Source organism: Collinsella sp. AM18-10, assembly GCF_003471585.1.
GTDB lineage: Bacteria > Actinomycetota > Coriobacteriia > Coriobacteriales > Coriobacteriaceae > Collinsella.
Map to the genome: position 1 here is coordinate 1 of NZ_QRJO01000009.1, position 57,671 is coordinate 57,671.

46 protein-coding genes and 1 pseudogene (1 of these 47 running past the window's edge) are annotated in these 57,671 nt (G+C 58.9%); 4 read left to right on the plus strand and 43 right to left on the minus strand.

Annotated elements, in window-relative coordinates:
- Positions 1-96: 96 nt before the first annotated feature.
- From DW211_RS06595 to DW211_RS06660, 13 genes are all read right to left on the minus strand, one after another.
- On the minus strand, positions 97-681 hold the full coding sequence (locus DW211_RS06595) for a DUF4230 domain-containing protein (RefSeq protein WP_118259948.1): 585 nt from the start codon (positions 679-681) through the stop codon (positions 97-99).
- Positions 674-1,216: a DUF4230 domain-containing protein gene (locus tag DW211_RS06600; protein ID WP_233540965.1), complete on the minus strand. Its 543-nt coding sequence runs from the start codon at positions 1,214-1,216 to the stop codon at positions 674-676. The genes DW211_RS06595 and DW211_RS06600 overlap by 8 nt, the downstream gene beginning before the upstream one ends.
- Positions 1,217-2,082: 866 nt before the next feature.
- Positions 2,083-2,823: a radical SAM protein gene (locus DW211_RS06605; RefSeq protein WP_199576713.1), complete on the minus strand. Its 741-nt coding sequence runs from the start codon at positions 2,821-2,823 to the stop codon at positions 2,083-2,085.
- 94 nt (positions 2,824-2,917) lie between these two features.
- The gene (gene tcmP / locus DW211_RS06610; RefSeq protein WP_118259951.1) at positions 2,918-4,144 is read right to left on the minus strand and encodes a three-Cys-motif partner protein TcmP; all 1,227 of its coding nucleotides are present in this window, start codon (positions 4,142-4,144) and stop codon (positions 2,918-2,920) included.
- Positions 4,145-4,176: 32 nt separating this feature from the next.
- Positions 4,177-7,269 (minus strand): type I restriction endonuclease subunit R, encoded by a 3,093-nt coding sequence (locus DW211_RS06615; RefSeq protein ID WP_118259953.1) that lies wholly within the window; start codon positions 7,267-7,269, stop codon positions 4,177-4,179.
- A gap of 1 nt (position 7,270) precedes the next feature.
- The gene (locus tag DW211_RS06620) at positions 7,271-7,834 is read right to left on the minus strand and encodes a hypothetical protein (RefSeq protein ID WP_118259954.1); all 564 of its coding nucleotides are present in this window, start codon (positions 7,832-7,834) and stop codon (positions 7,271-7,273) included.
- A 3-nt stretch (positions 7,835-7,837) separates the two neighbouring features.
- Positions 7,838-9,040 carry a restriction endonuclease subunit S gene (locus DW211_RS06625; RefSeq protein WP_118259956.1) on the minus strand — a complete coding sequence of 401 codons (1,203 nt, stop codon included), beginning with the start codon at positions 9,038-9,040 and terminating at the stop codon, positions 7,838-7,840.
- Between the two features lie 2 nt (positions 9,041-9,042).
- Complete coding sequence (locus DW211_RS06630; RefSeq protein WP_118259957.1) at positions 9,043-10,839, minus strand: class I SAM-dependent DNA methyltransferase; 1,797 nt, start codon at positions 10,837-10,839, stop codon at positions 9,043-9,045.
- A gap of 2 nt (positions 10,840-10,841) precedes the next feature.
- Complete coding sequence (locus DW211_RS06635; protein ID WP_118259959.1) at positions 10,842-11,048, minus strand: hypothetical protein; 207 nt, start codon at positions 11,046-11,048, stop codon at positions 10,842-10,844.
- Positions 11,049-12,157: 1,109 nt separating this feature from the next.
- On the minus strand, positions 12,158-12,220 hold the full coding sequence (locus DW211_RS10435; protein ID WP_118259993.1) for a hypothetical protein: 63 nt from the start codon (positions 12,218-12,220) through the stop codon (positions 12,158-12,160).
- Positions 12,221-14,089: 1,869 nt separating this feature from the next.
- Entirely contained in the window at positions 14,090-14,824 is a 735-nt protein-coding gene (locus DW211_RS06650) for a 3'-5' exonuclease (RefSeq protein ID WP_158568505.1), read from the minus strand.
- A 457-nt stretch (positions 14,825-15,281) separates the two neighbouring features.
- Positions 15,282-15,893, minus strand: coding sequence for a DUF4143 domain-containing protein (locus DW211_RS06655; RefSeq protein ID WP_233540967.1), 612 nt, complete (start codon positions 15,891-15,893; stop codon positions 15,282-15,284).
- A 606-nt stretch (positions 15,894-16,499) separates the two neighbouring features.
- Positions 16,500-17,891: an ATP-binding protein gene (locus DW211_RS06660; RefSeq protein ID WP_118259964.1), complete on the minus strand. Its 1,392-nt coding sequence runs from the start codon at positions 17,889-17,891 to the stop codon at positions 16,500-16,502.
- 530 nt (positions 17,892-18,421) lie between these two features.
- Here DW211_RS06660 and DW211_RS06665 point away from each other — a divergent pair.
- On the plus strand, positions 18,422-19,420 hold the full coding sequence (locus tag DW211_RS06665) for a hypothetical protein (protein ID WP_118259965.1): 999 nt from the start codon (positions 18,422-18,424) through the stop codon (positions 19,418-19,420).
- 536 nt (positions 19,421-19,956) lie between these two features.
- On the opposite strand, the gene xdh is transcribed toward DW211_RS06665, so the two are convergent.
- The 5 genes from xdh to DW211_RS06690 form a co-directional block, all read right to left on the minus strand.
- Positions 19,957-22,734, minus strand: coding sequence for a selenium-dependent xanthine dehydrogenase (xdh, locus tag DW211_RS06670; protein WP_118259967.1), 2,778 nt, complete (start codon positions 22,732-22,734; stop codon positions 19,957-19,959).
- Positions 22,735-22,746: 12 nt separating this feature from the next.
- Complete coding sequence (locus DW211_RS06675; RefSeq protein ID WP_006235055.1) at positions 22,747-23,226, minus strand: 4Fe-4S binding protein; 480 nt, start codon at positions 23,224-23,226, stop codon at positions 22,747-22,749.
- Between the two features lie 11 nt (positions 23,227-23,237).
- A complete protein-coding gene (gene ygfK / locus DW211_RS06680; protein WP_118259968.1) occupies positions 23,238-26,237 on the minus strand; it encodes a putative selenate reductase subunit YgfK in 3,000 nt (999 codons plus the stop codon).
- A 150-nt stretch (positions 26,238-26,387) separates the two neighbouring features.
- Entirely contained in the window at positions 26,388-27,743 is a 1,356-nt protein-coding gene (gene ssnA, locus DW211_RS06685) for a putative aminohydrolase SsnA (protein WP_118259970.1), read from the minus strand.
- A 195-nt stretch (positions 27,744-27,938) separates the two neighbouring features.
- Positions 27,939-29,333 (minus strand): uracil-xanthine permease family protein, encoded by a 1,395-nt coding sequence (locus DW211_RS06690; RefSeq protein WP_055285183.1) that lies wholly within the window; start codon positions 29,331-29,333, stop codon positions 27,939-27,941.
- 351 nt (positions 29,334-29,684) lie between these two features.
- Here DW211_RS06690 and DW211_RS06695 point away from each other — a divergent pair, with 351 nt between their 5' ends.
- The gene (locus DW211_RS06695) at positions 29,685-30,341 is read left to right on the plus strand and encodes a transcriptional regulator (protein WP_233502309.1); all 657 of its coding nucleotides are present in this window, start codon (positions 29,685-29,687) and stop codon (positions 30,339-30,341) included.
- A 122-nt stretch (positions 30,342-30,463) separates the two neighbouring features.
- Here the strand turns inward: DW211_RS06695 and DW211_RS06700 are convergent, their stop codons facing one another.
- Entirely contained in the window at positions 30,464-30,841 is a 378-nt protein-coding gene (locus tag DW211_RS06700) for a RidA family protein (RefSeq protein ID WP_118259972.1), read from the minus strand.
- A gap of 298 nt (positions 30,842-31,139) precedes the next feature.
- Here DW211_RS06700 and DW211_RS06705 point away from each other — a divergent pair, with 298 nt between their 5' ends.
- Together DW211_RS06705 and DW211_RS06710 are read left to right on the plus strand one after the other, a co-directional pair.
- Positions 31,140-33,635, plus strand: coding sequence for a U32 family peptidase (locus DW211_RS06705; protein ID WP_118259973.1), 2,496 nt, complete (start codon positions 31,140-31,142; stop codon positions 33,633-33,635).
- 15 nt (positions 33,636-33,650) lie between these two features.
- On the plus strand, positions 33,651-34,310 hold the full coding sequence (locus tag DW211_RS06710; RefSeq protein WP_233540968.1) for an RluA family pseudouridine synthase: 660 nt from the start codon (positions 33,651-33,653) through the stop codon (positions 34,308-34,310).
- Between the two features lie 429 nt (positions 34,311-34,739).
- Here DW211_RS06710 and DW211_RS06715 read toward each other — a convergent pair whose 3' ends face one another.
- The 24 genes and pseudogenes from DW211_RS06715 to DW211_RS06830 all read right to left on the minus strand — a co-directional run.
- Positions 34,740-35,486: a DeoR/GlpR family DNA-binding transcription regulator gene (locus DW211_RS06715; protein WP_117639605.1), complete on the minus strand. Its 747-nt coding sequence runs from the start codon at positions 35,484-35,486 to the stop codon at positions 34,740-34,742.
- Positions 35,487-35,489: 3 nt separating this feature from the next.
- Positions 35,490-36,569 carry a Gfo/Idh/MocA family protein gene (locus tag DW211_RS06720; RefSeq protein ID WP_118259975.1) on the minus strand — a complete coding sequence of 360 codons (1,080 nt, stop codon included), beginning with the start codon at positions 36,567-36,569 and terminating at the stop codon, positions 35,490-35,492.
- Positions 36,570-36,905: 336 nt separating this feature from the next.
- Positions 36,906-37,211: a 50S ribosomal protein L24 gene (gene rplX / locus DW211_RS06725; protein ID WP_006235043.1), complete on the minus strand. Its 306-nt coding sequence runs from the start codon at positions 37,209-37,211 to the stop codon at positions 36,906-36,908.
- Between the two features lie 13 nt (positions 37,212-37,224).
- The gene (gene rplN / locus DW211_RS06730; RefSeq protein ID WP_006235041.1) at positions 37,225-37,593 is read right to left on the minus strand and encodes a 50S ribosomal protein L14; all 369 of its coding nucleotides are present in this window, start codon (positions 37,591-37,593) and stop codon (positions 37,225-37,227) included.
- 118 nt (positions 37,594-37,711) lie between these two features.
- On the minus strand, positions 37,712-37,972 hold the full coding sequence (rpsQ, locus tag DW211_RS06735; protein WP_006235040.1) for a 30S ribosomal protein S17: 261 nt from the start codon (positions 37,970-37,972) through the stop codon (positions 37,712-37,714).
- 16 nt (positions 37,973-37,988) lie between these two features.
- The gene (rpmC, locus tag DW211_RS06740; protein WP_006235039.1) at positions 37,989-38,204 is read right to left on the minus strand and encodes a 50S ribosomal protein L29; all 216 of its coding nucleotides are present in this window, start codon (positions 38,202-38,204) and stop codon (positions 37,989-37,991) included.
- A 107-nt stretch (positions 38,205-38,311) separates the two neighbouring features.
- A pseudogene (gene rplP, locus DW211_RS06745) lies at positions 38,312-38,707 on the minus strand (50S ribosomal protein L16); the annotation flags it as partial.
- Entirely contained in the window at positions 38,707-39,417 is a 711-nt protein-coding gene (gene rpsC / locus DW211_RS06750) for a 30S ribosomal protein S3 (RefSeq protein ID WP_006235037.1), read from the minus strand. The gene rpsC and the pseudogene rplP, both read right to left, overlap by 1 nt.
- Before the next feature lie 6 nt (positions 39,418-39,423).
- Positions 39,424-39,795, minus strand: a complete 372-nt coding sequence (gene rplV / locus DW211_RS06755) for a 50S ribosomal protein L22 (protein ID WP_006235036.1) — start codon at positions 39,793-39,795, stop codon at positions 39,424-39,426.
- A gap of 14 nt (positions 39,796-39,809) precedes the next feature.
- Positions 39,810-40,070 carry a 30S ribosomal protein S19 gene (gene rpsS, locus DW211_RS06760; RefSeq protein ID WP_006235035.1) on the minus strand — a complete coding sequence of 87 codons (261 nt, stop codon included), beginning with the start codon at positions 40,068-40,070 and terminating at the stop codon, positions 39,810-39,812.
- 32 nt (positions 40,071-40,102) lie between these two features.
- Positions 40,103-40,933, minus strand: a complete 831-nt coding sequence (rplB, locus tag DW211_RS06765; RefSeq protein ID WP_055250219.1) for a 50S ribosomal protein L2 — start codon at positions 40,931-40,933, stop codon at positions 40,103-40,105.
- A 179-nt stretch (positions 40,934-41,112) separates the two neighbouring features.
- Complete coding sequence (gene rplW, locus DW211_RS06770) at positions 41,113-41,400, minus strand: 50S ribosomal protein L23 (RefSeq protein ID WP_006235033.1); 288 nt, start codon at positions 41,398-41,400, stop codon at positions 41,113-41,115.
- Complete coding sequence (gene rplD, locus DW211_RS06775) at positions 41,401-42,027, minus strand: 50S ribosomal protein L4 (protein WP_006235032.1); 627 nt, start codon at positions 42,025-42,027, stop codon at positions 41,401-41,403.
- A 46-nt stretch (positions 42,028-42,073) separates the two neighbouring features.
- A complete protein-coding gene (rplC, locus tag DW211_RS06780; protein ID WP_089572481.1) occupies positions 42,074-42,694 on the minus strand; it encodes a 50S ribosomal protein L3 in 621 nt (206 codons plus the stop codon).
- Positions 42,695-43,144: 450 nt separating this feature from the next.
- Positions 43,145-43,771, minus strand: a complete 627-nt coding sequence (locus tag DW211_RS06785) for a histidine phosphatase family protein (RefSeq protein WP_118259977.1) — start codon at positions 43,769-43,771, stop codon at positions 43,145-43,147.
- Positions 43,772-43,810: 39 nt separating this feature from the next.
- Positions 43,811-44,965, minus strand: coding sequence for a cation diffusion facilitator family transporter (locus DW211_RS06790; protein ID WP_118259978.1), 1,155 nt, complete (start codon positions 44,963-44,965; stop codon positions 43,811-43,813).
- A 139-nt stretch (positions 44,966-45,104) separates the two neighbouring features.
- Positions 45,105-45,413 carry a 30S ribosomal protein S10 gene (gene rpsJ / locus DW211_RS06795; protein ID WP_022094184.1) on the minus strand — a complete coding sequence of 103 codons (309 nt, stop codon included), beginning with the start codon at positions 45,411-45,413 and terminating at the stop codon, positions 45,105-45,107.
- A 60-nt stretch (positions 45,414-45,473) separates the two neighbouring features.
- Positions 45,474-47,573 (minus strand): elongation factor G, encoded by a 2,100-nt coding sequence (fusA, locus tag DW211_RS06800; RefSeq protein WP_022094183.1) that lies wholly within the window; start codon positions 47,571-47,573, stop codon positions 45,474-45,476.
- A 19-nt stretch (positions 47,574-47,592) separates the two neighbouring features.
- Positions 47,593-48,066, minus strand: a complete 474-nt coding sequence (gene rpsG / locus DW211_RS06805; protein WP_006235013.1) for a 30S ribosomal protein S7 — start codon at positions 48,064-48,066, stop codon at positions 47,593-47,595.
- Between the two features lie 73 nt (positions 48,067-48,139).
- Positions 48,140-48,517: a 30S ribosomal protein S12 gene (gene rpsL, locus DW211_RS06810; RefSeq protein ID WP_006235012.1), complete on the minus strand. Its 378-nt coding sequence runs from the start codon at positions 48,515-48,517 to the stop codon at positions 48,140-48,142.
- Between the two features lie 682 nt (positions 48,518-49,199).
- Positions 49,200-50,276 (minus strand): DUF4179 domain-containing protein, encoded by a 1,077-nt coding sequence (locus DW211_RS06815; RefSeq protein WP_118259980.1) that lies wholly within the window; start codon positions 50,274-50,276, stop codon positions 49,200-49,202.
- Entirely contained in the window at positions 50,227-50,745 is a 519-nt protein-coding gene (locus DW211_RS06820; protein ID WP_187364957.1) for an RNA polymerase sigma factor, read from the minus strand. The genes DW211_RS06815 and DW211_RS06820 overlap by 50 nt, the downstream gene beginning before the upstream one ends.
- A gap of 385 nt (positions 50,746-51,130) precedes the next feature.
- A complete protein-coding gene (locus DW211_RS06825; protein ID WP_195644174.1) occupies positions 51,131-55,609 on the minus strand; it encodes a DNA-directed RNA polymerase subunit beta' in 4,479 nt (1,492 codons plus the stop codon).
- A 6-nt stretch (positions 55,610-55,615) separates the two neighbouring features.
- Positions 55,616-57,671: the 3' portion of a DNA-directed RNA polymerase subunit beta gene (locus DW211_RS06830; protein WP_233506176.1), read on the minus strand. The gene runs 1,373 nt beyond the window's last position; only the last 2,056 of its 3,429 coding nucleotides appear in the window; its start codon lies off the right edge, out of view; its stop codon occupies positions 55,616-55,618.

Here is a 57,671-nt window from a genome sequence, read left to right on the forward strand (position 1 = left end):
ATGCGGCGCGCTGCGCGCCCCGCACAGGCTAAAGCCTTTAACAGAAGGGGGCTGCACATCTGCAGCCCCCTTTAATCCGACCGATTGCCAACCAGTCTATTCGGCATTCTTAAACTGAACTTCGTACTTCTTGCCCATCCGCTCACCAATCTTTATGACGTACTGGCTCAAGAGAGTTTTAGCTCTTTCACGAGCGTTGCTCATCAATGTCGAATTGCCCTCGACACTTTTTATCATTTCGTTTTGGGCTTCTTCAAGCGCAGCGGACTGATCAACTGTCGTAATAGGAGTTAGCAGTCCGGTATCACTATAGATATCGGAAAAGGTGCTCTCGTCGGCTTGGGGCTGACCGAGGACCTGCGCATTAGGGACTGTGATAGTTACGACATTATTCTCATCCGGTTTACCGACATTTACCTTGGCAACATCAACACCCAACTGCACGGTTCCGTCGTACTCGAACCACGCTTTCTTGTAACCCACGTTTATCCCAAACAGCATATCGGTGCCATCGTTATAGATTTCTGCGACGTTATGGAATCTACACTCAACGGTAGCAAGCTCGGCAATCTTCGTATAACCAGAGAAATCGGGCTCTTCGTCCTTTTTGGCACAGCCCGAAAGTACAGCAAATGAAAGCGCCGCCACGAGGGCGAAGCAAACTAACCATGGTTTACGCATTGGAGTCAGCCTCCCCCTTGTACTCGGCCAACGGTTTGAAATCAAGCTCGTACTTATCCTCGATAAGCGGCAGCGTCAGCGCCTTTACGGTATCCCGCAAGCTCGCGTCCGCCTGTTTTTTAATCTCCTTTTTATCGACTTCATCTGCGGCATCTTTGCGACAAAGTGACAGAACATCTTTCATATCTGCAGTAGCGTTTTCGGGAAGATAGCCAAACTTACTATTGTCGAGCTGTGGCTCACCCACCTGCGCTTTGGGGAGATAGGCGGTAACGATCTCGTTCTCTTCGTCAATATCAAACTGGATGTCGCTCATCGTATACGATGCACGAATATGAGCCTCGTATTTAACGCGATAGTCCACGCGATCCATCCAGAGAAACTTGCCGTGCTTCTCGACGATGCCGTGGTAGGTGTAATCAACCGTAGAAAGACTGTCGATATCTACAGCAGACTTAAGATCCGATGTCGTGAGGTACTGAGTTTCGTGGTTATCGGTTATCCAAGGGAGGGCGCCGCCAAAAAAAACCGGCAAGGGCCACCAATATGACCGCGACCAAAACAATCTTTACTTTGACCGATAGCTTTCCAAAATGCTTGGCAACCTTCTTACCCCACTTGTCATTCGCCTCGACCGCTTCTTTTCGAGGCGCTTCCACACGCTCATCATGCCCGGAGGTACATTCGGACTGAATGTACCTCTCGTGTTTGCTATGTTCCAAAACAAACCTCACTCATACCGTTGAGTAGTAATCTGCTGGTAGAATTCTATCAGCAGTTATTGCACCCATTTCTTCCAGTTCGGTAGGAGGCAAAAATGAAGCGGTTGTATGCAGTTTTGGCAGTTGTAATTGCGTTGATAGCCCTCGTTCTTCTCGCCAGCACCATTGGCATTATCAGCATCAGGCTTTAGCCCGCCATCAAATACCTCGCACCCATCCCTCAGCAGATTCAGCCTCGGCCTTCAAACTAGGCGACCACACCGACATGCACAACGTCTGCGGGCTCATCGAGATCGGTGAGCCCACTTTCCGCAATCTGGTTGCCAAAAGCTCCACATTAATGATTGCCCGTATCGACATTGCGATCGATGTACGGTCAGGGAGTGTTGATAAAAAGTGACTTAATGCTTGACGTGTGAAGACGTAAAAGCCTGTATTCCAAATAAGGTGGGATCAAGCGTGTGCGTCGGCTTCTTGGCAAGCAGAGCAATGGGCGTACAGGATGTTATGCAAGAAATAGCGATGACAGAGGCACGCAAATAAGGTCGTGGATAGCAGCTCTCAATGGCCCCAAATTGCAACTAGCTTAAGGGCGCATCGAAAAACATAGCTGTACGAATGCAGTCAGGACCATAGTGAAACCCGATACCATGGCTACCAAACCGCAGCAGGCTCAGCACTAGTTGACAGTCCCCTTTTTAATGTGACACTCGATGCCGTGATCAAAACAAAAATCACGGACTTCCCTTGCACTATCACGATAGAAGCGGGCGCAGTCGTCGTAGGAGCTTGTTAGTCTGTCATAGTGCGTCCTGCCAAAAACAATTTTATCGACAAAAGAGATCTTGCGCAGCAGCGCATCCAAATCTTGCTCGCAGATATTTGGAGTCGGATATGGCTCCATGCTAACCCAAGTCTTACAGCCAGCCTTATGGAGAGACTCGAGAGCGGCAAGCCTGACTGAGTATGCCGCCGCACCGGGTTCCATCCTTTTCCGATTGTCCTCATCAAGCGACACCAAGGTAATTCCATAGGTGTTCAACGTCGCATTAGGTAACGCCGCAAGTTCAACGGGAAGCTCTCCTTTCGTTAGAATGCTGCACGGCTTACCGTACTCGTTAATGAGCCCAATTGCACCCAAGCTCATACTGCCAACTTCTGGATATCCGAGCATAAAAGGATCGGTTGTAAAGCACAGTTGAACCTGTTTTATCTCATCACAATAACGCGGCAACTCCTTGCGCAGCAGATCCAAAGTGTTGTCGACAAGGCTCGGCCGCCGCCATTCCTCGTATGTTTTGACACGCCCAAAACGTTTTGCCATTAAATATGCATAGCATGGGAAATTGCATCCATGCGAACAGCCTTGCACATGATTCATCGCCCAATCGCCATATTCAACTTTTGTACGGTAGAGCATACTTTTTCGATATATGTGCCCAAGTTGTTCCATTGTTCTTTAATTCTCTTCTCGCTGAACTTCCTCACACCAAAGATACGACCGACCTAAGCACTCATCTTGCTCGATAAACCTCGTCTTTGAGCGCAAAGCTCTTTTTTGGCTTTCCTTTCAAAGTGAACTTGACCGCACGCTCAAGAATACCTTCCTCAATCATTGGGCCCACATAGGTCTTCAAAATAGTATTGCTTCTGTCAAAGACTCCGCACTCGGAAATCAACGTGGCAGCAATATCACCCATTTTCATGTTTTGGTGAACGGGCATATGCTGGACAAAATCACGGGCCTTGGCCGCAATTACGGCAGTCTCAACATTGCGACCATCAACATCCACCGCAAACAATCCCAACTGCTTGCATTGCCAGTCGAAGTTGCGCTTAATCATGTTATCGTTCATCAGAACGCAACCGTCTGGGCTATTGGTCATATGGATCATTCTATATTTGACGAGCCCACCGACATTAACGCGTTTACTCATATCTTTGATAGGCATATTCGTTACATACTTATAGTAAGAACGCGCGTTGTTGCAAAAGAGTTCCGAGAGCGCATGTTCAGCCTGCCAAGCGTCGATCTTTCCAGCCTTATAACGAACGACCACTTCTTTCCAGTCGCCACTTCCGATGCAGGCATTCAGACGTTCAACCCAAACGCTGGCTTTCGTGAGCTCATTAAAGTCGTCTTCCGGCAGTTCAACTTCATTTGGAAGTGACAGTGGCACTTTCATGGCAGCGCAGGCAACGCGGAATAAGCCAAAACTATTGAAGTTGACCAGGGCCTCCGTGTGAGCCATATTCGGCGAATTAGTTAGAAGATCGAGTCGTAGGTCTTTAACCCCGAATGGATCGATGTAATAGAAGACTGTTGAGGGCTTACCGCCCCCACAAATGCTAGTTTGTTGTGCCTGTCTTATAGCATCCTCGCAACTGGAAACGATAATTGGCGGCTTGATATAGCCGCTAGCTCCCTTTGCTTCGTTAAATGTCGATTCGAGATGCTTTCTAGATTCCGCGTTGGATTCACTAAGAATGAACTGGATGGGCGTCTTTGAACGATTTTTCTTTGCAATTGCAAAATACTTAGAAAGGGCAATCAAGGGAGATCCTTTACTGCCATCGGCAAATAAACCCGCACCAGCAAAAGCATCGATATAAAGAATGCCGTTCCGTGAAGGTCGATACACTTTAGTGAAAAAAGGCGTTAGATAGCATGCCAGAAGATCATCCTTAGTCTCAGACCACGGATGTTTTGCCTGAAAGTAATCTGACTGGTTTTTTGCCATGCTAAGCCCACCTTGCTCTTAGTCCTCATCGTCTACTTGAATTTCTCAACCAGCAGCTGCCCGATGGCGCTCATCATGGCGCGATACTTCTCACTGTCCTCAAAGAGGCTAGTAAAGGAGTCCGTGTTCTCCACATAGGCGCGGCGAGCCTCCTCATCGAACACCTTGGGCAGCAGGCTTGATTCGAAGACCTGCCTGCCATCGCGACGGATGGTGTCGGCGACCTGCGGGTTTTCGGCGATACGCTTCCACAGCGTGTCGATAACCACACGATCTCCCTCGGTGAAGTTGCCAGCCCACTGCTCGTTGAACTTATCCACGAGCGCCTGCAGCGGGTCGCGCTTCTTGTCGGGCGTCAGGGTCTTGGCCGCGCCACCGGGATCGAGCACGCCACCGCCAGGCTCAAGCGAAATGCTGCCCTCGAACTCCTGCTTGAGCTTGTAGAAGCGCATCTCGACCTTGTCGTCCACAGCCTCGACGGGGATCTTCTCGACCTTGAGGAGGTGGCGCAGATAGCTTAAATACACGTACTCCTTATGTAGGTCTCGGTCAAACATGCGAACAATCTGGGTGATGTAGGTGTACCACTTGCAGAAGCTTCGCACCTTACGGCGCACCTGATAGCGCGAGTCGTCATCCAGCTCGTTGTAGCGCGAGACCGCAGGCTTCAAAACGGCAGCAAGCTTGCCCTGCACGTTGCCCTGCGACTTACCCTTGTCATCCGTGAAGACTATCTCGGCAGCGGCCTCGATGTCAGACTCGTCATAGAGCCCGTAGCCGCGAATATCGGTCTGCACCTGATAGAGGAGGTCGGTGTTAATCTGCTCGGAGAGTGACGTCTCGGTATAGAAGCGCTCGAACGCCTTCTGGATGTCCTCGGGCTTGTTCACGAAGTCGAGGATGTAGGTGTCCTCCTTGTCCGGGTGGATACGGTTGACGCGGCAGAGCGTCTGGACCGCCTTCACGTCCCTGAGCTTCTTGTCCACCACCAGCGTGTGCAGCAAAGGCTCATCGAAGCCCGTCTGGTACTTCTCGGCGACGACGAGCACGTCACCATAGTTATGAAACTCGGCCTTCGTTTGGCTCTCGGCGACTCGTTGTCCATCGTGGCCGACGTTGATAGACGGCTCGGTGTACTCGGGACCGCCGGGGCCATCCGTAGGGTCGCTGATGGCACCCGAGAACGCCACCAGCACCTCGATGTCGTCGTAGCCCTTCTTCTGCATGTAGCGCTTGATCTCGTGGTAGTAGCGGACCGTCGCGAGGCGCGACGCCGTGACCACCATCATCTTGCCCTTGCCGCGGATTTTGGTGCGTGTCACGTTGCGGAACGTCTCCACGATGATCTCGGCCTTCTGGCCGAGGGCATAGGGGTGCAGCTCCTTATACTTGCGGAGCAGTTTGAGCGTGGGACTGCTCGGCACATCGGGGTTGTCGGGGACCGTGCGCGCAAGCTCGACGGCCTCCGAATAGCTCACGTAGTTGGCGAGGGGGTCCATGATGAAGCCCTCCTCGATCGCTTGGCGCATCGAGTAGATATGGAACGGATGGAAGGTCCCGTCGGGCCACTCGTCGCCGAACATCTCGAGCGTCTGCTCCTTCGGCGTGGCGGTGAAAGCCACGAAGGTCAGGTTCTTGTGACGGCCGTGGCTCGCGAGCTCGTCGGCGAGCTGGTCCTCCCAATCGGCCGCAGCCCCCTCGGCTTCCGCTTCGATCTCAGCGTACTCCTCGAGCGCGTCGCGCTTGTCGGCAAGAGCGCTCTTGAGCTTGAGCGCACTCGTTCCCGTCTGGGATGAGTGAGCCTCGTCGACGATGATGGCGAAGCGCTTGCCCTTGCTTTCGACCTGCTCGTAGATCACGGGGAACTTCTGCAGGGTCGAGACGATGAGACGAGCGCCGCCGTTGATGGCGTCCCGCAGATCGGCCGAAGTCTTGTCCTTGCCGATGGTCACGACCGAGCCTATGGCGTGGTCGAAGCCCGAGATGGTCTCCTGCAGCTGGCTGTCGAGCACTCGGCGGTCGGTGACGACGACCACGGAGTCGAGCAGCGGGGTGTCATCCACGAAGAGGGATGCCAGGCGATAGGCCGTCCAGGCGATGCTATTCGACTTGCCCGACCCCGCCGAATGTTGCACAAGGTAGTTCTTGCCCGTCCCGTTCGCGCGTACGTCGGCGATGACCTTACGCACGGAGTCGAGCTGGTGGTAACGGGGGAAGATAATGCGCTCCTTCTTGCGCTTCACCTCGTTGCCGTGCGCATCGAGCTCCGTCTCTTCCTTGACCTCCAGGTGGAGGAACTTGTTGACGATGTCGAGCAGGCTGTCCTTCTGTAGAGCGACCTCCCACAGGTGACTCGTAGCATAGCCGTCGGGATTTGCGGGGTTGCCGGCGCCGCCGTCGTTTCCCGCCCCGGCTGAGCCCTGATTGAACGGCAGGAAGAAGGTCTTCGCGCCCTCTAGCTTGGTGGTCATGTAGACATTTTCGAGATCGACGGCGAAAAAGGCCACCATGCGCGTGTTGAACTTGAGGCAGCGGCACCGCGAGTCGCGGTCCTCGCGCCACTGGCGCATCGCGTTCTCGACGTCCTGACCGGTGAACTGGTCCTTTAGCTCTATACCCACCAGGGGGATGCCGTTCACATCCAGGACCATGTCGATGGTCTGGTTGCCCGTCTCGGCGAAGTGGAACTGGCGAATGCAGCGGCAGACGTTCTTGACATAGCGATTGGCGGCGCTTTCGTTAAGCCCGCTCTCCGGCTTGAAGAATACAACCTTGAAAGGAATTCCTCGATGCTTGAAGCCGTGTTTGAGCACCGCGACTATACCCAGGCGGTCGACGGCGTCGTTGAAGACCTTGGCGAACTTCGCCGTGGGATCGGAGTTGCACATGCGCTCGAAGCGCTCCCAAGCCTTGGGCTGCGTCGTCTGGATAAAGTTGACCAGGGTGGCGGCGTCGAGCGCGCGGTCACGGTGTTCCATGTAGCCGCCGCCGACCATCTGATAGGTGCCGTCCTCGACGTAGAGGAGCGAATGTTTATCGTCGCACTTAAGGAAACCGCCCGCAGGCGAGCAGAGGAACGACTCTATGTCCTGCTCGAGGTTCTTTTCCTTTGTCTGCGCAGACATGCTACAGCCTCATCTCTCTCAGCTCACGACCGAAAAGAACGAGCCACGGAAATATGCTCTTGTTTAGCACCATGTACATCTTCGCGCGCTGCTTTTCTGTCGGTGCCGTCCTCTTGTTGAACATATCCACCATGAACTCGTAATCGTTTCGGCCGTCGTAACCGTTGTACCTGTTGGGCGGAAAAGCACCTTTCTCGTAAAGGAAGGCGTAGAGACATCGAGAGAACAGGTCCCTGTTCATGCCGTCGAGTCGTACGTCCGGCTTTCTTGCCTCGAGGGCCTCCAGCAACTTGATTGCCGCTTTCCAACCTTCAACCTCGTTCTTGAGCTCATCGTTTTCGAACTTCAGGATGCAGGTTGAGCCTATTGGTGAGAGCTCGTTCCCGTTGACAGAGTTTTTGATAGTGAACTCATACCTAATGCCCTCGTGTCCGCAAAGACAATCGCCAGAAGCGTCCCCATTGTCACGGCATCCCGTCACGTGCCATTCGGAGATAGCGGCATCCCACGTTTTTGACGATGACGCTTCCAACACGATGCGAGGGAGACGATAGGAATCACCCATTGGCTACACCTCCCGCTTTCCGGTGACGGCCTCGTAAATGAGCGACTGCTTGTATGCTTTGAGGTCGGCGATGATAGCCTGCTTGGCCCCTATCGACTCGGCAATGGAAGCATACAGGTCATCCAGTTCCGCCACGATACGCTGCTGCACCTCGATAGAAGGCACTGGTACCGCTATGTCAAACAGATCGCTTGTATACAAGCGCCTGAAACCATCCGCAACACCAGAGATGCGAATTATAAATTCATCAATCACTGCTGCTGTATGGAATACGTACTCAAGATATTTCAGTGAGGTTCTCCCCATATCGATGGCCTGATAAACGGCATATTCCGGGCTAATCAAGCCGTTGTAAGGCGACACGTACATCACGCCGTAATACGCCTTTAGCTTATTGAAGACCAGGTCGCCAGCATGGACAATTTTGGCACCAACAAGGCTTGATGTCGGATTCGGTATGGCCAGTTCAATAGAACGAAGCACTCCACGAGCGATCGTAATTGACAGCGGCTCTCCGATTCCGTCAGGAGATTTATCCTTAGACTCCTTCAGCACGTATTTGAGTTTCTCCCGCGGCGCTTCGTGCGAAACTCTGGTAATCATCTCTTCCAAACGTGCAGAGCGATACAGGTTCAGCTCCTCGATAGACCGCTCGGCGGCGAAGACGGCGCGGTCGATCTCGCCGCACCTCTCGTCCAGGAAGTCCGCGATACGGCGCTGCTCGTCGAGGGGCGGCAGAGGCACCATTTCCGACTTTAGCTCAACAAGTGAAATATTTCTTTGGATTGTGCCGACCCCTCGGCTGCACAGCTCAAGCACCTGCACAAAAGGACCTCTAAATAGATAATTAGCGAAACGATCATCTATATTGCTTGTGCTTTTCTCGAGAACATAGTAAGCGGGGCTGACTATTCCGCGGTAAATAGATATCCCAACGGATCCACGCCATGCTTGTTGGTTGTTTAGAACAAAATTGCCCGGACGAACCAGCTGATACTTCAACAAAGATTTGCTTGGCTTATGCACCTGCACCCCATCAGAGTCCACATAGCGGATAACTCCACGATTCAAGTAGACCGAAAGGAGCTCTTCGCTCTCGCAATTTGTGATGGAGACCTGTGAGTACAGTCGTTTGAACGGTGCAAAAGTCCATCCCGCGGGCACCTCGCCGAGCCACTCGACACCATTAACCTTCATCTCCCGCATCGCTAGCGCACCTCGCCGAAGAGCGCCTCGAGGCTCTTCTCAAGCGTCTTCTCGTGCTCGAGGATGCGCTTGGCGATCTCGTCAGCAGGTTCGAGCTCGGCGTACTTGTAGAACACGCGCGTGAATGGAATGGTATAGCCCACCTTGGTCTTCTTCTTGTCCACCCAAGCGTATTTGTTGTACGGGCGCACCTCGCGCTCGATATAGGCGTCGATGTCCTGGTTAAGGGGAATGTCCTCAGTGTCGGCCTTTGCCTTGTCGGCTTGCATCTTCCCGTGCTTGTTGAGGACGGGCTCCCCGCTCTCGTCGACGACGGGACTCTCCACGGTCACGCGGTTAAAGCCGAACTCGACCGTCTCCATCAGACGCGCCTCGACAGAGCCCTCCTGTCCGTTGGACCCTTCGCCAGTCCAGGTACCGTCGCGGTACTCGGAATACGCCCGGACGATAAGATCGCGGCAGGATTTGGTGATGTCATTCTTCTTGTCGCCGATGCCCTTGCGGCGCTTCTCGAAGCACTGGGAGGCGTCGATGAGCAGCACGTGGTCACGATGCTCGGGCGCCTTCGCCTTGCTGAAGAGCCACACGTATGTAGCAATGCCGGTGTTGTAGAACGAGTCGCAGGGCAGCTGCACGATGGCGTCGAGCCAGTCGTTCTCCAGCACATAGCGGCGGATGCCGTCCTCGCCGCTGCCGGGTTTGCCTTTGTAGAGCGGGCTGGCGTCTTGGATGATTGCCATCACACCATCGTCCTTGAGCTTCGACAGCCCGTTGAGCACGAAGAGCATCTGGCCGTCGCCCTTGGCTGGGAGTTTCTCAACCGGGAAGCGCCCGCCGCCGGCGGTCTTGAACTCCTTCTCCACCGCAGCGGCCTGTGGGTTCCACGGGTCTCCGAACGGAGGGTTGGAGATGCAGTAGTCGAACTTGAAGCCCTCGAACTTGTCGGCGGACAGGGTATCACCAAAGCGCATGTTAGCGTCGTCCTCACCGCGAATGAGCGCGCTCGCCTTCGCGATGCCGAAGGTGAACGGGTTGAACTCCTGGCCGTAGCAGGTCACATGAGCATCGGCGTCGAGCTGGCGTAGGCGTTCCTCGGTGCAACCGAGCATCTGCGAGGTGCCCATGGTCTGATCGTAGACCGTCTTGGTGATGCGATCGCCTTCAAAGACGTGCGAGTCCGCCTGGATGAGCAGGTCGGTCATAAGGTACACGATGTCGCGGCTCGTAAAGTGGGCGCCAGCATCCTCGTCGTAAGACTCAGAGAAGCGCTGGATGAGATTTTCGAAGATATAGCCCATATCCACCGCACGGATTTTATCGGGAGACATATCGGCCTGCGGCTTGCAGAAGTCGCAGATAATCTGGTAGAGCAGTGGGGCATCCGGGTCGGAGAGGCGTTCGATCTGGTCGGCGAACTTCATGCGCGCCAGGATGTCCTGCACGTTGTCCGAGAACCCGTTGATGTAGTCCTTGAAGTTATCCTCGATGTTCTCTGGGTCGGCCTTAAGTGTCTCGAAGGTAAACTTAGAGGTGTTGTAAAAGGGGTATCCAGAGGCTTCGCGCAGAAAGCCGTCCTTCACGGCAAGCGTCTTGTATTTCTCAGCAGCGGCGAGAACAGCATCGTGTGTGGGAGCGAGACAATCATGAAAGCGCTTGATGACGGTCATAGGAAGGATAACCAGGCCGTACTCATGCGGCTTGTAGGGACCGCGCAGGGTGTCGGCAGCGCTCCAGATAAGGGATGCCTTCTCCTGAATATTAGCGCCAACGGCCTTGATGAGATCGTCGCTGTCTGCCATCGTTACTTCTCCTTCTTGGACAGATACTCGATGAGGCTCGTCTTTACGAGAGACGTGAAGCTAACGCCATTGAGAGCAGCCGCCTCCCTGGCGGCGTCGCGCATGTTCTTGGGAATGCGGACGGTTACTGCCACGTTCTCGCCATCCACGAGGAAGCTTCTGAGCTCGCTCGGGGTTGCTTCTCCGTCGATAAGGTCGGCGTACTTCATGGGAACCTCCGCGATTGCATGATGCAATACAAATGTGCCTATGATTCTAGCAAAGGACTGAAAACTAATTACCGTCTAGCACAGATGGATAGACAAGTAATTAACGCCAATAAGAAGGGGAATAATATTCTGGACCGTCGTCTCTCCCGCCTGAAGGAGCTCGATGAGAACTAGTCGGCAACTCAAAAAGACACCGAGCAAGCCGCTAACACACTTATCACGTTCCACAAAGAGATGGGTAAGCATGACGCCAGCTTGAGCGAGGGCGCTAATGGCATAGAATTGCAGCCAGACTGCCCGAACCTATTCATCACTTGTTGCCGGCAAGCTGTTAAGCGGCTCGCCCTCGCCGGCGGCACCAAGGTGCTTCTGCATCTTCTCGATTCGCTTAAGGGTTGAAGTCAAATACCCAAGACCCTTCTTCAACTGCTTAAGCAACCTGCTATCCCTGCGGTCCCCCTTTCCATTCTCCTTCTCGACATCTTCCTCAACACCAGCGATGCTGCGCTGCACGGCCTCGGCCGCCTTCCGCACCAAAATGGCCCCCTCATGCGGGCAGCGGTCAGTTGCCACATCAAGAAAAGCAAGGAGCCTCGAACATTCGACGAGCACGAACTGCGCGTAGTTCTCCCCCATCGACGCCGCCAAGGCAACGCCGCCGGAACCCAATAGACCAAGCGCGGCGCCGCCGCCCGTAATCAAAGCAGTGCCACCGGCCATGCCCATGCCGCCGGCGGCCAAGGCCCCACCGCCAGCTGCAGCAAGACTCGCATTGACAAGCGCGGCCCCGTGAAGGCCGACAAACGAGCCTCCAAAGATACCGACAGCAATATCCGGAGCCAATGCCGCGGCCACTCCTCCTGTGCCTACGAACGCCGCAGCAGCAATGGCACCGCCCACCAAGAGCTTTGGCAATGTATCTGAAAGCTCACGAGCGCGCGCCCCGCGATGCTTCTCGAGGGAACGTATGGCATCCGAATCAACCGCGTCTTGTCTCCTGGGAAATTCATCTTTAACCCAAGATCCACTCTCCTTCAAACCTTTGTATTCCTTCTTCTCTTCATCTCCTATCTGGAAATAGGGGCGAAACTCAACCAGCTCCTGAGCAATCAGCAAAGCGCGCACCTTGCCGCCTCGCTGCCGCGAAATAGCCTCAAGGGCTCCGTACGCATCTTCCTCGCTCAAAAAGTAGCCGTCTGCATCAATGCCTAGGCCATCCGCGACCGAATCCTGCCACGCGCGGGCCCAGCTCCTCTTTTGCCCTTTGCGCACTTCGTTCTTCTCATTCCCGCAGTCGTACTTGATGGCGGCAAGCTTCAGAGAGAAGGCAATCCTTGTCGTTTCTCTATCTAGGCTATAAAAGTGGAATCCATCGAAAATATCCTGGCGGCGCCTGGCGCGCTCAGCCCAAGCCTCGGACATTTCCTCCGCCATATAGTCCCAGTCGGCATTGAGTGCAAACGCAAGGCGTCCAACTCCGACGTAGTTTATACGCAAGAAGAACTTCTGGGCGAAAACGACCTTGTTCCCCTTGCATTCGACACCTGCCCTGACCGCCGCTGTCGCCAGATTCGCCAGAACAAACGAGGTGCTCGAAACCGTGACCATGCGAGTGAGGGCCCTACTGTTATAGGGCATAAAATGCGAAGCCTTGAGTTTGTTCAAGCCGGAGACCTTGCTCACTTCACAACGCTCTAGCTCGGCCTTGAGCCTTGAAAGCATGTAGAGACAACGAACGATAACCTCGTTGGCCACGACTGCTGGCACCTGGCTTAAGGCCTGATCGAGAAGACCGACTTCCGTCCGAAGGTCGAAGCGAATGGGCTTGCCGTCCTCGGTTTTGAACGCCGTTCCGTTAAACAGCTTTGAGATCCATTGCTGAATGCGAATACCCTCGCCCTTATAGGCAATCTGCACGTCTTGAAAAACAGGCAGGGAGGAGAGCTCCTTTAGCAGGGATAACACGACGCCGGGAATACCCGTCCCCTTACCGGGGTTTGAACTAGACCCCGCCATGTCGCTCATGAGATGCATCGCCCAGAACAGAGTGCCGAACGCGATCTTCTCTGGAACGTTTCTGCCTATAAGAGGGCAGTCGGGATCGAAGGCGACGGCAGGCAGGTCAAAGGCGACAAACCGGCCGGCCGTATCGGTACCATAGCCTTTGCCCGTGAATTGCGAGAGGATCGAACACGCAAGGCCAACCAAACTCGGGTGGTGCGAAAAATCCCGCAGATGATGCTGGAGCCCGCCGCCAAACTCGGCAGTCAGCTTGTCCGCTGCAAAAGGAAACTCTTTCTCCAAAAAGCGAATAGCATCTTCCAGAGTTGCATCCGCCTTTGTCATCCCCGCAGACTTGGCAACCGTAAGAACGAAATTGCCAGCCTTCTCATCGCCCCAGGCTTTGGCACCCTCTAGGTTGAAGTCTTTCTGCCACAGGATATTCAACGCGCCCGTGAGGAGCCCGCTTACGGCTGCAAGTTCATAGTCGAGCTTCGTAGCCCTTTCAGCCCGAGGGTCAAAATCGAAGAGGACCTCCTCCCCATCGGGAGCGTCCTTAAAACCAACCAGCACAGCGCTACCGTTCAGCGGTACAGATGTAACTTTGGGCAGTTGGGACATAGTGTAAACTATCTCGCCGCCACTAAAAACAAGCTCGTCTGCCATACCGGTTTCCTCCTGCAAACGCGTAAAATCAGATTGCTCTACGCCGCCAAATCCATCTCGTAGAAGTACTCGATAATCTCGATGATACAGTTGCTCATAACCTCGTCGGGATAGCTCGCATCTGGCAGCCCGTATGCCTCATTGTGCACGATAACGCGCGCAGCGCCACGGGTCCATGCCTGTCCATCCAGCGAATCATGTTTGGAAGCCGTTCTTCGATAATAGATGCCTTCTCGATGTCCATACTCATGACCTGCTTGGTCTCGGCGGGTGTCAGCGTGTCCTTGAATAGCGTCTCAAGCACAGCCCTCTGATGCTGATTCCGGAATCCCTCGCGCAACCATTCCTTCTGCTTGTCGCCAAATGAGCCCCGCCTACCTCCCCTCCGCCTTCAGCTTCAGCAGCAGGTCGCCCAGCTCGGGGCACTTGCTGGAAAGGCGCGTCTGAGCTCGCTCGCCCATCCCCCACCGTTGGCGGATCTCCTGAGCGCGCGGACTCGCGTGATAGTCCCCGTCCATCATCTGCTTGAGCAGCTTGGCGGTCACACGCGCATCGGCTAAGGCGCTGTGGGCTTGGCCCGTCGACTCGTCGAACTCGATGCCAAACCACGTTGCCGCGTCACTCAAAGAGACGCACCCGTGACTGCCCACGTCCATGATCGAGGTGTAAAACGCCTGCAGGTCGGCCCAGTCCGTAGGAAATGCGGAAAGATCGATATGCTTTGCCTGGCACTCGGTCAAAAGCTGTCGACGGTCCGCCCCGCTCCAGCAAACCACCTGGGCGGAGTAGCGACCGATGCAATCGCTGAACCTTTTGATCACCACATAGAGCGGATCGGCCATCGCGGTGTCCACAGCCGATATCCCCGTAAGCTCGCGGACGGGAAACGCAACGCCTTCGGTAAATTCCGTCTGCACAAACTGTGAGAACTCGCCCATAACGTTGCCGTGGTAATCGAGCTTGACGGCGCCGACCTCGATAATCTCGTTGCGCAGTCCACGGCGCTGGCGCTGTTTTGGCACCGGCGCAAACTCAAAGTCCAGCACGATCTGGCGCGCAAAGTTCGTCGTATCGATAGCCGAGATACACGGCGTCTTTTCAGCTGACACGGTTAGGGCCTTTCTCCGTTGCCTGCCGCTTGCTACATAGGCGGCTACATTGCCGTAAGGATAGGCGCCCGTGCGGACATGAAAGCGGGGCGCAATACCATACGCCAGGCACACGCCATGCAGACGGCCCCGAGAGCGCCGCCCACTCTATTCAAATGGATGAAAAAGTTGAGGCCCGGTGACTTGAATCAGAGGTCATCCCGGGCCCATCAGAGCTCGTAGAGCTCTTGGTTGCTTTGGTCTTGCTCTTCACGGCGCTTATCGAACTTTCCGAGGCACTCAAGCAGCATTCGAAGCATAACAAGTCGCTGCCATTAAGGCACTGACCTCTTGACCAAGCAACGGCGCTGCCCAGCTCTTCACTACTTGGGCTGCCGTCGACTTTATTCTATCCGCGAGCATCTGGTTTACCAAATGGATTTTCGGTAAAGGAAGCACGGCACGCCCCGCAAAACCACTACGCCCCAAGTGCCGCCACGGGGATCACCGCCACGCCGTCGTCGCGTGTGTAGGCAATGCTCCCCTTTCCAACCACGACCGCCAAAAACGCCGGCGCGGCATTCTGGGCGGCAGGATTGGAGAGCACTTTCCTCTCCAGCGCCTTGAGATTTCTCGCTCCATCGTCTGCTTTCGCATCACTCAGCTTGACCTCGATGGCTCCCCAGCGCCCGTCGTGCTCAACGATGAGATCGACCTCAAGGCCCTTCTCATCTCGGAAATAATGGACACTGTTGTCAACACCGCCGTAGGTGGAAAGGAACACGCGCACGTCGCGCAGAACGAGGTTATCAAAGAGCATCCCCAGCGTTTGCATATCGCCAAGCAGCCGCTCGGGGGTAGCCCCCAGCAACGCCGCCGCAAGTGACGGGTCACAGAAGTAGCGCTTGGGGCGCACGCGAACGCGGGCCTTCGAGCGCATGGGCGGCTCCCATCCGCACAGGTCCTCGGTCAGCTTGAGCCTGTTGAAGAGGTCCAAGTACGCAGCGATGGTCCTCTCGTCGGGGCCCGCCTCACCGTACGAGGCGTCCTTTACGAGCGTCTTGTACGTGACAGCCTGGCTCTCGTTCATGGCAAGAGCTCGCAAAAGGCCGTGTGCAAGCTCGGGCGATCATGCGATATGCGAAATTACGCCATTCTCAATGCTGTTTTTACGCTACTTTCAATGTAGTTTTTACGCCGTTATCGATGTAGTTTTTACGCTATTTTCATTGAAGGTTTTACGCTTGGCATCCTTAGCGCGACGCTCGCTCAACCCCTGACCACCGGATTGCCCGAATTCCGGGACACAGCTTCCACTCCAAACAAAAGGCCCCAGCTCGCGATGAGCTGCCTCCCATTTCTTGAACATTAGAAATGGGAGGCTTTCCACCCCATGCCTCTATCGGAAACGGCATCCCGTCCTGAGCATCGAATCCGGGACGTAGTTTCCGCATGCGGCCTCGTTAGGAAAGCATGTCCCACTCTGAGCGCTCATTCCGGGGTGCAATTTCCGCCAGAGACGCCGCCGGGAAAGCGCATCCCGGTTTGGAGCCAAATTCCGAGTCGTAGTTTCCGCCTGAGGGCCGATCCGGAAACGGCATCCCATTCTGAAGCCGAAATCTGGAACGCACTTTCCGCCAAAGGTCGCAAAAGGAAAGCGCAACCCATTCCGAGCATTACATCAGAGCGCGCTTGGTTATCTCCGCTCGCACATCTCGGCAAACGAAATCAGCTTGGTATCTCCCCTACTCTCTGCGGCATCCCGACATCCCTGCGTAAAGCCACGCTTCGAGAAGATCACGTAGCTTTTATGCTGCCGCCTAAAGAGCTCGCTTCGATGCACGAGCTTTTGCAGCACGTCTTCGCCCGCCGGTTCATTGCGCCATTTGCACTCCGCAAACAGTGCAGCGCCCTCGCCATCGTCAATAATCAAGTCGATTTCTTCCTGCGTATGCGTGCGATTATCCGTCCCCCACCAGCGCCCGACGCTCGCCGGAACCACATCGAGCAGGCCCGCACGCGCGAGTTCGTACACATACTGTCTGCATATATGCTCAAAGACCGTGCCCATGTAATCCGATATGTGCGGCTCAATGCGCTTATACGCCATCTCGGCCATATCGTTTTGAATCAGCCCGATGTTCTGCGGAACAAACTTGTACCAGAACCTAAACATCTGGTCGCTCAGTAGATACACGGCCCGCTTATTGCTCGTCTCGTTTAGGGGCAGCTCGCGCTCGACAATCCCAAGCGACGCCAGCTTATCCACATAGCTCTTTACGTTGCTCGCAGGGATTCCCGTAGAGCTCGCAATCTCCGAGATCTTCGAGCGCCCCTGAGCAATTGCTTGCACGATCGCATCATATTGCTCGGGATTGCGGCACTCTTGCATTAGCAGGTTACTCGGCTCCTCAAAGAGATAGCCCGTAGGAGTAAGAAAAAGACGTTTGATGTTGTCCTTGAGCGATACGGCAGGATCGACTTTCTCGATATATGCAGGAATGCCGCCCGTCATGCCATAGCAAACTGCAGCGTCTTCGCGACTCATGCTCTGCCACAGGCCGAGGGTCGTCGTAAAATCGAGCGGCATGATCTTAAACTGGGCCGTACGCCTACCGTATAGTGGGCTCTCGTAGCCCAACACCTGTTCCTCCATAAACGAAAGAGACGAGCCGCATAGAATCAGCATGAGCCTGGTCTCTTTGTACAGGTGATCAATCTTGTCTTGCAGCAACGAACTGATCTCGGGATTCGATTGGGCGAGGTAGGGATACTCGTCAATCACGACAATCAAACGTTCCGTGCGAGCCATGGTGGCCAATGCATCGAACGCCTCGTCAAAGCTACGAAACGACACGCCTGCAGCACCAACCGAGCCTGCAAGTATCGCCTGGCTAAAGCCGTGCAGGTTTGCCTCTGCATTGGTACGACGAGCTTGAAAGTAAATAGCATTCTTGCCTTGAATGAACTCTGTGATAAGGCGCGTTTTACCTACGCGACGGCGGCCGTAAATCACAGGCATCTCAAAGGAGCCCGTGCAATACAGTCGATTGAGCTCGGACATTTCCGCTGTTCTTCCGATAAACATAGGGTCATCCTTCCTTTACGTTATAGCTAGCTATATTATACCTTCCTATAATATAGCTAGCTATAACGTAATTCGACAAGCGGGCCACGCAAAAGGGACGTTACACCACCGCACGCGGACCGTCCCGGAAAACGCATCCCGTTCTGGTGCAAAAAACTGGGCCGTAGCTTCCGCCAAACATGCCATCCGGAAAGCGCGTCCCGCTCTGAGCGGCAATTCCGGGTCACAGCTTCCGCAGATACAAGGCGACAGTCCGCCGCCCTTATCACATGCCTTCAAATATGCGATCCAGAAACGCAAAACAGCAGATAGAATGCTCTTTTTCAAAAAAGTACACGTCCCGAAACTTACCCAGTCTTCATAACTCGCTACCGTTCAAGGTCGCCGATTACCGCCCACCGATTCGGATGTAAAAATGTCGCCGAAAACAGGCCATCTACCTGCATGGTTAGATTTTGGTCAGCTTTTGGTCAGCTGAGCGGCAAGTTCCAGCTGATACGTTTTTGCTACCCAAAAGGAGGCGGTAGCTCATGACCCATTGCAATGACCAGCTCATCGACCAACTGCTCACTCAAGCCGAACAAGAGGGGCGCTGTCTGATTCCCCCGAGCACGGCGATCCGAAAAGCGCTCCTTCGGCGCACCGGCGGCACGGTTGTCTCGCCCATGCCGGGGTTGTTTGCGCGAAAAACGCGCTGGGATGAACTCAACCGAGCGCAACGCCATTGCGAGATTATCCGCGCCCTTGCGATCATCCACCCCGATTGGACGTTCTGCTCGTTTTCGGCCGCCTGTCTGCTTGGGCTCGAGGTCTCGTGGCGGCACCTGAACGTCGTGCATGTTTGCAGCTCGACAAAGCCGTCGGCTCGTCAGGGCGCACATATTCAGCGGCACCAGATTGAGCCGGCCGGAGCAATACGCAGAGCCGGCATATCGGTAACGCCGCCAATCCAAACGGTCACAGATTGCCTGCTGCAAACTGGTTTTGCCGACGGCATGCCCATTGCCGATTCGGCGATTTTAAAGCTCGGCCTTGCACGGGAACAGCTGATGGAGGCCGTTGAGCAACGAGCGACTGCCCGCAATGGTCGCGCGATTCGCACCGCCCTCACAACGCTTCGATATGCCGACGCCCGCGCCGAGAGCGGCGGGGAATCGGTCACCCGAGCCGTCATGATCGAGACGGGCTTAGCGCCCGACTGGCTTCAATACGAGTTGACGGACCTCTTCGATTCGGCCAAGCCCATACGAACGGACTTTGCCTGGGAGCGCCAGGCGCGGGAACTCACGCTGGGCGAGCTCGACGGGCTCATCAAATATACCGACCAGACCATGCTGGCCGGACGCACCACCGCCGAGGCGCTCATCGCCGAACGACAGCGCGAGGCTCATCTATCGCTCTACGGTCACCCTCTGCTGCGCTTTACCATGAACGAGGTCCGCTCGGCAGGAATGCTCGCCAAAAAGCTGCAGACGGCAGGCATCCGGCAGACCGCGCTGCCGACATGGCTCAACGACGTGGAGCTGTAGGGGCCGCTGAACGGCGACTCGCCGCGTCGCATCTTGCCAATCTGGGACATGCTTTCCCAGCAGCCACGCTGGCGGAAAGCGCGTCCCAGTCTGGACGCTCAAAACGGGACGCACTTTCCGGATGGTAGGCCTAACGGAAAGCGTGTCCCAGAATGAACGCTCAAACTGGGATGCAGTTTCCAAGTGAACGACAACCGGAAAGTGCGTCCCATTCCAGGTGCGGATTCCGGGATGCACTTTCCGTTTGAAGCTCCAACCGGAAAGCGCATCCCACTCTGGAGCCGAATTCCGGGACACGCTTTCCGCTAGAGGATCAAAAGGAAAATGCGTCCCATTCTGAACATCGATTCTGGGATGCAATTTCCGTCGAGGGCTCCAAGGGGAAACTGCATCCCACTCTGAGCATCGATTCCGGGACACAGTTTCCGCTCCAAACAAAAGACCCCGGCTCACGATGGAGCTGGGGCCAAAGGCGCAGCTTATACAGTTGATGGCAAGCGCAGACGGCAGTCAGCAATGGTCGTCCGCGCTCTACTCTACCCGCGGTGACGAGCGCGGCTGTACGGCGTATCCACCATGGGCAGATCCGGACGCAGCTTGCCGTCGAATGCGCGATAGGCGTTCTGCACGGCGGGCGCCGTGGGGATCGTTGCAATCTCGCCGATGCCCTTGCCACCATATGCCACGGGCAGCAGCTCGTCCTTCTCCACGTAGATGGCGTGGATATCCGGAATCTCGGGCGCACGGAACAGCCCGAGCGTGCCGTACCTTGCCTGGGGTACGCAGTCCTTGAGCGGCCAATCCTCGGTAAGCGCATAGCCCATACCCATGAGCACGCCGCCTTCGATCTGACCCTGGATGGAGATGGGATTGACAACCTTGCCGGAATCGTGCGCGGCATAGACCTCGCTCACGCGGCCGTCATCATCCAAAATGACCACATGCGTGGCAAAGCCGTAGCAGATGTGGCTCTTGGGGTTGGGAACGTCGGCGCCCAGCTTGTCGGTCGGCTCCAGGTACACGTAGCCAAACTCGCATCCCTCGAGCGCCTTGATGGCGGCCGTGGGATCCTGAGGATGCATGCCCTGGCCGGCGACGAGTTCCTGCGTGCGCAGCTGATAGGCGCGACCGTCGTCGTACTCGATCTTGACGCCGTCGCCATGCGCGCTCACCGGAGCGGCGGGCGCAGGCTTGCCGGCCTCGATGCCAACCATGGCGTCGCGCAGCAGGAAGGCGGCGGCGCGCACGGCCTCGCCGGTCACGACCGTCTGGCGCGAGCCAGACGTGGTGCCGGAGTCGGGAGCGTTCTCGGTGGAGCACTCGCCGTTGGCAATGCAGCTCAGCGGCAGACCGCACGCCTCGGCAACGTCCTGCAAAAAGACCGTGTTGCAGCCCTGGCCGATGTCGGACGTGGCGGCATAGACCACCGCCACGCCGTCCTCGACGCGAATCTTGCAGCGACCGGCGTCGGGCAGGCCCACGCCCACGCCGGCGTTCTTCATGGCGCAGGCGATACCGGCGTGTCCGGGATGCGCGTAATAGGCATCCTTGACCTCGAGCAGCGTCTCCTTAAGCGCCGTGGAGCAGTCGGCAATCTGACCGTTGGGCAGAACCTCGCCCGGCTCGATGGCGTTTCGGTAGCGGATCTCCCACGGATCCAGGCCGACCTTCTCTGCCAGCAAGTCGATCAAGCTCTCGAGTGCAAACTCAGACTGGCAAACGCCAAAGCCGCGGTACGCGCCGGCGGGCGGGTTGTTGGTGTAGTAGCCAAAGCCGCGGATGTCGGTGTTCTGGTACTTGTAGGGGCCGACGGCATGCGTGCAGGCGCGCTCGAGCACCGGGCCGCACAGCGACGCGTAGGCGCCGGTGTCAAAGTTGATCTCGCAGTCCAGTCCGGTAAAGTTGCCCTCGGCGTCGCAACCCAGCGTAAAGGTGCCGTCCATGGCATGGCGCTTGGGATGGAACGCAAGTGACTCGGCACGCGTGAGCTTGCACTTCACAGGACGCTGGAATTTATAGGCAGCGAGCGCGGCCAGGTGTTGGATAGACACGTCCTCCTTGCCGCCAAAGCCACCACCCACGAGCATGGTCTCGACGACCACACGCTCGGGTTCGCTATCCCAGCCAAACATGTGGGCGCACTCTTTGCGCGTATCGTAGGCACCCTGGTCGGTCGACTGCACCTTGACGCCGTTCTTGTACGGGAAGGCGACGGCGCACTCGGGCTCCAAGAAGGCATGCTCGGTAAAGGGCGTGGTAAAGCGCTGCGTCACGGTAAATGCGCTCTCCGCCAACGCCTTGGCGGCGTCGCCGCGCGTCACATGGCGGCTCTGGCACACGTTGTCCTTGAGCTCTACCGTGTTGCCAAAGGCAAAGAAGCTGTCGTGCAGGCGCGGGGCGTCGGCAGCCCTGGCCTCGACAATGTTGCGCACGGGCTCCAGCGGCTCGTAATCAATCTTTACGAGCTTCTTGGCCTTCTCGAGCGTCGCCTCGTCCTCGGCGACCACCAGCACGATGGCATCGCCCACGCAGCGGGTGATATCGCCCGCCGCGATCATGACGTCCCAATCCTGGATAAGGTGGCCGACCTGGTTGACCGGCACGTCCTCAGCGCGCAGGATGCCCACCACACCGGGCAGGGCCTCGGCCTTGGAGGTATCGATGGAGAGCACACGGGCGCGCGGATACTTGGAGCGCACGGCGCTGGCGTAGGTCAGACCCGGCTGATCGAGCTCGTCGATGTCGTCGGGATACTTGCCCTCGCCGAGCACCTTCTTGCGCACGTCGATACGGAAGGCGCGCTTGCCCACGCCGTAGTCGTCGCCGCGCTCCAGATCCTCGTCGATCTGCTTTTCGCCGCGGAGCACCGCAGCGGCCAGCGAGATGCCCTCGATAATCTTCTTGTAGCCGGTGCAGCGGCAGACGTTGCCGCGGATGGCGTACTTGATCTGCTCCTCGGTGGGCTCGGGGTCCTCGGCGATGAGCGCCGCGCCCGCCATGACCATGCCGGGGATGCAAAAGCCGCACTGCACGGCGCCCACGGCGCCAAAGGCGTACACAAAGGCCTCGCGCACGTCCTCGGGCAGGCCCTCGACGGTCACGATGTTACGACCGGCGGCAAGAGCGGTGGTTAGCACGCACGCCTTGACGGCCGCGCCGTCTACATGGATGGTGCAGGTACCGCAGGCGCCCTCGGAGCAGCCGTCCTTGGCGGAATGGATGTGCAGGTCGTCGCGCAAGTAGCGGAGCAGCGGCTTGTTCTGAGTCGTCGTGCGTTCGACGCCGTTAACGGTAAAAGTGAATTCCTGTGCCATGGTGATTCCCTTCTACACGCCGGCGGCGATGCCGGTGCGGTCGTGGATGGCGCCATGCGGGCAGACGACGGCGCACATGCCGCACGACAGGCAGTCCACGCCGTCGATATGGGCGCAGTTGTCCTCGATGCGGATAGCGCCGGCAGGGCACTTTTTAGCGCACATGCCGCAACCGATGCAGCTCGTGTCGCAGATCTTGCGCGCAATGGCGCCCTTGTCGGTGTTGTTACAGCGCACCAGAATGTTCTGGTAGCCGGGAACGAAGGCAATCACGCGCTGCGGACACGCCATGCCGCACAGGCCACAGCCCGTGCACTTGGAGCGATCCACGCGGGCGATGCCATCGACCAGCGCAATGGCGCCGTGGGGGCAGGCCGTGACACAGGCGCCACAGCCAATGCAGCCTTCGCTGCAGCGGGCGTCGCCGCCTGCGGAGGCGCAACCGCTTCCGCAGGCAACGTAGGCCACGTTATGTTGAATGGATTTGGCCATAAGAGACTCGCCTATTTCTTAAGGAGATACGGATAGCTGTCGCGCACGGCCTTGATGGTCAGGCGGACAGCCTCGGGCAGACCGGTGTTGACGGCATCGACCGAGACGGTGCGGACCGTGCCGGCGACGCGGACTTTAAAGTGGTCCTCGTCCACAGCCAGGAAGCCCTCGTTCTCGGAGTTCTCCATGTCCTGCTCGCTCCAGAACAGGGTGAGCTTGTCCTTGTAGGGACGACCCTCCTGGTAGGGGCAGAACACGGCGCAGTTGCCGCACTCGTTGCACATGCCGTCGACGTGGACGACCTGGTGCTTGGCCAGGCCCGGCACCTTAATTGCCACGTTGGCGCGGTTGGGGCACACGTCGCAGCAGACCTCGCACACCGAGCCGCAGCCCAGGCAGCGAGTCTTGGTGCAGTTGCGTTTGTCACGGCACAGCGACCCCTTGCGCTCGTAGCAGGCGTCCTCGCGACCGGCCTGCTCGTTGCAGTCGGCGTACTTGTTAAAGTCCACGCCAGCGATGGCACGGGCGACCTCGGCGGCATCGGCGATAGCCTCGACCACGGTGGCCGGACCACGACGGCAGTCACCTGCAGCCCAGACGCCCTCGACGCCGGTGGAGGTGGCGGCAAGGCGGCCGCGACGGTCGTGCTCGACGCCCGCGGCGTCGTACAGGCTGGCATCGATGCCCTCGCCCACGGCGCAAATCACCGTGGTGGCGGGAAGCTCGACGGTCTCGCCCGTGGCGACGGGGCTGCGACGGCCGCTTGCATCCGGCTCGCCAAGCTCCATAACATCGCAGGTCAGCACGGCGCCGTTGAGCGCCTTGGGCGCCAGCAGCTCGCAGAACTCAACGCCGTCGGCAAGAGCAAGATCGAGCTCTTCCTCGTCGGCGGGCATCTGCTTCTTGGTGCGGCGATACACCAGGCGCACGTTCTTCACGCCAGCCAGGCGCTTGGCCACGCGGGCCGCGTCCATGGCGGTGTTGCCGGCGCCAATGACCACGACGTCCTCGCCCAGCTCGAGCTTCTCGCCCTTCTTGGCGGCCTCGAGGAACTCCAGCACGTCGAGCTCGGCACCCTCGCCCAAGCCCGCAGAGCCGGGCATCCAGGCACCAGTGGCCACGACTACGTCGGTAAAGCCCTGGGCCTTGAGCTCGTCAATGGACTCCACGCGGGCGTTGAGCTGCACCTTGGCGCCAAAGGCCAGACAGAGCTCGGCATCGTGGGAGATATCGTCGCTCGCGATACGGAACTCGGGGATCACGTGACGGACCACGCCGCCGAGAGAGTCGCGGGCCTCGAAGATAGTGACGGGCACGCCGGCGCGCGTCAGGAAGAACGCCGTCGCCAGACCGGCCGGGCCGCCGCCGATAACGGCAACGTTGCGCTCGGCGTCGTTGGCAATGGCCTGGGCGCGCAGCTTGGGCAGCACGGCGGTCATGGCCTCGCGGGCGGCCTTGAGCTTGCTGGCGCGAATCTGGGCGCCCTCGGGCTCGTAGAATGCACGCTCGCAGGCACGGCCGCAGGGATGCGGGCAGATGGTACCGGTAATGAACGGCAGGGCGTTGCGCTCGATGATGATGTTGAGCGCGTCCTCGTAGCGGCCCTCGTCAACAGCCGCCAGGTAGGCGGGAATATCCTGCTGGATGGGGCAGCTCGTGCGGCACGGCGTGGTAAAGCAGTCGGAAAGCGGGCTCTTGCCGGCGACCTTGCGATCGGGCAGCGGGCGCAGCGGCTTCTTGTAGAGCGGGTTGGTGAGTGAGTCGGTCTGGATCGCGGTCACGGCCTCGAGAGAGACGCCCGCGAACGGCTTGCCGTCCAGATCGGTAAACTCGCTGGCCATCTGGCTAAAGCGCTCGTAGCCACCGGGCTTGAGTACGTCGGTCGCCAGGGTAACGGGCCAAATGCCGGCATCGTACAGGGCACGGATGTTGTAGACCGTGGCACCACCGGAGTAGCTGATGCGCAGCTTGCCGTCAAACTGCTCGGTAATGCGGCGGGCAGCCTCGATGGTCAGCGAGAACAGCGAACGGCCGGACATATACATCTCGGTGGAAGGCAGCTCGTTCCTCGTCACGTCGACGGGGAACGTGTTGGTCAGCTTGACGCCAAACTCCAGGCCGCGCTCGGCGCACAGGGCAATCAGGCGCTCGAACATGGGCACGGCGTCGACCCACTGCAGGTCCTCGCGGAAGTGCGTGTCATCGAAGACGATGTAGTCAAAGCCCAGCTCGTTGAGGCGCTGGCGGGCAAACTCATAGCCCAGCAGCGTGGGGTTGCACTTGATGTAGGTATTGAGGCCCTTCTCGGTGATGAGGTAGGTCGCAATGCGCTCGATCTCCGCCGGCGGGCAGCCGTGCAGGGTAGACTCGGTGATGGAGTTGGAGACGCGCGCCGGGATGGACTCGACAAACGCGGCATCGACATGCTCAAACTTGTCCAGGTTAGCGAGCGCCCACGTGCGGCACTCGTTCCAGACGTCGGAGCCGCTGGCGTCCTTCATGCCCTCGATGTACGCGTCGACCTTGGGGCTCTTAATGCCCTCCAGGTCATAGCCCACCGACATGTTGAAGACAAAGCCGTCCGGGCTGCCCAGGCCGTACTCACGGGCGATCAGGTGGCAGGCGAACCATGCCTTCACGTACTCGGCAAAGGCCTGCGGGACCTCGAGCTCGGTCGACCACTCGCAGTTGTAGCACTCGTCCTGCGCCACAATGCAGGGTTTGTTCACACACTTGGAGAGCTCCTCGCCATCCATAACCTGAACGGTCTTGAGCTCAAAGAAGCGGGAACCGGCCACATAAGAGGCCACGATGTTCTGGGCCAGCTGCGTATTGGGACCGGCGGCCGGGCCAAACGGAGTCTCGATGCGCTCGTCAAAAATGGGAAGCGCGCCCTCCTGGTTGGCCGTGACCATCTTACGCACGCCAAAGATGGCGTCCTGGGTCTTGTGCTCCTCGATGATCCAGTTCATCAGCTGCGAAAACGGGATCGGCCTCATGATGTCGCTCATAGTGAGCTCCTCTCTGTAACGCCCGGCGAGACCGCGCGGCGGGCGCAAATACGGTGTAGCGCTAGCACAGCGCCGGCGACCCCGCGGAGGCCGCCTATGCGCGCGTCGGATGCGGCGAAACATCCGACGCGCGCGAATCTCCAATTGGAATTAATACACGCGATCGTTGAGCGTGCTCCAGAGCTTCTTGGACTCGGCCATGGTCCACGCGTTGATCTTGTCCTCATCAATCCCAACGAACTTACGATCCTTATACAGGACGCGGCCGTTGATGATGGTAGTGCGGCAGTTTTTGCCCATCATGCCAAAGAGCATGTGGCCGTCGATGTTCTCCTCGCTCAGCGGCGTAAAGGGCTTGTAGTCCATGACGATGACGTCGGCGGCAGCGCCGGCCTCGAGCACGCCGAGCTTGCGATCGAAGTACTTGCTCGCCATCTTGGCGTTGTTCTCGAACAGCATCGTCATGGCCTCGCACCAGCCCACGTTGGGCATGGCGGCGTTGTGGCGCTGAATGATCAGAAAGACCTTGAGGCTCTCGAGCATGTCGTGGGTGTAGGCGTCGGTGCCCATGCACACGGGGATGCCGCGGCGGAAGAACTCGAGCACGGGGGCGCAGCCCACGGCGTTGCCCATATTGGATTCGGGGTTGTTAACGAGCCAGGTGCCGGACTCCTTGACGATGTCCATCTCGGCGGGCGTCACGTGGATGCAGTGGCCGAGCATGGTGTCGGGACCCAGCAGGTTGTGCTGCAGCAGGCGCTCGACGGGGCTGATGCCACCGCGGTTGAGGCGGGAGTCCCACACGTCATTCATGCCCTCGCACACATGGATGTGGAAGCCGGTCAGGCCGTTGTTGGCCTCGGCCATCTTATCCATGGTCTCGTCCGACAGCGTAAAGGTGGCGTGACCGCCAAACATGGCGGCGATCATGTGATTGTCGTTATCGCGACGCTCCTTGGCGGCCCACTGGGCAAACTCGGCGTTCTCGGCAATGGCCTGGTCGCATTTTTCCTGGCCGCGGCGGTCGGAGACCTCGTAGCACAGGCACGAACGCATGCCCAGCTCCTGAGCTGCATCCTTAATGGTAAAGAGGCTGCCTGGGATCTCGCAGAAGCTCGCGTGGTGATCGAAGATCGTTGTGACGCCATCGCGGATGGAGTCCAGAATCGTGGCATAGGCGCTGGCCTTGGTGCCGTCGAGCGTCAGGTTGTCATCGATCTTCCACCACTGCTGCTCAAGATTCTCCAGGAAGTTGGTGGGGTTGCAGCCCTTAATGGCAAGGCCGCGAGCCAGACCCGAGTAGATGTGGGTGTGGCAATTGATGAGTCCGGGCATGATGAGGTTGCCCTGGGCGTCGACGTACTCGGCATCCGGGTACTTGACCTTGAGCTCGCACTCGGGGCCCACTTCGACGATCGTATCTCCGTCAATGGCGACCGCACCGTTTGGAATAAACGGGGTCTGAGCGTTGCGGGTAAAAACGGAACCGTTAGCGACCAGAAGCATGGATGCTCCCTTCAACATCAGAGGCGGGGTTTGACACCTCTGACATGGCGGAGTGCGAAGCGCCGGCCTACACCGGAAACGGGCCCTCTCCCGTCAACGCTTCACCAAAGGGACAAACCCTTTGAAGTGCGGCTTGACGCCGCATGACGTCGGCGGACGAGGCGATGCGTCCGCCGACGAATAGCACCGAATTGGTTACTTCTTGCTCTCGGGCAAGACCAGATCCACGGCAGCGTCCTTGGCAGCATCGATGTGCTGAGCCACGACCGGCGTCTGCGGAAGAATCAGGTTAAGGACGATGGCCATGATGGCGGTGGGGGTTACGGCATTGGAGCCGATGACGGTGGACACCCAGGCGGGCATACCCTCGCCGGCAAGGCAACCGCTGGCCATCCAGATACCCAGGCCAAAGACGACGGAGGTACCGACGATGGTGGTAGTGCGCTGCGTGAGGCCCTCGCGGGTGAACATGCGCACGCCGTTCATGGTAATGGTGCCAAAGACGCCGACGGTCGCGCCGCCGATGACGGGCTGCGGGATAGCGGAAAGGACGGCAGAGAGCTGCGGGAACAGACCGGCGATGGCAAAGACGGCCGCGATGATCACAAAGACCCACTTGTTGACGACCTTGTTGGAGCAGATGATGCCCACGTTCTGGCCAAGGGCGCTGGTGGGAAGACCGCCCAGCAGGCCGCCGACCATAGAGGTGAGGCCCTGGGACACGATAGCGCCGGAGAGCTCGCGCTCGGTGGGCATACGGTCGATTGAGCCCAGGCAGGCGGCGGAGACGTCGCCGATAACCTGGATGGCAACCATGGGGAACACGACGGCGAGGGTAATGCAGACCTCGGGATCAAACTCGAGCGCATAGGGCATGAGCTTGGGAAGGGCGAAGACCTGAGCGGTGGCGACGCTTGAGAAGTCGATCATGCCAAAGGGGATGGAGACGATCATGCCAACGATCATGCCAAAGAACACGGATCCCAGCTTGAGCGTGCCCTTGCCAAAGTTGGCGAGCGCAAAGACCACGGCGAAGGTGATAAGAGCGACGCACCAGGCCTGCGGGGTGCCCCACAGTGGCGTACCCATACCGCCGGCCATATACTTGACGGCCGTGGGATACAGCGAAACGCCGATGGAGAAGATGACCGTACCGGTCACGACGGGTGGGAACAGCCACTTAATCTTGCTGTAGGCCAGACCAAAGAGGACCGCGACGGCACCGCCGACAATCTCGCCGCCCAACAGCGCGCCAAAGCTAAAGCCCGAGGCGCCCATGGCCTGCAGGGCCGGGAGGAACGCGAACGAAACGCCCATGACGATGGGCAGGCCGCCGCCGATGCGACGGAAGGGGGCAAAGGCCTGAAGGGCCGTGTCGATCGCCGAAAGAATGAGCGCGACCTGGATGATGTCGGTGCTCTGCTGGCTATTAAAGCCGTAGACGCCGGCCATGATGACAGCCGGGGTGATGATGCCGGCAAACGATGCCAGTACGTGCTGAAGGGCACACGGGATCATTTCCTTAACGGGAGGCATGCCTTCACGAGTGAACAGGGCTTCAGTGCCGTTCGTAACCGTCTCCTGGGTCATTTGACCACCAATCCTCGAAATAGTTGTTTTCGCATCTAACGCTCTATTGTGACGCAGTGCGGGGTTGAGGTTGTGCCTTCGTTGCATATCGTATTAAAGATGATTCTCATTCTCAATAATAATTTTTTGTTATCAGACTATTCTTCAGCTGAGATAATGCATTTCCGCAGGTCAGGAAAGTGTCTGGTCAAAATAGCATCTAACTTTTCTTTTGGTCAACCGTTTACCGCCAAAATCATACCGTTCGTCTGCATTACGTCATGTACCTGCGGATATACGAGATGATGAGCAGCGTGTTACCATGAGAAAAAATTGTTATGAAACTTCCGCTTTCACCCAAAGGAGTTGCCCGTGAACGAGACCGTACGTCGCTTTTTGCCGATGGTCGATTTCCTGGAGCAGATACTCGGCAAAAACAGCGAGATCGTGCTGCACGATTTCTCGGATCCCGACCACGCCATCGTCGATATTCGCAACGGCATCGTGAGCGGCCGTAAGGTCGGCGGTCCCGCCACCGATCTGGCGCTCAAGATCATGCACGACCCAAAGTATCGCGACCTGCCGTTTATTACGGGCTATGAGGGGCGCGGTGCCGGTGGCAAGACGTTGGAGTCAGCGACGTACTTTATCCGCGAGGATAAAGAGATCGTCGGCATGCTCTGCGTCAACACCGATCTCTCGACCGTGCGCTCCATCAACGCCATGGCACAGCAGCTCATGGCCTGCTTCGACGCGGCGCCGACGCGCACGGAGCCCGCCCCTATCGAGGTCGAAAGCCTTTCGGAGTCCACACAGGAGCTCATCGACCGCAGCATTGCCGAGTTGCTGAGCGCGCGCGGGCTGGATGTAGCGTCGCTTGGCCAGAGCGACCGCGTGGACGTCATTCGCCACCTCAACGGCAACGGCGTGTTTATGCTCAAGGGCGCCGTGGCCTGCGCCGCCACCGCGCTGGGCATCTCGGAGCCCAGCGTCTACCGCTACCTGCAAAAAGTTCGCAAGGAGGGCTAAACGTGATCCCTTGGGGACGAAGGGAAACGGATCATTTTTGTCGCATCGCTTGACAAAAGACCCTGCAGCTCGCACGCGCTGCAGGGTCTTTTTGCATGTCATGTTTAGTTGTTACCAACACCTTAGAGAGCGGCGACAACCTCGATCTCGACCAGACCGCCAGCCGGAAGGGCGGCAACCTGGAAAGCGCTGCGCGCGGGGAACGGAGCCTCGAACTTGGAGGCGTAAATCTCGTTCACGGCGGCAAAGTCGTCGATGTCGGCCAGGTAGACCGTGGTCTTGACGACATCGGCAAACGTGGCGCCGGCAGCGGTCAGCAGAGCCTCGACGTTGGCGAGGGACTGCTTGGCCTGGGCCTCGACACCCTCGGGCAGCTTGCCGGTCGCGGGATCGATGCCCAGCTGGCCGGACAGGAACACCATGTTGCCAGTCTGGATACCGGGGGAATACGGGCCGATGGCTGCGGGTGCGTTATCGGAAGACACGACGGTCTTGCTCATGTTTTTCTCCTTACAAGTAAAAGGGAACGGGAGCGCGGCGTTCACACCGGGAGGCACAGTTCGGTCTGAACACCGCGCTTGATTGGGATAGTACTCAAGGTTTCCGCGCGATGCAAGATTATTATCACGCTGCGAGAATATTTTATCGCCCAACGGTTTCCCCGGACCTCTGAACGGTTCTCATGTGGAGCAGCCAGTCCAAGCTGCTGAAGACTTTATCCCGCTTAGAGCACGGGCATCGCCTGCCGCGACGGCACCACTATACTTTTGAGTATCTGAGCATTTTGAAAGGCAGGATATGACCGCAACCGCCAGTCGAACCACCAACCGCAGACCCGAGCTTTTGGCGCCCGCCGGAGGGCCCGAGCCCTTTGCTGCCGCACTCGCCGCCGGGGCAGACGCCATCTACTGCGGCATGGGCAGCTTCAACGCACGCCGCAAGGCCACCAACTTTACCGACGAGGCCTTTGAGCAGGCCTGCCGCGCCGCGCATCTAGCCGGCTCGCGCGTCTACGTCACGGTCAACATCGTCATCAAGCAGTCCGAGATGAGCGATGCGCTGCAGCTCATCCATCGCTGCTCCACGCTGGGCGCCGACGCCTTCATCATCCAGGACTGGGGCCTGTTCTTTGAGGTCAAGCGCACCATGCCCGGCATCGAGACGCATATCTCGACCCAGGCGAACATCCACGACGACCGCGGAACCCTTTGGTGCCGCGAGCAGGGCGCCGACCGCGTGACCCTCTCGCGCGAGCTTTCCATCGACGAGATTGCCGCCATTCACGATGCCGCGCCCGATGTGGACCTTGAGGTCTTTAGCCATGGCGCCATCTGCTTTTGCTACTCTGGCCTGTGTCTGCTTTCGAGCTTTGCCATGGCGGGCCGCTCGGCCAACCGCGGCATGTGCGCTCAACCCTGTCGCCTGCCTTACGAGCTGATCGACGAGAACGGCCGCTCGCTCTCCCCTGCCGGTCGCGAGCGCGCGCTGTGCCCGCGCGACACCAACACTTCGCAGCTTGTTCGCCGTCTGTATGACGCCGGCGCCGCATCGCTCAAGCTCGAGGGCCGCATGAAGGCTCCCGATTACGTGTATTCCACCGTCGACGTGTATCGTCATCAGATTGACGATATGCTGGCCGATGTTTCGACCTCTAAGGACGAGGAAGCCGCCCGTCAGCGCCAGCTCAAGCGCTGCTTTAACCGCGACTTTACGCACGCCTATCAGGACGGCACCTCGGGCGACGAGATGATGAGCTATGAGCGTTCCAACAACCGCGGACAGATCGTGGGCACGGTGCTGGGCAGCCGCCCGGCCAACCGCGATGTGCGCGGCCTCAAGCCCGACGACCGCCGTCGCCGCGCCGCCATCGCCCGCATTGAGCTGTTTGAGCCCGTGGGCAAGGGCGACCTGCTGGAGCTTCGCCACGATAACGAGTTTGACCAGTTCCTGACCACCATTGCCGCCGATGATGCCGCTGCCGGCGATGTTATCGAGTGTCGCGTGCCCCGTAGCATGCCCGAGGGCTGCCGCGTCCGCGTGATTCGCAGCCAGCGTGCCATCGACGCCGCCGGCGCCGCGCTCAAGCGCGATGTGCTGCGCCGCCGCGCTGTTGATGTGTCCGTCGTGGCGCGCATGGGCAAGCCGTTTACTGTCACACTCACCTGCTGTGACGACCCCGCGCTCACCGCCACCGCCACGGGCTTCACCGTCGAGGCCGCCAAGACCCGTGCGGTCGAGGCGTCCGATCTGGTTGAGCACGTCGGGCGCATGGGCTCCTCTCCCTTTGAGGCCGCGAGCTTTGAGGTGGCGCTCGATGAGGGCTGCGGCATGGGCTTTTCCGCCGTGCACAAGGTGCGCGCCGCCGCTTGTAAGGCGCTGGAAGAGGCCATTCTGGCACCGTATGAGGAGCGCGCCCGCACGCTCGAGCTACCGGCGACTGTCACCAATGATTCCCGCCCCGCGCCCGAGCACTACCGCGATGAGCCGCAGATCTGCGCTACCGTCACCTCGCTCGAGGCCGCCGAGGCCGCTCGCGCGGAGGGTGCAACGCGCATCTACATGACCACCGACGCGCTCGATGCGGCCAAGCTCTCCCCCGCCGATACGTTTGAGCAGGGCATCGTACCCGTGCTCGATGAGGTCTGCCGCGCCGTTGACCACGTCCGCGTTGACCCATGGGTTGTTGCTGGCGCCACGGTCGCTATTGGCAACATCTCTGAGCTTGCCCTGGCCGCCCAGGTTGGCGCCACGGCCGAGATTCGCTCTTGCCTGCCGGTGCACAACACGCCCTGCATGGAGGCACTCGCCGAACGCGGAGCCGGCGCGTTTTGGCTCTCGCCCGAGATCACGCTCGACGAGATTGTCTCGCTCGGCGCCGCCGCGCCCGCGGCTCTGGGCATCACCGTCTTTGGCCGCCCGCGCGTCATGACAAGCGAGCATTGCATTCTGCAGGTTGCCAACGGCTGCATCCACGATTGCGCCAACTGCCGCCTGCGTGCCCGCAAGCTCTCGCTCAAGAATATCGACGGAAAGGTCATGCCGGTGCGTACCGACATCCACGGCCGCTCACGCTTGTACGACGCCTACCCCATCGACCTCACGCCGCAAGTTCCGCAGCTGCTCGATGCCGACGTGCGCCGTCTTATGGTCGACGGAACCTTGCTCGAGGCCGATGAGATTGGCCGTGCCGTCGCTCGCGTCCGTCGCGCTGTCGAGGCGGCTCAAGCCGGCCGCAAGCCGGCCGCCCGCCTGCGCGGCGCCACCTCGGGCTGCATGTTTGTGGGAATTAGCTAACCGAAAGGCTTACACGTGAACGAAGAACCTCAAGTCCTCTATTGCGACGCCTGGCTCATGGCCATCGACAAGCCCGCCGGCATGATCGTCCACGGCGACGGCACCGGCGAGCGCACGCTCACCGACTACGCCAGCGACCTGCTGCTGGCGATGGGCGACGGCTTTGCCGCGACCGATATGCAGCCGCTCAACCGCTTGGACCGTGACACCACCGGCGTGGTGCTGTTCTCACTCGACAAGCAGACGCAGCCCGCCTTTGACCAGATGATCATCGACCACGCGTTCGAAAAGCACTACCTGGCGCTCGCCGAGGGCAAGATCGACTGGAACGAAAAGCTCATCGACAAGCCCATCGCCCGCGACCGTCACGACAGCCGCAAGATGCGCGTCGGCGCCAGCGGCAAGCCGTCTCAAACGCGCGTGAAGGTGCTCAAACGTCTTAAGAGCCGTCGTGGCCTGCCCACGCGCTCGTATATCGATGTCGAGTTGCTCACCGGCCGCAAGCACCAGATCCGCGTACATCTGGCCAGCGAGCGCCATCCCCTGGTGGGCGATGACCTGTACGGAACGCCGCGTCCCTACGGCCTGATGCTCCATGCCCACAGCGTGTCCTTTACGCATCCCGTAACCGGCGAGCACATCCACATCGAAGCCCCCTGCCCCTGGGAGCCCTAAACCACCACAAAGGGGACAGGCACCTTTGTGGTGGTTTTGCCGCGATGGCTCTGCCGGATTCCCAAACATCTCGATCTGTAACAGCTAAAGCCCATTTTGCGGTCCATCTGTTACAGATCGAGACATTCGAATCCCCTCAAGGGAATAATCTCAATCTGTAACAGTAACTCGGCAAAATCAGTCCCAGATGTTACAGATTGAGACAAAGGGACGGCGCGGTTCGTAAGTATCTCGATCTGTAACACCTAGCCCACTTTTTACGGTCCAGTTGTTACAGACTTAGACAAACCGGCAGACAACGAAAGCGGCGACGCCCGTGATGGACGTTGCCGCTTTTCTATTGAGAAAACTACTCGGTTTTCGTTACTAACCACCACAATGGGGACAGGCACCTTTGTGGTGGTTTTGGCCTTAGCCCGTCCCCTGTTGTTAGACCGTGATGACGTTGTCCATTGCCCGGTACTTGGCGGGGACCTCGCCTGCGGTAATAATCGTTGCGTCGCGGAAGTCCGCAAACTTGACGGGCGCCACCATGCCAAATTTGCTGGCGTCCGAGATTACGAAGCGTTTGGCCGTATGACGCATCGAGATGCGCTTTACTTGGGCCTCCTCGATATCGGGCGCCGTGAAGCCCTGCTCGGCGGCGATGCCATTAGAGCCCCAAAAGCCACAGTTGAAGTTGTAGCGATCTAAGGTTGCCAAGGCATCGGGGCCAACGAGCGCCTCGGTCTCGGGTTTGAGCTCGCCGCCCAGCACCACGGTACGCATGCCGCGCAAAGCGAGATGCTGAGCATGGAGCACGGAATCAGTCACATAGGTGACCCCTTCGAGATGCGGAAGATGCTCGATGAGCCTGAGCGTCGTCGAACCCGAATCGATGTACACAAAGCTCTCGGGCTCTACCAGCGCCGCCGCACGGGCGCAGATACGTTCCTTGTCGTCGTTATGGAGATCGCTGCGCTCATTAAGCGTTAGGTCGCGCGTCACGTGCGCGCGCTCAAGGCTTGTCGCGCCGCCGTGCACCTTGGCGATGCGGTGCGCTCGGTCAAGTGTCTGCAGGTCGCGTCGAATGGTAGAAGCCGTCACACCCAGGGCATCGGCAAGCTCTGGCACCGTTACTGAGCCAGCCTGTTGCACCATCGAGACGATCGCATTGAGTCTATCTTCCGCGAGCATCGCTTACTCCTCCTCGGGGTAGACGACTCCCCAATCGGCACGGAGCTTGGTCATCAGCTCCATAACATCAGAAGCATAATCCAGAAGCTCACGCTTGGAATCATCGCCGGCGACGGCCTTCTCGAGGTCAGCCATCTCGTAGCATAGGGCGTAAGCCTCGGTGCCCGCGGCGACCTCCTCGCGATGACCGTCCGCAGTCCACACGATCGTCGCATGATCGGCACGCGGATATTCGTTGACCTCGATATAGCACTTATCGAAGCTAATAATCGAGCGCTTGGGCTGCTTGGAGTGGAGCGTAAGACTCACGACGCCCAGCTGCTGCTCGGCGTTTCGGCAGACAATGCCGCCCGCGACATCGACACCAGCCTCGCAGGTGTTGCCGAGCGAAACAACTTCGGTTGGCTGGCTGGCCATAAACAGGCGCATGACCGAAAGGGCATACACGCCAATATCGAGCATGGCACCGCCGGCAAGGTTGCGATTGTAGAAACGGTTGGTCAGGTCGCCGTACTCCTTGTAGCTACCAAAGTTGAGCTGAGCGAGGTTCATGCGGCCGAACTCGCCGGCATCCATGCGACGACGCAGCTCCTGATACAAGGGCATATGAAGCACCGTGGTAGCGTCCATAAGGACAACGTTGTGCTCGGCGGCAATGGCACGGGCCTCATCGAGTTCAGCGGAATTGAGGGTAATGGCCTTCTCGCAGAGCACGTGCTTGCCGGCTGCCAGGGCAGCGCGCAGATAGGTGATATGAGTGTTGTGCGGGGTAGTGATGTAGACGGCGTCGATGCCAGGATCGGCGTAGAGGTCCTCAACCGTGTCGTAGACCTTCTCGATGCCATACTGCTCGGCAAAAGCCTGAGCCTTGGACAGCGTACGGTTGGCGACGCCCGCAAGCTTGCGACCGGCAAGAGCAAGGGACTGAGCCATCTGGTTGGCGATAACGCCGCAACCGATGACGGCCCAATGGAGCTCGGGAGCCGTAAAAATATCGTCGGGGAACGGCTTGTCCTGGACCGAAGCGAACGCTGCTTTGGCGGCTGCCGCGGCGTCGAGCGGAGCCTGCTTGGAATCTGCCATTATGTGCCTCCTGTGTCATAGAACGCCTTGCTTTCTGACAGCTCTATATTCGCACAAACACGCGCTTCTGTGCGCGTTTTTGCGTATATCACCGCTAAACGATCATTGTTGTCCCGAAAACGGCGCATCTATACGCATGGGTGTGCAATTAACGCAATCTAACGCGCATAAACGCGCACACAAGCAATTTGTACAGCGCACCCGCTCATCTATGCTTGCCCATTAAGGGCACTCATTTAAGTCTGCCCCCCAATGAGTGCAATGAGTAGGGATAGAAAAAGGCCCGGGTGCCGTGGCATCCGGGCCTTTGCTAGCAACTTAACTGTTGCGGGCAGCTTAGAACTTGTGGCCGCACTTCTTGCAGACGCGCAGCTTGTTCTTGCCGTCCTTCTCGTGACCGACGCGGGTAACCTTACCGCACTCGGGGCAAACGAGATTGACGTTGGAGGCGTCGATGGGAGCCTCCTGCGAAACGATGCCGCCCTGCTGGTTGGCAGCGTTGGGCTTGACGGCCTTCTTGACGACCGAAACGCCCTCGACAACGACCTTGTTCTCGGCGGGGAGAGCACGCAGGACAACGCCCTGCTTGCCGCGATCCTTACCAGAGAGAACCTGGACCTTATCGCCCTTCTTGATATACATATATCTCCCCTAACTACAGGGTCTCGGGAGCGAGCGAGACGATCTTCATGTACTTCTTGTCACGAAGCTCGCGAGCGACGGGCCCGAAGATACGGGTGCCGACGGGCGAACCATCGTTGTTGATGACAACGCAGGCGTTCTCATCAAAGCGAATGTAGGAGCCATCCTTGCGGCGGATCTCCTTAACGGTGCGAACGACGACGCAACGGACAACGTCCTTCTTCTTGACGTTGGCGCCAGGGGTAGCCTCCTGGACAGCACCGATGAACACATCGCCGATGCCTGCATAACGACGCTTGGAACCGCCAAGCACCTTGATGCAGCGAATCTTGCGAGCGCCGGAGTTGTCGGCGACGTTCAGCATGGTTTGCATCTGAATCATGGTAGATGTTCCTCCGAACTAAGAACCGAAGAGAGGTGCGCAGCCTTTATACGACCCGTGGTATGCAAGCCAGGCATACGCACATCTTCGGAAACGTACAAGTCGTATGAGCGACTGCTTATTTAGCGCGCTCGACGACCTCGATGAGGCGCCAACGCTTCATCTTGGACATAGGACGGGTCTCCATAACGCGGACGGTGTCGCCCACGCCAGCCGTGCACTCCTCGTCGTGAGCGTGCAGCTTCTTGGAGCTGGTCATCATCTTGCCGTACTTAGGGTGACGCTTGCGCTCGGTGATGGTGACAACGATGGTCTTGGCACCGGAGACGGAGGTAACGACACCCGTACGGACCTTACGCGAGTTACGCGAATCAGTCATGTTCTCTCCTTAGGTCCTACTCGGCGACAGCGGACTTCTCCGCTGCGATCTCGCGGGCGCGCTGCTCCGTGAGGACGCGAGCGATGTCCTTCTTCACGGTGTTGACGCGAGCGGTGTTGTCCAGCTGGCTGGTGGCCATCTGGAAACGAAGGTTAAAGAGCTCGGCGCGCATTTCCTTCAGCTTCTCAACGAGCTGAGCGTCCGAGAGCTCACGAATCTCTGCGGGCTTCATTAGTTCTCCTCCTTGGCGGCGGCGGCGTCCTCAGCAGCCCACTTGGCCTCGAGAGCGGCCTCCTCAGCCATCTCCTTCTCGATGCGCTGCTCAGCGTTCTTAGCAGCAACAATCTTGGTCTTGATGGGGAGCTTGTGCTGCGCAAGACGCAGAGCCTCGCGAGCGACCTCCTCGGGAACACCCTTGACCTCGAACATGATGCGGCCGGGCTTGACGACGGCCACCCACTCCTCGGGGTTACCCTTACCAGAACCCATGCGAGTCTCGGCAGGCTTCTTGGTGATGGGCTTATCGGGGAAGATCGTGATGTAGACACGACCGCCACGCTTCATGTAGCGGGTCATGGCAATACGAGCGGCCTCGATCTGACGGTTGGTGATCCAATGTGCCTCGAGAGCCTGGATACCAAACTCGCCGAAATGCAGCTCGGTATTACCCTTGGCCTGGCCCTTCATGGAGCCACGCTGCACCTTGCGGTGAAGAATACGCTTAGGGGCAAGCACTACTGACCCCTCCTCTCGGAGTTACGACGACGAGGACGGGAAGAGCCCTCGAGTGCAGGGTTGGGAACAGGCTGGCCCGGGAGCTTCTCGCCCAGGTAGATCCAGACCTTCACGCCGCAAGCGCCCATGGTGGTGCTGGCGACAGCCGTGCCGTAGTCGATCTTGGCACGGAGGGTGTGCAGAGGCACGCGACCCTCGCGGTACCACTCACGACGGCCCATCTCGGCACCGCCGAGACGACCGGAGCACTGGATACGGATGCCCTTAGCGCCGGCCTTGCGGGCAGACTGGACAGCCTTGCGCATAGCGCGACGGAAGGCAACGCGGCCCTCGAGCTGCTCGGCGATAGACTGAGCAACGAGGTTGGCGTCGAGCTCGGGGCGCTTGATCTCGACAACGTCGACGGAGAGCTGGCCCTTGGAGACGCCAGCGACCTTCTCGAGCTCGGTGCGGAGGGTATCGATCTCGGCACCCTTCTTACCGATGACAACGCCGGGGCGAGCGGTGAGGATGATGACCTTCACCTTGTCGCCAGCGCGCTCGATCTCTACGCGGGAGACAGCTGCGCGGGAAAGACGCTTCTCGAGGTACTTGCGAATCTCGAGATCGTTACCGAGGGTCTTAGCGTAATCCTTCTCTGCGAACCAGCGGGAGCGCCAGTTCTCGGTGATGCCAAGACGGAAGCCGGTGGGGTAGACTTTCTGACCCATACAGCTTTACGCCTCCTTTCGAGGAGCAACGACGACGGTGATGTGGGAAGTACGCTTCAGAATGCGAGAAGCGGAACCCTTGGCGCGGGGACGGATGCGCTTAAGCGTCGGACCCTCGTCAACATAGGCAGCGGCGACAACCAGGTTGTCGGCACGCAGACCGTTGTTGTTCTCGGCGTTCGCAACGGCGGAACGGAGAACCTTCTCGACATCCACGGCGACGGCGCGGTCGCAGAAGTGGAGGATGTCGAAGGCCTGAGCGACAGGCTTGCGGCGGATCAGATCGACCACCAGGCGGGCCTTGCTGGGGGAAACACGCACGTACTTAGCGACGGCGCGAACCTCGGTGGCCTCAGTTTCAATAGACTTAGTTGCCATTTACGGTTAACCCCCTATTTGGCCTTGTGGCCACGGAACGTACGAGTCGGCGCGAACTCGCCGAGCTTGTGACCAACCATGGACTCGGTAACATACACGGGCACATGCTTGCGGCCGTCGTGGACGGCGATGGTGTGACCAACCATCTCGGGGAAGATGGTGGACGCGCGGGACCAGGTCTTCACGACGTCCTTCTTGCCAGCCTCGTTCATCGCGGTGATACGCGAGAGAAGGCGAGTCTCCACGAACGGGCCCTTTTTGAGACTTCTGCTCATAAGTGCTTTCTCCTAAAACTCGGTATCCGAAATTACTTCTTACGGCGACGAATGATGTGCTGGTTCGAGACCTTCTTCTTCTTGCGCGTACGAAGGCCCTTCGTCGGCTTACCCCAGGGGGTAACAGAGGGACGACCAGAGGTGTGGTTCTTGCCCTCGCCACCGCCGTGCGGGTGGTCGACAGGGTTCATGACGGTACCGCGGACGGTCGGGCGCACGTTCATGTGACGCTTACGGCCGGCCTTGCCGATGACGATGTTGGCGTGATCGGCGTTGCCGACCTCACCGACGGTGGCGCGGCAGGTAACGAGGATGCGGCGCATCTCGGAGGAAGGCATACGGACGATAGCGTACTTGCCCTCCTTACCCATCAGCTGGCAGGAGTTACCGGCGGAACGGGCGATAGCAGCGCCCTTGCCCGGCTGGAACTCGACGGCGTGGATGAGCGTACCGACGGGGATGTCGGCGAGGGGCAGAGCGTTGCCCGGCTTGATGTCGGCGTCAGAACCGGACATGATGGTCTGACCGACCTCGAGGCCCTTGGGGGCCAGGATGTAGCGCTTCTCACCGTCAGCGTAGTGCAGCAGAGCGATGCGAGCGGAACGGTTCGGATCGTACTCGATCGTGGCAACCTTGGCGGGCACGCCGTCCTTGTTGCGCTTGAAGTCGATCACGCGGTAACGACGCTTCACGCCGCCGCCCTGGTGGCGGGTGGTGATGCGGCCGTTGTTGTTACGACCGGCCTTCTTGGGCAGGGGCTCGAGAAGAGACTTCTCGGGCTTGGTGCAGGTGATCTCAGAGAAATCGGAGATCGTCTGCCAACGCCTACCAGCGGAGGTCGGCTTAAGGTGCTTTACAGCCATTACAATCCCTTTCAATAGGAATCCGTTAGCCATCGCAGACAGGGATTCGAGGTTCTGCCTCGGGTGCGATGACACCGGACGTATACACGGTTCCGGGCGTGTCCATTTTATACGCCCGAAACCTTGAGCTCTCGCCTCCCCTATTTGGGAGGCATGAGCTCACTCAACAGCAGCGAGTCTTAGGCCTGGTTGCCAAAGACCTCGATGGTGTCGCCCTCGGCCAGCGTGACGATGGCCTTCTTCCAAGAACGGGTCTTGCCGGCGACATAGCGCACGCGCTTGGTCTTGGGCTTGACCGTCAAGGTGTTCACGCGAACGACCTTGACGCCGAAGATCTCCTCGACAGCGTCCTTGATCTGATACTTGTTAGCATCCTTGGCGACCTCGAACGTGTACTTGTTCTGCTCCATGCCGGAGAAGGAACGCTCGGACACGATCGGACGGATGATGATCTCGTGGGCGGTCATTTATGCAAGCACCTCCCCGAAGTGAGCGGCGATGTCGGCGGGCATCAGCACAGCGTTGTTGTTGACGAGATCGTAGGTGTTGGCCTCGTCAGCGGTGATGATGAACGTCTTGGGAATATTGCGGAACGACAGGTAGGCGTTGACGTCCTCATCGCGAACGATGATGGTCAGACGCTTGCCCTCAAGGCCGAGAGCCTTGAGCATGGCGACGGCAGCCTTGGTGGAAGGCTTCTCGAAGCCGTAGTCGTCGACGAGCACGAGCTCGCCATCGGCCAGCTTGGCGGACAGCGCGGAGCGCATAGCCAGCTTGACCTCCTTGTTGTTCATACGCTTAGCGTAGGAACGGGGCTTGGGGGCGAAGACAACGCCACCGTGACGCCACTGGGCAGCACGGATGGAACCCTGGCGGGCACGGCCGGTGCCCTTCTGACGCCAAGGCTTCTTGCCGCCACCGGAAACCTCAGAGCGACCCTTAGCAGACTGGGTGCCCTGACGCCAAGAGGCCATCTGGCACTTGACGATGTGGTGCATAACGTGGATGTTCGGCTCGATGCCGTACACCTCAGCGGCGAGCTCGGCCTCGGCGACCTTCTTGCCCTCGCTGTTCTTTACTTCAAACTTTGCCATTTAAGTGTTCTCCTTGGTATGACGCTGGGCTAAATGGGCTGGGCCCTTAGGCCATACGGATGGCGACGAGACCATTCTTGGCACCCGGGACAGCGCCCTTGACCAAGATGAGGTTCTGCTCGGCATCGATGCGGACAACGGAAAGGTTCTTGACGGTAACGCGCTCGTTACCCATGTGACCGGCCATCTTGACGCCCTTGAGGACGCGCGCAGGATAGGCGCACTGACCGATAGAACCGGGGTGACGCTGGAAGTGAGAACCATGCGTCATAGGACCGCGGCGCTGACCCCAGCGCTTGATGCGACCCTGGAAGCCCTTACCCTTGGAGGTACCGATGACGTCGACCTTCTCGACATCAGCGAAATCAGCGACGGTGACGACCTCGCCGACCTTGTGCTCCTCGCCGTTCTCGACGCGGACCTCACGAAGGAAACGGACAGGCTCGACGCCAGCCTTGGCGAAGTGACCAGCCATGGGCTTGTTCACGTTCTTGGCCTTGATGTCGCCGAAACCGATCTGGACGGCGTCATAGCCGTCGGTTGCCTGAGTTTTAACCTGCGAGACAGCGCAGGGGCCAGCCTGGATGACCGTGACGGGAACGACGTTATCGTTCTCGTCCCAAACCTGGGTCATGCCAATCTTGCGGCCGAGAATCATGCTGATCAAGATATGATCCCAACTCTCGCGTGGTCTTGGGACAATGCGTACACCACCGAGCGTACGCCCCTAGAGGACCACTACTTACACGACGTGCTCCCCAGCCTTGTATTGTGTCCGAACTACCTGACAACCCTATTAAGCAGGCATTTTGTCCAGCCAGAATACTCCCCTGGTTTCACACAGCTGTTTAGTATACACGGCTGCGGGCGTATCCATCGAGATTCATATTTCACTCACATTGTTTACGCAGGTAAAGTGCGTGGATGGCTCCCGAGCACGGCGGAGGGCCGGTGAAATATATTAAGGTCCCTGCTCTACAGTCCTGCGCAAGACGGAGAGCACATTAAGTGCTCTCCTTTGCGTGCGGAACTCGCGATGCCCTTAATATATTTCACCGGCCCTCCGCCGTGCTCGGGAGACGACACGTTGATGTCTGCTTAACTCTGCTCGCTCAGGCTAATGACTTTGTTGGGGATCCACTATTTGTTGGAGGGTGAACTTGCATTGATGTGGTTCGCCTTCTGCTTGTGGCGTGAACTCTTCAAAATCAAAAATCATGATGGCGCAGTTGGGAAGTTTTGCTGGGAGTTTGAAGTCCTCTGGAGCGGCGGCTTTGATGAATTGGCGGCTGGCGCTGCCGTGGCTTACTGCTAGGAGGGTTTCGATGCCCTCGGCGCCCATGAGATTGGTGAGGGTGGCTACCATGCGCTCCTGCAGGGCATGACTTCCTTCTCCTCCGAAGGGGACCAGGTCCTCGCCCGGGTCCCAGACGTCGGTGGGCAGGGCGTCGTGGGGGCCTTCTTCGAAGGTGCCGTAGCTGCGCTCGATGATGCCTTCGCAGGGCTCGACTGCTGCGTCCGGGCCAAGGAGTTCGGTAGCGACGAGCTGAGCTGTGTCCATGGCCCGGCCTAAGGGCGAAGAGACCACTTTATCCGGGAAGACACCGTGGGCTTTGAGCCATGCGGCTGCCGTCCGTGCCTGCTGACGGCCCAGGTCGGTCAGCGGTGAATCGCAGCGGCCCTGGACCAGCTTTTTAACGTTAAATTCCGTCTGACCGTGGCGGAGTAGATACAGCTTCGTCATGCTCTCCCCTTCTGCTTCAGTTACCTTGCCGGCACAGCCCTACTCGTGGGTATGGCCGACATAGTCCTCGTCGATCGTGATCTTGGCGACCGACTTGGGATATTCCGATTCGACCCTCTGGGCCAACGCGTTTTTGAGCTCATCGGCTCCCATGCCCAAATCCGAGGGTCGCACGCAGTCAAAAATCACATTGGTGTGCGTGGGGCCCGGTACGCAACGCAAGTCGTGAATCGAAAGGCGGCTATCAATCTCCTGAGCCATGGCGTTGATGCGCAGGCGCATGCTCGCCACTTTGGTGTCGTCGGTCACGATGGGGTCGTAATGGAGCGTGACGATCATGCCTTCTTCGTTTCTAAACGACTGCTCGATGTTATCGAGCGTGTCGTGGCTTTCCAGCGGGCTGGTCTCGGCTGCCATCTCGGCGTGGGCGCTCGCAAACTTCCTGCCCGGACCGTAATCGTGCACCATCAGGTCGTGGACGCCCAAAACGCCAGGATAGCTCATGATCTTATCTCGGATATGCTTGACCAGTTTGGGGTCGGGCGCCTGGCCCAAAAGCGGGCTCACCGTATCCTGGATAAGCTCAAAGCCGCTCCAGCCAATATAGGCGCCAACGGCAAGTCCAACCCATGCATCAAGATTGACATGCGTCACCTGTGAAATAATCGCGCATACCAGCACAGCGCCCGTGGCAAGGACATCGTTCTTGGAATCCTGAGCGGTCGCATGCAGTGTCTCGGACTCAATGCGATCGCCGAGCTTTTGGTTGAGGGCCGCCATCCACAGCTTTACGACCATCGAAAGCACTAGAACCGCCACCAGAGCAAGCGAGAACTCGACAGGCTCGGGGTTGATAATTCGCTCCACCGAGGACTTCACCAGCTCAACACCAATCAGCAGCACGAGCGCTGCCACGACCAGACCCGAGAGATACTCGTAGCGGCCATGGCCGTAAGGATGCTCGGGGTCTGCTGGCTTGCCCGCCAGCTTAAAGCCCAGCACGCTCACGATGTTCGAGCTGGCGTCGGACAGGTTGTTCATGGCATCCGCCACGATCGAAACCGATCCCGACAGCACACCGATTGCGCCCTTCGCAGCGCAAAGTGCCACATTGGCAAGAATGCACACCATGCCCGTCAACGTGCCCACACGTGCACGGTCGCCCTGCGCTCGTTTAACAATCCACTCGACCATCTCTACCTGCCCCCAACAGCTTTACTCATACACCGTTTGTCGAATAGCTCAGTAGTGTAGACCCTTTACCCCATCGATACAAAAAAGGCCGCAACCCAAAGGGCTGCGGCCTTATCAATCGTGCGATCGAGCAAAAAACTTAGAGCTTGATGTCGATGTCGACGCCAGCGGGGAGGTCGAGACGCATAAGCGAATCAACGGTGCCCGAGGTGGGGTCGAGGATGTCGATGAGACGCTTGTGGGTGCGCATCTCGAACTGCTCACGGGAGTCCTTGTTCACGTGCGGCGAGCGGATAACCGTGTACAGGTTGCGCTCGGTGGGCAGGGGGACAGGACCGGAAACGCGAGCGCCGGTCTTCTGAGCGGTCTCGACGATGAGCTTCGCGGACTGATCGACGACCTCGTGATCATAGCCCTTGAGGCGAATGCGGATCTTCTGGGTAGCCAACTTAAACCTCCAAAGAGTGCGAGAGATGTTCTCGCGGATTACGTAACAGGGAGCTCGAACTTAGGCGTTCTTGCTCATGACCTCGTCCACGATGGACTTGGGCGCGGGCTCATAAGAGTCGAACTGCATCGTGTAGGATGCACGGCCCTGGGTCTGGGAGCGAAGATCGGTAGCGTAACCGAACATCTCGCCCAGCGGCACCTTGGCACGGATGAGCTTGCTGTTCTTGCGATCCTCCATGCCCTCGATCTTGCCGCGGCGACCGGAGAGGTTGCCCATAACGTCGCCCATGTACTGCTCGGGGGTCTCGACCTCGACAGCCATGATCGGCTCGAGCAGCTGCGGATCGGACTTCTTGAGGGCGTCCTTGATAGCCATGGAACCGGCGATCTTGAAGGCGGCCTCGGAGGAGTCGACCTCGTGGTAAGAACCGTCGAACAGGGTGACCTTAACGTCGAGGACCGGGAAGCCGGCGATAACACCGGTGTTCAGGGCCTCCTGGATGCCCTTGTCGATGGACGGGATGTACTCCTTGGGCACGACGCCGCCGACGATAGCGTTGACGAACTCGTAGCCGAAGCCCTCCTCCATCTTCTCGAGCTTGATGACGGCGTGGCCATACTGACCGCGACCGCCGGACTGACGGACGAACTTGCCCTCAGCCTTCTCGACGTCGTGACCAGCGGTCTCGCGGTAGGCAACCTGGGGCTTACCAACGTTAGCGTCAACCTTGAACTCGCGGAGCAGACGGTCGACGATGATCTCGAGGTGCAGCTCGCCCATGCCGGCGATGATGGTCTGGCCGGTCTCGTGGTTAGTGGACACCTGGAAGGTCGGGTCCTCCTCGGCGAGCTTGGTCAGAGCCAGGGACATCTTGTCCTGCTCGGCCTTGGTCTTGGGCTCGATGGCAACGTCGATAACGGGCTTAGCGAACTCGATCTTCTCGAGGACGATCTCCTTGCCCTCGGCGCACAGGGTGTCACCGGTGGTGGAGTTCTTGAAGCCGACGCAAGCGACGATGTCGCCAGCGGCAGCGTCGTCACGGTCGATACGCTCGGCGGCGTTCATCTCGAGGATGCGGCCGAGGCGCTCGCGCTGACCGTTGGAAGCGTTGACCACATAGGAGCCGGACTCGGCACGGCCGGAGTAAACGCGGACGTAGGTGAGCTTACCGACGAACGGGTCGGTCATGATCTTGAAGACCAGGCCGGAGAAGGGCTCGTCAAAGGAAGGATGACGCTGAATCTCCTCGCCGGTGTCCGGATCGGTACCGGTGACGGCCTCAACGTCGAGCGGGCTGGGCAGGTAGTCGACGACAGCGTCGAGCAGCTCCTGGACGCCTTTGTTCTTGTAGGCGGAGCCCACGAAGACGAGGTTGAGCTCGTTGGCCAGAACGCCCTTACGCAGAGCAGCCTTGAGCTCCTCGACGGTGAAGTCCTCCTCCATGAGGATCTTCTCCATGAGCTCGTCGTCAAAGCTGGCAGCAGCGTCGAGGAGCTCCTCGCGCTTGGTGGCAGCGATGTCGGCGAACTCAGCCGGGATCTCGTCCATCGGCTCGGGGTAGGTCATGCCCTTCTCGTCGGCCTTGAAGTCCCATGCAGTCATGGTGACCAGGTCGATGACGCCCCAGAAGTTGTCCTCGGCGCCCATCGGGACCTGAGCGGCCACGGCGTTAGCGTCGAGACGATCCTTCATGGTCTCGATAGCGTTGAAGAAGTCAGCGCCCACGCGGTCATACTTGTTGATGAAGGCGATGCGGGGAACGTTGAAGGTAGAAGCCTGACGCCAAACGGTCTCAGACTGGGGCTGAACGCCGGCAACGGCGTCGAAGACGGCGACAGCGCCATCGAGGACGCGCAGGCAGCGCTCGACCTCGGCGGTGAAGTCAACGTGGCCCGGGGTGTCGATGATCTGGATGCGGTAGTCCTTGCCGTCCTTGTTCCAGAAGCAGGTGGTAGCAGCGGAGGTAATGGTTACGCCGCGCTCCTGCTCCTGAACCATCCAGTCCATGGTGGCAGCGCCCTCATGGACCTCACCGATCTTGTGGGTCTTACCGGTGTAGTAAAGAATACGCTCGGTCGTGGTGGTCTTACCGGCATCGATGTGGGCCATGATGCCGATGTTACGGGTATCGGAAAGCTTGTACTTAGGCTTAGCCATGTTAGTTCCTTACCTTAACTTACCAACGATAGTGAGAGAACGCGCGGTTGGCCTCGGCCATCTTGAAGACGTCCTCACGCTTCTTGACGGAAGCGCCCAGGCCGTTGGAAGCGTCGAGGATCTCGTTGGCGAGACGCTCGGCCATGGTCTTCTCCTTGCGAGCGCGGGAGAAGTTGACGATCCAGCGGATACCCAGAGCGGTGGAACGACGGGAGTTGACCTCCATCGGGACCTGATAGGTAGCGCCGCCGACACGCTTGGGCTTAACCTCGAGCGTGGGCTTGACGTTGTCCATAGCCTTCTTGAAGGTAGCGAGAGCGTCGCCACCCTCAGACTTCTCGGCAACGATCTCGAAAGCGGTGTAAACGATGCGCTCAGCGGTGGCCTTCTTGCCGTCAAGAAGGACCTTGTTGATGAGCTGAGTCACCAGGCGGTTGTTGTAAACGGCGTCAGGCTGAACCTCACGACGATTAGCTGCTGCACGACGCGGCATGTGAAATCTCCTTAAGTGTCTACCGTGCGGCGCTTAGGCGGCACACGGCGAAAGTATCAAAACGTTATCTGGCTTATTTAGCCTTGGGGCGCTTAGCACCGTACTTGGAACGGGCCTGCATACGGTTCTGGACCGGAGCAGCGTCGTAGGCGCCACGGATGACGTGATAACGGACACCAGGGAGGTCACGGACACGACCGCCGCGGACGAGCACGATGGAGTGCTCCTGCAGGTTGTGGCCCTCACCCGGGATGTAAGCAGTAACTTCGATGCCGTTGACAAGGCGAACACGGGCAACCTTACGAAGAGCCGAGTTCGGCTTCTTGGGGCTCGTGGTGAAGACGCGGGTGCACACGCCGCGCTTCTGGGAGTTGTGCTGCAGAGCAGCGTTCTTGGACTTCTTGGGCACGGAACGACGGCCCTGGCGAACCAGCTGGTTAATAGTAGGCAAAGCGTACTCCTTCTCGAATGATTCCAGCTTTCTGTAAAGTGCAACGGCTTGAATCGAGGGGTCAGCATCCCCCTACGAAACACGCAGTTCGATAGGATACGTGGCGTTAGCTGTGCCGTCAACAGACCACGCCGCCGGGCGTATCCCAAAATTGGCACATTTCCGCAAAGCCTACACAAAAGGAATCCCCTCCTGTGCACGGGGGCGGATTCCCGGCCCGGGCGGCCCGCCGTTTAAGTTTGCTGCTCTACAGTCCTGCGCAAGACGGAAAGCACATTAAGTGCTTTCCTTTGCGTGCGGAACTCGCGACAAACTTAAACGGCGGGCCGCCCGGGCCGGGAATCCGACGTGCTCGTCGGGGCAACGTTACCTGCCAAAAAGGGAAAGGTTTGTTTTGGTCGGTTTTATCTGCGGAAACGTCGCGCTCCAGCGGTGATCCGCCCTCATCTGTCATAGGGAAATCGGTGGCGCTTTCGGAAGTATGCGGCAAATTCTGGACCTGCCGAGCACGCCGGGGTTTTGCGATAATAAACCCGCAGGTAGAGCGCTTGAGTATATGCGGTGTGGTCGGCCCATCGAGATTTTGCCGCATACTTCCGAAATTCAGGCGAATATCGCTCAAAATAACCGTCCATATAACGCAAAATAGGCCGCTTCCCCTAGTGGGAAGCGGCCTCAAGTCTTACGAGTAGACGATGGTAAAGGGTACTTCTGTTTCGGTCTCTCCTGTTGATGTGCACCTCGTTCCCTCAAGGGTTACCGATACAACCTGATCGACATTGATGAGCCTTGCCGGAACCCAGATGTTCTCTCCGCTATTGCGCGCCATCGAAACATAGAAATTGAACGCCCCTGCGTCGTCATCTTCGATAATCTGCTCCGATCCATCCTTGTAGGTAACCGTCAACTTCTTCGTGACTGCGTCAATGCCCAGATCATCGATGTGCGTCTGGATGGAAAACGGGCTGATCTCGAGAGGCGAGTCATCGGAGCGGAGTTCCTTAGTATCGACGTACGCTCCAACGCTAAACTCGGGCGTCGATGCCTCGAACGGCTTCGCATCCTCTCCTTCGCCCTCGGTCCACGAGATATTCCAGGTGACCGCATGTTGAAAACCTCGCTCGCGATCCATAGAAGCAAAGTACATCGTGCCATTAATGACAGTATCGCTTGATGTGTCCTTATCAATGGTGCAGCGTGTATCAGCCCATTCCTCGCCGAAGTTCATGCTGGGTGTACCGATGCCTTGTTCTTCTTCACCATAGAGAACAAGTTCGCCTGTCTCTGCTGCCGGCTTGTAGTAGTTAACACCATTTGGATTGGACAGCGTAAACGTCACAGCACCGCAGCCGTTTTGGTCGATAGCCATATCATGAATGTCGAGTGTATAGCCGTTGCCCTCGACGGACAGATTGACCTTCTGTACTGAACCCTCCAAGCTTTGGGGCGCGATACCATCACCAAACTCTCTGGTGTAGGTATATTTAGTCCCCGACGAGCCACCTTGAGTCCAGGTAACGGACTCTCCGTTGCCATGGTTTCCCCAGGCAGAGGCAAAATAACTGGAATTGACAACAGCGTAGGCGACCCCTCCGGTCGCCAGCACTCCGGCAAGACATCCGATTACGGCAACATACAGAGGCTTCGCGTGACCCTTTCGGCGAAGAGGCTCGCCAGCAACGGCATAAAGAACACGGTCAGCAAGATCGCTATCGGCTTGGACGGACTCGAAGGCCTGCTTGATCTGGTTGGATTTCACGGTCGCCCTCCTCTAGGATGAATTTGAGCTTCGATCGACCGCGAGCTAAACGCGTTCGAACGGTCGCGGCTGGCACATGCAGTAACTCGGCAATTTCTGAAGTCGAGAAGCCCAGATAGTAATAGAGCACGATAGGAATACGGAATCGCTCCGGAAGTCGCATAACGTCTGACAGGACCGCCTTGGTCTCCTCCTGCGCCGTCGAAAGCGAATCGGCCAGATTCTCAATATCCTCCACGCGCCTCCACGGCTTTCGAAAGAGAGATTTACATTCATTGATCGTGACCCGGATAAGCCATCGACGAAGATGCTCCCAGTTTTCAAATTGCGCGTCGCTTTTGAGCAACTTAAGAAAGACGTCTTGAGCGACATCGTCGGCGTCAGCGCGATCACGCAGATACGTCAATGCGATCCGAAACACGACATCCCGGTGGTCTTCGACCGCCTGTCTAAAAGCTTGTTCTTCCATAATCACCTCCCGGTGACGCTGATGGTTCTTGATGAGGTCCTCACCATAGATACGCTTTGGCCGAACGAAATGTTTCAAATTCAAGTAGGAAAAACCTACCAAAATTAATCCGTCCCTTTTTGGCAAAAGGAATCCCCTTCTGTGCGCGGGGGCAGATTCCCGGAACGGGCCGCCCGCTGTTTAAGTTTGCTGCTCTACAGTCCTGCGCAAGACGGAAAGCACATTAAGTGCTTTCCTTTGCGTGCGGAACTCGCGACAAACTTAAACAGCGGGCGGCCCGTTCCGGGAATCCGACGTACTCGTCGGGGCAACGTTCCTCATCAAAAAAGACCCGCTCCCCTGTTGGGAAGCGGGTCTTTGGAAGGGCGGTTAACGTACTAGGAAATTATTCCTCGTCGTTGTCCTTGGCCTCTTCGGCGTCGTCGGTGTCCACGAGCTGGTTGAGCAGCTCGTCGAGGGAGGCCATGTCCTCGTTGATGGCACCGTTGGCGGGAGCCTTCTTGTCGTCGATCGGGGCGCCCAGGAGTTCCTCGTCGGCGTCGGCGTGATGCGTCGGCGTGGCAGAGGTGCCCAGCAGAATGTCGTCCGGACCGTCGGGGCTAAAGACCATCTGTAGCAGCTGCGAGAGGTCTTCCTCGTCGGCAACGTCGTCGTTGTTCTCGAGGATATAGAGCAGGTCGTGGGCCTCCAGACCGTCACGGAGCTCCTCGATCGCCTTGGCACCGATGCCATCGATGCGCAGCAGATCCTCCTCGGACTTGCCGACCAGATCGCCGACCGTCTCGATGCCGACCTCGCTGAACTTGTTGGTCCAGCGCTGCGACACGCCCAGGTCGTCGAACAGGTACAGGCGAGCCTTCTCGGCAGAGATGGTGTGGCCGTTGCGGGTGAACGAACCGTCAGCACCACCGAACTCGTCGTAGCCGGCCCAGTCGAGCTGCTGCGGGAGCTGCTCGTCCAGGTCCTTGAGCTCAACCGGAGCCCACTCGGGCAGCGACTTGGCGTTGGGCGAAGCCGGGCCGTCGATGTCGACATAGCCGTCGGCCGTGCGATACGTCAGCTTGGCGTTGGCGTACGGCTTGAGACCAGTACCAGCCGGGATCTTCTTACCGACGATGACGTTGGACTTAAGGTCGAGCAGGTGATCGACCTTGCCCTCGATGGCAGCCTCGGTAAGGACGCCGGCGGTGCGGATGAACGAAGCGCTCGACAGCCAGGAGTCGATGTTGGACGCGACCTTGAGCGTACCCAGGATGACGGGCTCGGCCACGGGAGCCTGACCGCCCAGACGGGCAACGCGCTCGACCTCGTCGGCGAACTCGTAGCGGTCGACGTACTGACCAAGCAGGTACTTGGAGTCGCCGGGGTTGGTGATCTGAACGCGACGCAGCATCTGACGTGCGAGCACCTCGATGTGCTTGTCGTTCAGGTCGACGCCCTGGCTGGTGTAAACGTCCTTGACGCTCTCGACGAAGGTGTGCATCGTCGACTCGATGTCGGTCAGCTTGCGCAGGTTGCGGAAGTTGACGAAGCCCTTGGTGATCTGGTCGCCGGCGCGAACCTCGCAGCCGTCCTCGATCTCGGGCATAAAGCGCACCGATGCGGGGACGCGACGCTCGTCGAGGACACGGGTGTGATCCTCGGAGTCGGTGAGCGTCAGCACGTACTCGGACTTCTCGGGCTTAATCGAGAGGTGGCCGGAGTACGGAGCCAGCTCGGCCTCGCGACCCAGGATCTTCTCGTTGACGTTGCCGACGATATCGAACATACGGCTGACCGTAGGCAGACCCTGCGTAATATCGTCGACGCCAGCGACGCCGCCGGAGTGAATGGTACGCATCGTAAGCTGCGTACCGGGCTCGCCGATGGACTGGGCGGCAATAATGCCGACCGCGGTACCGATGGCGACCGGACGACGGGTGGAAAGATCCCAGCCGTAGCACTTCTGGCACACGCCGTACTTGGAGCGGCAGGTGAGCAGCGCGCGAAGCTTGACCTTCTTAAGGCCGGCATCGACCATCTTCTGGATGTCAGCGACCTTCTCGATGTAGCCGTCCTGCTCAAAGAGCACGGTGCCATCGGGAGCCACGACGTCCTCAATGAAGCAACGGCCGACGAGGTCGGTGTTGAGGTCGGTGGTGCCGGGGATGATGAGGTTGTAGGTGACGCCCTCGTGCGTACCGCAGTCCTCCTCGCGGACGATGACGTCCTGGGCCACGTCGACCAGACGACGGGTCAGGTAACCAGAGTCTGAGGTGTGGGATGCGGTATCGACCAGGCCCTTACGGGCGCCGTAGGTCGAAATGAAGTACTCGAGCGGCAGCAGGCCCTCGCGGAAGTTCGCCTTAATGGGAAGGTCGATCGTCTCGCCGGACATGTCTGCCATCAGGCCACGCATGCCGCCGAGCTGACGCAGCTGGGTCTTAGAACCACGGGCGCCGGAGTCGGCCATCATGTAGAGCGGGTTCTCCTCGTCGAACAAGTCGAGCATGAGCGCTGCAACCTTATCGGTACAAGCGGTCCACTCGTTAACGACTTCGATGTGGCGCTCCGTCTCGTTGATGAAGCCCTCCTCGAAGTACTCGTTGATCTGGTCGACGTTGGCCTGGGCGCGATCGAGCAGCTCCTGCTTCTCGGCAGGGATGAGAGCGTCCCACACCGAGATGGTGAGGCCGGCGCGGGTAGCGTAGTGGAAGCCGGAGTACTTGATGGCGTCGAGGATCGGGCCGACCTTGGCCTCGGGATAGCGATCGCAGCAGTCCGCAACCAGCTTGGCCACGTCGCCCTTGACCATCTTGTAGTTCATAAACTCGTAGTCTTCGGGCAGGCACTGGCGGTTGAAGATGATGCGGCCGATAGAGGTCTCGAAGCGCGCGGTCTTGTTGCCGGTGACGTCGTAGTCGACAAACTCGTTCTTGCCGTTCTTGACGCGGAAGATACGGGTGCCGTCCTCGTTGATGACATTGGCGTCGGCAGCGGACACGCGGACCTGAATCTTGGCCTGCATGTCGACCTCGGAGCGGCAGTCATAGGCGTGCAGCGCGTCGTCGAAGCTGGCGAACACGTGGTTCTCGCCCGGCAGACCGTCGCGGACCTGGGTGAGGTAGTACACACCGATGATCATGTCCTGCGAGGGAATGTTAACCGGCTTGCCGGATGCCGGCGAGCGCAGGTTGTTCGCAGAGAGCATAAGCACGCGAGCCTCGGCCTGAGCCTGGCTGGACAGCGGCACATGGACAGACATCTGGTCGCCGTCGAAGTCGGCGTTGAAGGGCGAGCAGACCAGCGGATGCAGGTGGATAGCCTTGCCCTCGACCAGCACCGGCTCAAAGGCCTGGATGGACAGACGGTGCAGGGTCGGTGCACGGTTGAGCAGCACGACGCGGCCGTCGATGACCTCTTCGAGGATATCCCACACAAAGGTGGCACCGCGGTCGATAGCGCGCTTGGCGCCCTTGATGTTCTCGACCTTGCCGAGCTCGACCAGGCGCTTCATGACGAAGGGCTTGAAGAGCTCCAGCGCCATGGTCTTGGGCAGACCGCACTGGTGCAGCAGCAACTTGGGGTCGGTAACGATTACCGAACGGCCGGAGTAGTCGACACGCTTGCCCAGCAGGTTCTGACGGAAACGACCCTGCTTGCCCTTGAGGGCCTCGGCGAGCGACTTGAGCGGGCGACCGCCACGGCCAGAGACCGGGCGACCACGACGGCCGTTGTCGAACAGGGCGTCCACGGACTCCTGGAGCATGCGCTTCTCGTTGTTCACGATGATCGCAGGGGCGTCCAGGTCGAGCAGGCGCTTGAGTCGGTTGTTACGGTTGATCACGCGACGATACAGGTCGTTGAGGTCGGACGCGGCAAAGCGACCGCCGTCGAGCTGGACCATCGGGCGCAGATCGGGCGGAATGACCGGGATGACATCCAGGATCATGTTCGCGGGGCTGTTGCCACCCTTCAGGAAGGCGTCAACGACCTCGAGGCGCTTGACGGCCTTCTCGCGCTTCTGCTTCTGGGAATCCTCGTCGGCAATGATGGCCTTGAGCTTCTCGGCCTCGGAAGGAAGGTCGATGGCAGCGAGCAGGTCGCGGACGGCCTCGGCACCCATGCCACCCTTGAAGTACATGGAGTAGTAGCGGGTCATCTCGCGGAACAGCGGCTCATCGGAGATGAGGTCGCGCTCGGTGAGCTTCATGAAGGCGTTGAAGGCGTCCGTGCGGAGCTGCTTCTCGTCCTTGCACTCTTCCTCGATGTCGACGATGCCAGAGGCGATCTCCTCGGGGGTCAGCGGCTCCTCGTCGGAGAACTCGTCAAAGTTCTCGGGGTCGCCCTGCTCCTTAAGGGACTCGATCTGGCGGGCGCACTCGGCATCGATCTCTTCCAGATCGGCGGCGAGCTCCTCGCGCAGGTCGTCGGCGTCGGCCTCGCGAGCCTCGTAGTCAACCTCGGTGATGATGTAGCTGGCAAAGTACAGAACCTTCTCGAGGTCCTTGGACTTGATGTCGAGCATACGGCTCATCGGGAAGCTCGTGGGGCTCTTGAAGTACCAGATGTGGGACACGGGAGCGGCGAGCTCGATGTGGCCCATGCGGTCGCGACGCACCTTGGCCGAGGTGACCTCGACGCCGCAGCGCTCGCAGACGATGCCCTTAAAGCGGATGCCCTTGTACTTGCCGCAGGAGCACTCCCAGTCCTTGGCGGGACCGAAGATCTTCTCGCAGAACAGGCCGTCCTTCTCGGGCTTGAGGGTACGGTAATTGATGGTCTCCGGCTTCTTGACCTCACCGTGCGACCAGGAACGGATCTGGTCGGCGGAGGCAAGGGAGATCTTTACCGAGTCAAAATCAGTAGCTTCGAAATCTGCCACAGTCAACTACTCCTTATCAGTGGTCGTGGCGGCGACAGCCTCGGGTGCCTCGGCGGTCTCGGCATCCTCGGCCTCGACGTCGGTGTCAACGCCGGCGAGCGCAGCCAGGTCGTCGAGAGCAGAGGTCTCCTCGGCGGTCACAGGGGCGGAGGCGTCCTCGTCGGCATCGTGCATGGGCTCGATGTCCAGCGCGAGGGAGCGGATCTCCTTGACGAGAACCTTGAAGGACTCGGGGATACCCGGGACAGGAACGTTCTCGCCCTTGACGATGGACTCGTAGGTCTTGACGCGGCCCACGGTATCGTCGGACTTGACGGTCAGGATCTCCTGCAGGACGTTGGAAGCGCCGTAAGCGTACAGTGCCCAAACTTCCATCTCGCCGAAGCGCTGGCCGCCGAACTGGGCCTTGCCGCCCAGAGGCTGCTGGGTAACCAGGCTGTAAGGGCCAGTCGAACGGGCGTGGATCTTGTCGTCGACCATGTGGCCGAGCTTGAGGATGTAGGACGTACCCACGGTAATGGGCTCGCGGAACTCCTCGCCGGTACGGCCGTCGAACAGACGGGTCTTGCCGCGCTCGTCAAGCTGGGTGACGAACTCGGGGCGCATGTGATCGCCAAAGGCAGCGGTGGCCTTGTTGAGCATGTTCTTGTTGGCACGACGGATGACCTCGGCGATCTCGTCCTCCTTGGCGCCGTCGAAGACGGGCGTCGCGGTGAAGAACGGACCGGGGACGTACTTGTCGGAGTCGGCCTGCTCGGTATCCCAACCGCAGGCAGCAGCCCAGCCAAGGTGGCACTCGAGCAGCTGGCCGACGTTCATACGCGAAGGAACGCCCAGCGGGTTGAGGATAACGTCGATCGGGGTACCGTCAGCCATGTAGGGCATGTCCTCGACCGGCAGAACGTTACAGATAACACCCTTGTTGCCGTGGCGGCCGGCGATCTTATCGCCCTGCTGGATCTTACGACGCTGGGCGACGTAGACGCGCACCTGCTCGTTGACGCCGGGGGCCAGGTCGTCGCCGTTCTCGCGGCTAAAGCGGACGACGTCGATGACGCGGCCGTAAGCGCCGTGAGGCATCTTAAGGGAGGTGTCACGGACATCGTGGGCCTTGGCACCGAAGATGGCGCGCAGCAGGCGCTCCTCGGCGGTCAGAGCGCTCTCGCCCTTAGGCGTGACCTTACCGACCAGGATGTCGCCAGGGCCGACCTCGGCGCCGATGCGGATGATGCCGTCCTCGTCGAGGTTGGCAAGCATGTCCTCGGAGAGGTTCGGGATCTCGCGGGTGATCTCCTCGGGGCCGAGCTTGGTGTCGCGGGCGTCGATCTCGTGACGGGTGATATTGATGGTCGTCAGCAGGTCCTCGGCCACCAGGCGCTCGGACACGACGATACCGTCCTCGTAGTTAAAGCCTTCCCACGGCATGTAGGCCACAGTGAGGTTCTGACCCAGTGCGAGCTCGCCATGATCGGTCGAAGGACCGTCAGCCAGGGGCTCGCCCTGCTCAACGGTGTCACCGACGCGCACGAGCGGACGGTGGTTGATGCAGGTGGACTGGTTGGAGCGCTGGTACTTGGCCAGATGATACTCGTCCATGCCACCGGCATGCTTGACGATAATCTTGGCGGCGTCGGCAAAGATGACCTCGCCGGCGTTCTTGGCCAGGGTGACCTCGCCGGAGTCCAGAGCGGCGCGACGCTCCATGCCGGTACCGACATAGGGAGCGGCGGGGTGAACCAGCGGCACGGCCTGACGCTGCATGTTGGCGCCCATCAGCGTACGCTTGGCGTCGTCGTGCTCAAGGAACGGGATCAGCGTGGCTGCGACGGAGAGCATCTGACGCGGCGAGACGTCCATGTAGTCGACGTCCTCGACGGGCACGTCGGCGGGAGCGCCGAAGGAGCCGTCGAAGTCGCGGGTACGGGCGATCACGGTGTGCGGACGGACAAGCTTGCCCTCGGCATCGGTCGTGATGAACTCGTTGGTCTTGGGATCGAGCGGCGTGTTGGCCGGCGCGATGACGTGCTTCTCTTCCTCGTCAGCGGTCATCCAGTCGATCTGG

What these genes read in the sequence shown, in the direction of transcription:
- tcmP (WP_118259951.1), bottom strand. Translation starts at nt 4,144, where the DNA reads ATGGCAAAAAACCAGTCAGATTACTTTCAGGCAAAACATCCGTGGTCT.
- rpsG (WP_006235013.1), bottom strand. Translation starts at nt 48,066, where the DNA reads ATGCCGCGTCGTGCAGCAGCTAATCGTCGTGAGGTTCAGCCTGACGCC.
- ygfK (WP_118259968.1), bottom strand. Translation starts at nt 26,237, where the DNA reads ATGAGCGACATCATGAGGCCGATCCCGTTTTCGCAGCTGATGAACTGG.
- rplV (WP_006235036.1), bottom strand. Translation starts at nt 39,795, where the DNA reads ATGGCAACTAAGTCTATTGAAACTGAGGCCACCGAGGTTCGCGCCGTC.
- rplB (WP_055250219.1), bottom strand. Translation starts at nt 40,933, where the DNA reads ATGGCTGTAAAGCACCTTAAGCCGACCTCCGCTGGTAGGCGTTGGCAG.
- DW211_RS06705 (WP_118259973.1), top strand. Translation starts at nt 31,140, where the DNA reads ATGACCGCAACCGCCAGTCGAACCACCAACCGCAGACCCGAGCTTTTG.
- fusA (WP_022094183.1), bottom strand. Translation starts at nt 47,573, where the DNA reads ATGGCTAAGCCTAAGTACAAGCTTTCCGATACCCGTAACATCGGCATC.
- rplN (WP_006235041.1), bottom strand. Translation starts at nt 37,593, where the DNA reads ATGATTCAGATGCAAACCATGCTGAACGTCGCCGACAACTCCGGCGCT.
- rpmC (WP_006235039.1), bottom strand. Translation starts at nt 38,204, where the DNA reads ATGAAGCCCGCAGAGATTCGTGAGCTCTCGGACGCTCAGCTCGTTGAG.
- rpsQ (WP_006235040.1), bottom strand. Translation starts at nt 37,972, where the DNA reads ATGACTGATTCGCGTAACTCGCGTAAGGTCCGTACGGGTGTCGTTACC.
- rplD (WP_006235032.1), bottom strand. Translation starts at nt 42,027, where the DNA reads ATGGCAAAGTTTGAAGTAAAGAACAGCGAGGGCAAGAAGGTCGCCGAG.
- DW211_RS06655 (WP_233540967.1), bottom strand. Translation starts at nt 15,893, where the DNA reads ATGAACGAGAGCCAGGCTGTCACGTACAAGACGCTCGTAAAGGACGCC.
- DW211_RS06625 (WP_118259956.1), bottom strand. Translation starts at nt 9,040, where the DNA reads ATGCGGGAGATGAAGGTTAATGGTGTCGAGTGGCTCGGCGAGGTGCCC.
- DW211_RS06790 (WP_118259978.1), bottom strand. Translation starts at nt 44,965, where the DNA reads ATGGTCGAGTGGATTGTTAAACGAGCGCAGGGCGACCGTGCACGTGTG.
- DW211_RS06660 (WP_118259964.1), bottom strand. Translation starts at nt 17,891, where the DNA reads ATGTTTATCGGAAGAACAGCGGAAATGTCCGAGCTCAATCGACTGTAT.
- ssnA (WP_118259970.1), bottom strand. Translation starts at nt 27,743, where the DNA reads ATGCTTCTGGTCGCTAACGGTTCCGTTTTTACCCGCAACGCTCAGACC.
- DW211_RS06690 (WP_055285183.1), bottom strand. Translation starts at nt 29,333, where the DNA reads ATGACCCAGGAGACGGTTACGAACGGCACTGAAGCCCTGTTCACTCGT.
- DW211_RS06700 (WP_118259972.1), bottom strand. Translation starts at nt 30,841, where the DNA reads ATGAGCAAGACCGTCGTGTCTTCCGATAACGCACCCGCAGCCATCGGC.
- rpsC (WP_006235037.1), bottom strand. Translation starts at nt 39,417, where the DNA reads ATGGGTCAGAAAGTCTACCCCACCGGCTTCCGTCTTGGCATCACCGAG.
- DW211_RS06720 (WP_118259975.1), bottom strand. Translation starts at nt 36,569, where the DNA reads ATGGCAGATTCCAAGCAGGCTCCGCTCGACGCCGCGGCAGCCGCCAAA.
- rpsS (WP_006235035.1), bottom strand. Translation starts at nt 40,070, where the DNA reads ATGAGCAGAAGTCTCAAAAAGGGCCCGTTCGTGGAGACTCGCCTTCTC.
- DW211_RS06675 (WP_006235055.1), bottom strand. Translation starts at nt 23,226, where the DNA reads ATGGCCAAATCCATTCAACATAACGTGGCCTACGTTGCCTGCGGAAGC.
- DW211_RS06820 (WP_187364957.1), bottom strand. Translation starts at nt 50,745, where the DNA reads ATGGAAGAACAAGCTTTTAGACAGGCGGTCGAAGACCACCGGGATGTC.
- rplX (WP_006235043.1), bottom strand. Translation starts at nt 37,211, where the DNA reads ATGTATATCAAGAAGGGCGATAAGGTCCAGGTTCTCTCTGGTAAGGAT.
- DW211_RS06620 (WP_118259954.1), bottom strand. Translation starts at nt 7,834, where the DNA reads ATGGGTGATTCCTATCGTCTCCCTCGCATCGTGTTGGAAGCGTCATCG.
- DW211_RS06715 (WP_117639605.1), bottom strand. Translation starts at nt 35,486, where the DNA reads ATGCTCGCGGAAGATAGACTCAATGCGATCGTCTCGATGGTGCAACAG.
- DW211_RS06665 (WP_118259965.1), top strand. Translation starts at nt 18,422, where the DNA reads ATGACCCATTGCAATGACCAGCTCATCGACCAACTGCTCACTCAAGCC.
- DW211_RS06595 (WP_118259948.1), bottom strand. Translation starts at nt 681, where the DNA reads ATGCGTAAACCATGGTTAGTTTGCTTCGCCCTCGTGGCGGCGCTTTCA.
- DW211_RS06785 (WP_118259977.1), bottom strand. Translation starts at nt 43,771, where the DNA reads ATGACGAAGCTGTATCTACTCCGCCACGGTCAGACGGAATTTAACGTT.
- DW211_RS06615 (WP_118259953.1), bottom strand. Translation starts at nt 7,269, where the DNA reads ATGTCTGCGCAGACAAAGGAAAAGAACCTCGAGCAGGACATAGAGTCG.
- DW211_RS06635 (WP_118259959.1), bottom strand. Translation starts at nt 11,048, where the DNA reads ATGAAGTACGCCGACCTTATCGACGGAGAAGCAACCCCGAGCGAGCTC.
- DW211_RS06630 (WP_118259957.1), bottom strand. Translation starts at nt 10,839, where the DNA reads ATGGCAGACAGCGACGATCTCATCAAGGCCGTTGGCGCTAATATTCAG.
- xdh (WP_118259967.1), bottom strand. Translation starts at nt 22,734, where the DNA reads ATGGCACAGGAATTCACTTTTACCGTTAACGGCGTCGAACGCACGACG.
- rplW (WP_006235033.1), bottom strand. Translation starts at nt 41,400, where the DNA reads ATGACCGCCCACGAGATCATCATCCGTCCGATCGTGTCCGAGCGTTCC.
- DW211_RS06605 (WP_199576713.1), bottom strand. Translation starts at nt 2,823, where the DNA reads ATGCTCTACCGTACAAAAGTTGAATATGGCGATTGGGCGATGAATCAT.